54 protein-coding genes and 3 pseudogenes (1 of these 57 running past the window's edge) are annotated in these 57,671 nt (G+C 60.5%); 20 read left to right on the top strand and 37 right to left on the bottom strand.

Translation table 11 applies throughout. The features are described from left to right. Positions 1-775: 775 nt before the first annotated feature. On the top strand, positions 776-997 hold the full coding sequence (locus tag AB8B20_RS31060) for a hypothetical protein (RefSeq protein ID WP_439070919.1): 222 nt from the start codon (positions 776-778) through the stop codon (positions 995-997). A gap of 346 nt (positions 998-1,343) precedes the next feature. On the opposite strand, the gene AB8B20_RS31055 is transcribed toward AB8B20_RS31060, so the two are convergent. Then, on the bottom strand, positions 1,344-2,369 hold the full coding sequence (locus AB8B20_RS31055) for a class I SAM-dependent methyltransferase (RefSeq protein WP_439070918.1): 1,026 nt from the start codon (positions 2,367-2,369) through the stop codon (positions 1,344-1,346). A gap of 241 nt (positions 2,370-2,610) precedes the next feature. After that, on the bottom strand, positions 2,611-2,754 hold the full coding sequence (locus tag AB8B20_RS31050; protein WP_439070917.1) for a hypothetical protein: 144 nt from the start codon (positions 2,752-2,754) through the stop codon (positions 2,611-2,613). Between the two features lie 373 nt (positions 2,755-3,127). Between AB8B20_RS31050 and AB8B20_RS31045 the strand changes: the two genes are divergently transcribed. After that, entirely contained in the window at positions 3,128-3,289 is a 162-nt protein-coding gene (locus AB8B20_RS31045; RefSeq protein WP_439070916.1) for a hypothetical protein, read from the top strand. A gap of 238 nt (positions 3,290-3,527) precedes the next feature. On the opposite strand, the gene AB8B20_RS31040 is transcribed toward AB8B20_RS31045, so the two are convergent. Continuing rightward, positions 3,528-3,752, bottom strand: coding sequence for a hypothetical protein (locus AB8B20_RS31040; RefSeq protein ID WP_439070915.1), 225 nt, complete (start codon positions 3,750-3,752; stop codon positions 3,528-3,530). A 203-nt stretch (positions 3,753-3,955) separates the two neighbouring features. Here AB8B20_RS31040 and AB8B20_RS31035 point away from each other — a divergent pair. Continuing rightward, positions 3,956-4,486: pseudogene (locus AB8B20_RS31035) on the top strand (IS110 family transposase); the annotation flags it as partial. 610 nt (positions 4,487-5,096) lie between these two features. On the opposite strand, the gene AB8B20_RS31030 reads toward AB8B20_RS31035, so the two are convergent. From AB8B20_RS31030 to AB8B20_RS30940, 19 genes and pseudogenes are all read right to left on the bottom strand, one after another. Further along, entirely contained in the window at positions 5,097-5,852 is a 756-nt protein-coding gene (locus AB8B20_RS31030; RefSeq protein ID WP_089267939.1) for an SDR family NAD(P)-dependent oxidoreductase, read from the bottom strand. A 47-nt stretch (positions 5,853-5,899) separates the two neighbouring features. Further along, on the bottom strand, positions 5,900-7,657 hold the full coding sequence (locus AB8B20_RS31025; RefSeq protein WP_439070914.1) for a nitrilase-related carbon-nitrogen hydrolase: 1,758 nt from the start codon (positions 7,655-7,657) through the stop codon (positions 5,900-5,902). Positions 7,658-7,672: 15 nt separating this feature from the next. After that, positions 7,673-8,662, bottom strand: coding sequence for an acetamidase/formamidase family protein (locus AB8B20_RS31020; RefSeq protein WP_120292939.1), 990 nt, complete (start codon positions 8,660-8,662; stop codon positions 7,673-7,675). 45 nt (positions 8,663-8,707) lie between these two features. Next, a complete protein-coding gene (locus AB8B20_RS31015) occupies positions 8,708-9,421 on the bottom strand; it encodes an ABC transporter ATP-binding protein (RefSeq protein WP_068729125.1) in 714 nt (237 codons plus the stop codon). Beyond that, positions 9,414-10,130 carry an ABC transporter ATP-binding protein gene (locus AB8B20_RS31010; protein WP_068729127.1) on the bottom strand — a complete coding sequence of 239 codons (717 nt, stop codon included), beginning with the start codon at positions 10,128-10,130 and terminating at the stop codon, positions 9,414-9,416. Before AB8B20_RS31010 ends, AB8B20_RS31015 begins: the two co-directional genes overlap by 8 nt. Further along, entirely contained in the window at positions 10,130-11,194 is a 1,065-nt protein-coding gene (locus AB8B20_RS31005; RefSeq protein ID WP_439070913.1) for a branched-chain amino acid ABC transporter permease, read from the bottom strand. Before AB8B20_RS31005 ends, AB8B20_RS31010 begins: the two co-directional genes overlap by 1 nt. A 13-nt stretch (positions 11,195-11,207) precedes the next feature. Beyond that, positions 11,208-12,080, bottom strand: coding sequence for an ABC transporter permease subunit (locus tag AB8B20_RS31000; RefSeq protein WP_089267934.1), 873 nt, complete (start codon positions 12,078-12,080; stop codon positions 11,208-11,210). Between the two features lie 101 nt (positions 12,081-12,181). Beyond that, complete coding sequence (locus tag AB8B20_RS30995) at positions 12,182-13,420, bottom strand: urea ABC transporter substrate-binding protein (protein ID WP_439070912.1); 1,239 nt, start codon at positions 13,418-13,420, stop codon at positions 12,182-12,184. Between the two features lie 11 nt (positions 13,421-13,431). Next, a complete protein-coding gene (locus tag AB8B20_RS30990; RefSeq protein WP_439070911.1) occupies positions 13,432-14,097 on the bottom strand; it encodes an ANTAR domain-containing response regulator in 666 nt (221 codons plus the stop codon). Continuing rightward, positions 14,094-15,254: a transporter substrate-binding domain-containing protein gene (locus AB8B20_RS30985; protein WP_439070910.1), complete on the bottom strand. Its 1,161-nt coding sequence runs from the start codon at positions 15,252-15,254 to the stop codon at positions 14,094-14,096. Before AB8B20_RS30985 ends, AB8B20_RS30990 begins: the two co-directional genes overlap by 4 nt. A 673-nt stretch (positions 15,255-15,927) precedes the next feature. Further along, positions 15,928-16,164 (bottom strand): annotated as a pseudogene (locus AB8B20_RS30980) (LysR substrate-binding domain-containing protein); the annotation flags it as partial. 56 nt (positions 16,165-16,220) lie between these two features. Continuing rightward, positions 16,221-17,198, bottom strand: a complete 978-nt coding sequence (locus AB8B20_RS30975) for a DMT family transporter (protein WP_439070909.1) — start codon at positions 17,196-17,198, stop codon at positions 16,221-16,223. Then, a complete protein-coding gene (locus AB8B20_RS30970; RefSeq protein ID WP_439070908.1) occupies positions 17,147-17,956 on the bottom strand; it encodes an ABC transporter permease in 810 nt (269 codons plus the stop codon). Before AB8B20_RS30970 ends, AB8B20_RS30975 begins: the two co-directional genes overlap by 52 nt. Continuing rightward, entirely contained in the window at positions 17,953-18,750 is a 798-nt protein-coding gene (locus AB8B20_RS30965) for an ABC transporter ATP-binding protein (RefSeq protein WP_439070907.1), read from the bottom strand. Before AB8B20_RS30965 ends, AB8B20_RS30970 begins: the two co-directional genes overlap by 4 nt. 1 nt (position 18,751) lies before the next feature. Further along, entirely contained in the window at positions 18,752-19,732 is a 981-nt protein-coding gene (locus AB8B20_RS30960; RefSeq protein ID WP_439070906.1) for an ABC transporter substrate-binding protein, read from the bottom strand. A gap of 19 nt (positions 19,733-19,751) precedes the next feature. Next, positions 19,752-20,432 carry a TetR/AcrR family transcriptional regulator gene (locus tag AB8B20_RS30955; protein WP_439070905.1) on the bottom strand — a complete coding sequence of 227 codons (681 nt, stop codon included), beginning with the start codon at positions 20,430-20,432 and terminating at the stop codon, positions 19,752-19,754. Next, positions 20,422-22,170, bottom strand: coding sequence for a hydantoinase B/oxoprolinase family protein (locus AB8B20_RS30950; RefSeq protein WP_439070904.1), 1,749 nt, complete (start codon positions 22,168-22,170; stop codon positions 20,422-20,424). The genes AB8B20_RS30955 and AB8B20_RS30950 overlap by 11 nt, the downstream gene beginning before the upstream one ends. Beyond that, entirely contained in the window at positions 22,167-24,257 is a 2,091-nt protein-coding gene (locus tag AB8B20_RS30945; protein ID WP_439070903.1) for a hydantoinase/oxoprolinase family protein, read from the bottom strand. The genes AB8B20_RS30950 and AB8B20_RS30945 overlap by 4 nt, the downstream gene beginning before the upstream one ends. 266 nt (positions 24,258-24,523) lie before the next feature. Continuing rightward, positions 24,524-24,691 carry a hypothetical protein gene (locus AB8B20_RS30940; RefSeq protein WP_439070902.1) on the bottom strand — a complete coding sequence of 56 codons (168 nt, stop codon included), beginning with the start codon at positions 24,689-24,691 and terminating at the stop codon, positions 24,524-24,526. A gap of 70 nt (positions 24,692-24,761) precedes the next feature. Between AB8B20_RS30940 and AB8B20_RS30935 the strand changes: the two genes are divergently transcribed. Next, positions 24,762-24,944, top strand: a complete 183-nt coding sequence (locus AB8B20_RS30935) for a hypothetical protein (RefSeq protein WP_439070901.1) — start codon at positions 24,762-24,764, stop codon at positions 24,942-24,944. Positions 24,945-26,039: 1,095 nt separating this feature from the next. On the opposite strand, the gene AB8B20_RS30930 is transcribed toward AB8B20_RS30935, so the two are convergent. The 5 genes from AB8B20_RS30930 to AB8B20_RS30910 form a co-directional block, all read right to left on the bottom strand. Beyond that, positions 26,040-26,447, bottom strand: coding sequence for a BLUF domain-containing protein (locus AB8B20_RS30930; RefSeq protein ID WP_439070899.1), 408 nt, complete (start codon positions 26,445-26,447; stop codon positions 26,040-26,042). A 340-nt stretch (positions 26,448-26,787) separates the two neighbouring features. Continuing rightward, complete coding sequence (locus tag AB8B20_RS30925) at positions 26,788-27,543, bottom strand: IclR family transcriptional regulator (RefSeq protein ID WP_439070898.1); 756 nt, start codon at positions 27,541-27,543, stop codon at positions 26,788-26,790. A gap of 86 nt (positions 27,544-27,629) precedes the next feature. After that, on the bottom strand, positions 27,630-28,718 hold the full coding sequence (locus AB8B20_RS30920) for an extracellular solute-binding protein (RefSeq protein ID WP_439070897.1): 1,089 nt from the start codon (positions 28,716-28,718) through the stop codon (positions 27,630-27,632). Positions 28,719-28,749: 31 nt separating this feature from the next. Further along, positions 28,750-30,543 (bottom strand): ABC transporter permease subunit, encoded by a 1,794-nt coding sequence (locus AB8B20_RS30915; RefSeq protein ID WP_439070896.1) that lies wholly within the window; start codon positions 30,541-30,543, stop codon positions 28,750-28,752. Beyond that, positions 30,540-31,691: an ABC transporter ATP-binding protein gene (locus AB8B20_RS30910; protein WP_439070895.1), complete on the bottom strand. Its 1,152-nt coding sequence runs from the start codon at positions 31,689-31,691 to the stop codon at positions 30,540-30,542. Before AB8B20_RS30910 ends, AB8B20_RS30915 begins: the two co-directional genes overlap by 4 nt. A 252-nt stretch (positions 31,692-31,943) precedes the next feature. On the opposite strand from AB8B20_RS30910, the gene AB8B20_RS30905 reads away from it, so the two are divergent. The 9 genes from AB8B20_RS30905 (at position 31,944) to AB8B20_RS30865 (ending at position 40,316) form a co-directional block, all read left to right on the top strand. Next, entirely contained in the window at positions 31,944-32,750 is an 807-nt protein-coding gene (locus AB8B20_RS30905) for a CoA transferase subunit A (RefSeq protein ID WP_439070894.1), read from the top strand. Beyond that, positions 32,750-33,517: a CoA-transferase gene (locus AB8B20_RS30900; RefSeq protein ID WP_439070893.1), complete on the top strand. Its 768-nt coding sequence runs from the start codon at positions 32,750-32,752 to the stop codon at positions 33,515-33,517. Before AB8B20_RS30905 ends, AB8B20_RS30900 begins: the two co-directional genes overlap by 1 nt. 33 nt (positions 33,518-33,550) lie before the next feature. After that, positions 33,551-35,863: a molybdopterin-dependent oxidoreductase gene (locus AB8B20_RS30895; protein ID WP_439070892.1), complete on the top strand. Its 2,313-nt coding sequence runs from the start codon at positions 33,551-33,553 to the stop codon at positions 35,861-35,863. A gap of 15 nt (positions 35,864-35,878) precedes the next feature. Next, a complete protein-coding gene (locus tag AB8B20_RS30890) occupies positions 35,879-36,448 on the top strand; it encodes a peroxidase-related enzyme (RefSeq protein ID WP_439070891.1) in 570 nt (189 codons plus the stop codon). Between the two features lie 77 nt (positions 36,449-36,525). After that, entirely contained in the window at positions 36,526-37,212 is a 687-nt protein-coding gene (locus AB8B20_RS30885; RefSeq protein WP_439070890.1) for a class II aldolase/adducin family protein, read from the top strand. Between the two features lie 33 nt (positions 37,213-37,245). Then, a complete protein-coding gene (locus tag AB8B20_RS30880) occupies positions 37,246-38,205 on the top strand; it encodes a sugar kinase (protein WP_439070889.1) in 960 nt (319 codons plus the stop codon). A gap of 39 nt (positions 38,206-38,244) precedes the next feature. Further along, on the top strand, positions 38,245-38,991 hold the full coding sequence (locus AB8B20_RS30875; RefSeq protein ID WP_439070888.1) for an SDR family NAD(P)-dependent oxidoreductase: 747 nt from the start codon (positions 38,245-38,247) through the stop codon (positions 38,989-38,991). Between the two features lie 328 nt (positions 38,992-39,319). Then, the gene (locus tag AB8B20_RS30870; protein ID WP_439070887.1) at positions 39,320-39,739 is read left to right on the top strand and encodes a hypothetical protein; all 420 of its coding nucleotides are present in this window, start codon (positions 39,320-39,322) and stop codon (positions 39,737-39,739) included. 340 nt (positions 39,740-40,079) lie between these two features. Beyond that, positions 40,080-40,316 carry a hypothetical protein gene (locus AB8B20_RS30865; protein WP_439070886.1) on the top strand — a complete coding sequence of 79 codons (237 nt, stop codon included), beginning with the start codon at positions 40,080-40,082 and terminating at the stop codon, positions 40,314-40,316. A 354-nt stretch (positions 40,317-40,670) separates the two neighbouring features. On the opposite strand, the gene AB8B20_RS30860 is transcribed toward AB8B20_RS30865, so the two are convergent. Next, entirely contained in the window at positions 40,671-40,946 is a 276-nt protein-coding gene (locus AB8B20_RS30860; protein ID WP_439070885.1) for a hypothetical protein, read from the bottom strand. A 630-nt stretch (positions 40,947-41,576) separates the two neighbouring features. Between AB8B20_RS30860 and AB8B20_RS30855 the strand changes: the two genes are divergently transcribed. Next, the gene (locus AB8B20_RS30855; protein ID WP_441253339.1) at positions 41,577-41,768 is read left to right on the top strand and encodes a hypothetical protein; all 192 of its coding nucleotides are present in this window, start codon (positions 41,577-41,579) and stop codon (positions 41,766-41,768) included. A gap of 32 nt (positions 41,769-41,800) precedes the next feature. Here AB8B20_RS30855 and AB8B20_RS30850 read toward each other — a convergent pair whose 3' ends face one another. After that, on the bottom strand, positions 41,801-42,109 hold the full coding sequence (locus AB8B20_RS30850; protein WP_439070884.1) for a PilZ domain-containing protein: 309 nt from the start codon (positions 42,107-42,109) through the stop codon (positions 41,801-41,803). Between the two features lie 276 nt (positions 42,110-42,385). On the opposite strand from AB8B20_RS30850, the gene AB8B20_RS30845 reads away from it, so the two are divergent. From AB8B20_RS30845 to AB8B20_RS30835, 3 genes and pseudogenes are all read left to right on the top strand, one after another. Further along, entirely contained in the window at positions 42,386-42,634 is a 249-nt protein-coding gene (locus AB8B20_RS30845) for a hypothetical protein (RefSeq protein WP_439070883.1), read from the top strand. 223 nt (positions 42,635-42,857) lie between these two features. Next, positions 42,858-43,433 (top strand): phage/plasmid primase, P4 family, encoded by a 576-nt coding sequence (locus tag AB8B20_RS30840; protein ID WP_439072988.1) that lies wholly within the window; start codon positions 42,858-42,860, stop codon positions 43,431-43,433. Positions 43,434-43,575: 142 nt separating this feature from the next. Then, positions 43,576-43,779, top strand: a pseudogene (locus AB8B20_RS30835) (IS5/IS1182 family transposase); the annotation flags it as partial. A gap of 84 nt (positions 43,780-43,863) precedes the next feature. On the opposite strand, the gene AB8B20_RS30830 reads toward AB8B20_RS30835, so the two are convergent. The 7 genes from AB8B20_RS30830 to AB8B20_RS30800 form a co-directional block, all read right to left on the bottom strand. Next, entirely contained in the window at positions 43,864-44,583 is a 720-nt protein-coding gene (locus AB8B20_RS30830; RefSeq protein ID WP_439062729.1) for an ABC transporter ATP-binding protein, read from the bottom strand. 17 nt (positions 44,584-44,600) lie between these two features. After that, positions 44,601-45,398, bottom strand: coding sequence for an ABC transporter ATP-binding protein (locus tag AB8B20_RS30825; protein ID WP_439070882.1), 798 nt, complete (start codon positions 45,396-45,398; stop codon positions 44,601-44,603). Beyond that, positions 45,395-47,326 carry an ABC transporter permease gene (locus tag AB8B20_RS30820; RefSeq protein WP_439070881.1) on the bottom strand — a complete coding sequence of 644 codons (1,932 nt, stop codon included), beginning with the start codon at positions 47,324-47,326 and terminating at the stop codon, positions 45,395-45,397. Before AB8B20_RS30820 ends, AB8B20_RS30825 begins: the two co-directional genes overlap by 4 nt. Before the next feature lie 75 nt (positions 47,327-47,401). Continuing rightward, positions 47,402-48,625 carry an ABC transporter substrate-binding protein gene (locus AB8B20_RS30815; protein WP_439070880.1) on the bottom strand — a complete coding sequence of 408 codons (1,224 nt, stop codon included), beginning with the start codon at positions 48,623-48,625 and terminating at the stop codon, positions 47,402-47,404. A gap of 137 nt (positions 48,626-48,762) precedes the next feature. Further along, complete coding sequence (locus AB8B20_RS30810; RefSeq protein WP_439070879.1) at positions 48,763-50,004, bottom strand: FAD-dependent monooxygenase; 1,242 nt, start codon at positions 50,002-50,004, stop codon at positions 48,763-48,765. 30 nt (positions 50,005-50,034) lie between these two features. Further along, positions 50,035-50,988: a PDR/VanB family oxidoreductase gene (locus AB8B20_RS30805; RefSeq protein WP_439070878.1), complete on the bottom strand. Its 954-nt coding sequence runs from the start codon at positions 50,986-50,988 to the stop codon at positions 50,035-50,037. Beyond that, positions 50,975-52,033 (bottom strand): Rieske 2Fe-2S domain-containing protein, encoded by a 1,059-nt coding sequence (locus tag AB8B20_RS30800; RefSeq protein ID WP_439070877.1) that lies wholly within the window; start codon positions 52,031-52,033, stop codon positions 50,975-50,977. The genes AB8B20_RS30805 and AB8B20_RS30800 overlap by 14 nt, the downstream gene beginning before the upstream one ends. Before the next feature lie 96 nt (positions 52,034-52,129). Between AB8B20_RS30800 and AB8B20_RS30795 the strand changes: the two genes are divergently transcribed. Both AB8B20_RS30795 and AB8B20_RS30790 read left to right on the top strand, forming a co-directional pair. Next, positions 52,130-53,032, top strand: a complete 903-nt coding sequence (locus AB8B20_RS30795; RefSeq protein WP_439070876.1) for a TetR/AcrR family transcriptional regulator — start codon at positions 52,130-52,132, stop codon at positions 53,030-53,032. 16 nt (positions 53,033-53,048) lie between these two features. Continuing rightward, positions 53,049-54,077, top strand: a complete 1,029-nt coding sequence (locus AB8B20_RS30790; RefSeq protein WP_439070875.1) for a leucyl aminopeptidase — start codon at positions 53,049-53,051, stop codon at positions 54,075-54,077. Between the two features lie 1,201 nt (positions 54,078-55,278). On the opposite strand, the gene AB8B20_RS30785 is transcribed toward AB8B20_RS30790, so the two are convergent. Beyond that, on the bottom strand, positions 55,279-56,574 hold the full coding sequence (locus AB8B20_RS30785; protein WP_439072987.1) for a GGDEF domain-containing protein: 1,296 nt from the start codon (positions 56,572-56,574) through the stop codon (positions 55,279-55,281). Between the two features lie 294 nt (positions 56,575-56,868). On the opposite strand from AB8B20_RS30785, the gene AB8B20_RS30780 reads away from it, so the two are divergent. Continuing rightward, positions 56,869-57,671: the 5' portion of a YiiG family protein gene (locus AB8B20_RS30780; RefSeq protein WP_439070874.1), read on the top strand. Its footprint extends 124 nt past the window's final position; only the first 803 of its 927 coding nucleotides appear in the window; the start codon lies at positions 56,869-56,871; its stop codon lies off the right edge, out of view.

Here is a 57,671-nt window from a genome sequence, read left to right as displayed (position 1 = left end):
ATCGAGTGACCTGAACTTCCAGGCCGATGCATTTGGCACACATAATGAGCTCCCATGTCGGGCGGGAGCTGTGCTCTCATCACTGACTAAAGCCAAAATCCGAGCAGTGATGATGGTCAAGTAACGCGACGGGCTCTTGTTCCCTGAACTCTGGGCAAAGCACGCAAGGATGACGCCTGCCCGGCATCGGCTAAAAGGCCTTCCTGATGTCACCGCTCAGGGTCTAATCTCTTTTTCCTCTTCGCTGGCCCTCGACCGCGAGCGGCGTCCAATTCCTCTTCCAATAACTTTAAGCGTTCTCGAATCTCAATCAGGTCTCGCATTTCTGCAGACGTCTTTTCGAACGCTTCCATGGCGGCGATAGCTATCTTAATGCTGTCACGCATCCCGCACCTCAATCTCGCCGTTATCGCGAGTTGGAGGTCGATCTAACACGTCCTTCAATTCATCAGCGGTGCCATGCAACCCGCGATCGAGGAAGACCGCTCATCTTGTTCTGGATGCTGAAAATGTAACCTTAATACCTAGCGGTTTGTTAGTCCGTGACGCCCTCCCCGCCATAGAGTAAATGGCGGATGCCAGACTTCCTGCTCCGCAATTGCGCCGTCGTCGCCGCTTACCCGAACGAGTTCAGAGTCATACTGAAAATGGATGACGGCTACGAACTGGCTGTTGGCGGGATATCGGAAACAACGGCAGCCGAAAACAATAAGATCATCTGGTCGTGGTCGCGCCCTGGCTCGAATGGGCGATCTGATACCCGAGAGAGAACGCCATGGCGGCTTTCAAAGCGGCATGGCGTGCATCCGAAGAAGTGCTCGCCGAGATGCGCCGCCAGCAGGAATGGACCGAATGCAAATACGCGCTCTTCGACGCGGGTTATAAGTCACAAATTGCCCAGGGAGCCATCCGCTGCCCGTGTGGCGTGACCTTCGCTCCCCGCGACCACACAGCCCTCTTGGCGCACATAGGCCACATCACGGCGGCCAAGGTATGAGTTACGATGACGAGCTTCGCATGCGTCCCACCCGTCTCAACGGCGATGTCGCCGGCCCCAATGACTACGTGGTGATCTGGCGCGATATCACCGTCGGTCGCATCCTCCAGCAGCCTAGCACGCCCATCGGCAACCGAACTGGTTCTGGGGCGTCGACCTGCCCGGTCAGGCGCAGCCGGCCGCGCATCGCGGAATTTGCAGCGACATCGAAGAATGCAAGCGACGCTTCAAGGTGGTCTGGGCTGGCGTCAAGGCGGGGCTAACCGCCGAGGCGATTGCGGCTGCCCGCAGAGCCGAGGCGCGCGGAAGTGAACGCAAGAAGTGGCTGGGGCGCCCTGAATAATATCTAAGCCCGTCGCTTCGCCAGAAGGTAGAGATGGTCACTATAGCGATCTTTGACGAACCGATTGATCACGTTCTCAACCTTCTGCGCAACGCGGAACGGCAGTGACCTGACCTTTCTCGTCGGTTTCAGCCCGAGGGCACGCCCGATCCGGTTCGGCACATAGATTCCATCGTCAACGTCTGTCGAAGATTGCGGACTGCTGAAATCCAGATCGTATAGTGGGCTTGCGTAGGCCCGACCGAGCACTCCAGACGGATCTGTCTCCAAGCGCTCAATTTCGAAACCGACCCTATCAAGCAGGCGTTCCATCGCTGTTTCGGTGAACAGGCTGACATGGCTTGGGCCAGTGTAGTGGCCACAGTGCGACGGCATGAACCGCCCGGGGATGTTACGCACCGAGGGTGTGGTGATGAACAAATGCCCGCCTGGCGCCAGCAAGTCCCGGCACAGTTTAACGACGCTTTCTGGATCGGTCAGATGCTCAATGACCTCGAACAGGATGACGACGTCATAGGACTTTTGCTTCAGCTGGTCGACGGTCGGCGTTAGGACGATGCCGTAGCATCGGCGCGCGATGTCCGCGGCGCGGGTGTTCAGCTCCAACCCCTCGACGTTCGAAAAGCCGAACTCGTCCCGCAGCAATGCGATGAAGCTCGCCGGGCCGCAGCCGAAGTCCAGAATATGTGCCGCCTTGTCGTGTGTCAGCCAACCGGCCAGCCTGCGAGGGTCGGTGTACGCGCTGATACTGAAATACGGTTGCCGCTCAATGATCTCTTCTTCGGCGGTTCGATAATTATTGTAGAAGGCGCTATTGTAAAATTCGGACGCGGCCCGCTCCGATGGCGCTGGATTTGCGAATACGAAGCCGCATTCGCCGCATCGGTAGTACCTGAAAGACCTGATTGTCGCGAAGCCCGCAATATGGAGCGCTGCGCATGCCGGGCATGTGGTCTTCAGAGACCAATCGGACCGGTCGGCCTTTGAGTTGAAATCGGAAAGCGTTGCTGTAGCCGTGTACGCTGACAATTTAAATCTCTCCATTTAAATGGCTTACAGAGAATACAATTAAAGCACCTTTCGGCGCTGTAACCAATCCCCACGTACCTGCTCGAATCCGCCGTTCAGTTGCGTCGGAGTTCCAGTATGCGTCAGTCCCGTTGGACACCATCTATCGTGCCGAATATCGACGACCAGAACGTTTACCTCGTTCTGGACTGCTTAGAACGATCGGGATGCTTGGCGCGAAGCCGACGCCGGGGAAACCGACCTAGAGACCGCCATCAAAGACCTGATGTCCGGCCAGTACAATGATCCGCAACGGATCGTTGCCTTCAACACCTTCGAGCATTGGGCGGACGACGTGTCCGAAGACGTGGCACGGGAAATCCGCCGCCTTGCCGATCATCGCCATGAACACCTCAGCTCCTCCATTGAAGACTTCGTAGTGCGTCACGCTGGTCGGAAACGGCAACTCACTCTGAGGCTGGCATGATGGCATGGTCTGCACGTTTCCCCGGGTCCATTACCTTCCCGACGGTGGAAAGGTGATTACCCTGCAAGACGCCGGTGCCTACATCACCTGATTGCCAAAAGAGACGCAGGCCACAAAGGGAGTGGCAGAACGCCACACATGTCCTGATCCAGGCTGCCGACCACGGCGGGCCGATCGAGTTCGCGCGGCTGGGTACGATGCAGGCACTGTGGCCCAAAGGGACGCCGGTCTACCACTCCGTCGACAAAGATCCGAAGTGGCGCAATCGCACCAAGCTGGTGAGGGATCAGTGATGCGCGACATAGACATCGTCGAAAAAGCGATGGAAGACGCTCAGGCGGTGCTCCACGATTACGTCGAGCCTGGGCCTTGCGATCCGCAGGCGGTCCTGCAGCGCACGCTTGAGATACTGGACCGGGAGGACGTCGTGGCCGCACAGGAGCGGGTTGCGTAAGGGCTAGGGGAGACTTCGAGTCGTAGGATGAGGAATGATCTGGGAGGATCGAGGAATATCGCGTTGCTCGGCTGGCCGCTGCCCTTTAGGCCACGAGAAGGCTTGGATGCGAACTGAAGGCCGTAATAGAACTGCGGCAACAGATCGCCCAGCTTGAATCCAGACGTGCGGCATACGTCACGCCGATCGGAAGTCGGCATCGCGACCGGCGAAATGTGAACCGCTAACGCGCACACTGCTATCGGCCCTTGTCGTCCTTACCATTGGGGCTTCCATCACCACCGCCGTTTCCCCAACCATTGTTGCCATTACCTCCCGATTTCGCAACGGCAGTGGAAGTCAGGGATGTCGACAACAACAACGAAATTGCCGGAGGCGTGACTACAGCGAACTTACCGCAAGCAGCCAAAAATCTCCGTCGATCCTCGATGGCAGCCGTTTCCTGTTCGACCGGATTCAACATATGCTCACTCCTCTACTAAAGCCAATTAAATCACATTTAAATAGATATTAACCATATTTCGGCGTCAAGTAACGATTTAATTCAGCAAGTGCTACGTAGTGCCTCCCTCTCGACCCGCCTGCTACCGGACGGTGACGCGCGCGGTCCCTTCCGTGCCGGTTGCCTTGGCTGCCGCTCAAGAGAGATCGATGCAGCGTCCCAAAGACGAGATGTCGCTACGCATGAGCGATCTGATCATCGGGCTCCATGAGGACTGGCTCCGGCTCGACGAGCGCATAGAGACGACCACGCGAGAGATCGAGGAGATCAGCGAGCACGAGGAGAACTGCACTCGCCTCATGAGTGTGCCTGGCGTCGGGCCATTGATCTCGACGGCCGTTGTCGCAGCGATCGGCACGGGCGAGGCTTTCAACCGGGGCCGGGATTTTGGCGCCTGGCTTGGGCTGGTGCCGCGACAGTACAGCACCGGAGGGCGCTCGATCCTGGGCGGCATCTCCAAGCGCGGCAGCCGATACCTGCGAACCCTCTTCATCCAGGCTGCCAAGGTCCTTTTGATGCGACCACAGAACTGGCGGAAGTTCAGCTTCGGAGAGTGGCTGACCAATGCCGCGCCGAGGATGCATCGCAACAAGCTCGCCGCCGCTCTGGCCAATAAGCTTGCCCGCATTGCCTGGAGCGTGCTCTATAACGGAAAGGCCTTCGACACCCACAGACTTGAGGCCGAAACCATCTAGGCTATCGACCTCCAAATCAGTTCGCGATTGAGAAGCTGCATGGAACGGATCGATCGACGTGCCCAGAGCCTGGTGGCGCAAATGGTTATTCGAAAACCTGTCCGCTAATGAGGCCAAAGGTGCGTGCGTATCCCCATCAAGGTCACGGCCCGCGAGCCGATCAACAGGCCGGATACATATCAGCGACTTCCGCTATCCACGCAAACTTTCACTTGCGATCAGCAGCCGGTCCATACATTTGCGCCAGAAGCTGCCAATCGCCCAAGCTGAGCCGAAAAGCCCACTGCTTCACGATAGCTCGTAGCTGTCGTATCACCAGCCCCATTGCCGCCAATTAGAGGCACATGGGGGCACCAACCGACTGAGCCCCACCTTCCAGCCCATTTCGTTTCCACGGTTGCAGTTTGGCGTTGGCGCCGGGTTAATGTCACTCATTGCAGAATGGCGAGATCACACCGAGTTAGCTGATCGCCGATGACTGTATAGGAAAATGCAGTTTCCTATACAGTCATCGGCGTGGATGAATTCTCATGTTTCTTAGTTCAGCAATGATCGTCGAACTATCCCGCTCCTCGAACTGATCGCGGCTCGTTTCGAAGCGGGTTCAGAGCTACACAGCCCTCGTCAGAGCACCGTCGATGATGAGGTTGGTACCCGAGATGCGGCTCGCGATCGGGCTAGCCACGAACACGACTCCGGCGGCCACTTCCTCCGCGGTTCCCATTCGACCGGTCGGATTCAAGCTCATGGCCGTCTTGTAAAGTTCGGGCGAGCCGTGTTCGATGCCCTGCCATATGCCGCCCTCGAAATAGGTGTTGCCGGGCGACACCGCGTTGACGCGGACGCCTTTGCCGGCGAGCTGATTGCTCAATCCCTTGGCATAGTGGATCAGTGCAGCCTTGAAGGCGCCGTAAGAGCCGGCGGCGAAATCGACCTCGAACCCGGAGACGCTGGAGACGATGACAATCGAGGGCGTCTTCGATTTTTCCAGATAGGGAAGCGCGGCCGCCACCGCATTGACCGTGTGCATCATGTCGATGCGGAATGACTTTTCCCAGGTTTCCGCGGTATCGCCGACCGCCAGTGCGCTGACATTGCATACGAGGATATCGACGCCGCCGAGCTCGGCGGCCGCGCCGTCAACCCATTGCTTGAGGGCGACGGGATCGGCGACATCGGTCGACTTGCCCCAGGCCTTGACGCTCTTCGCCTGCAAGGCCGCAACGACGCTGTCGATCTGCTCTTGTTGTCGCGCGCAAATGGCGACGTTGGCGCCCTCGCTAGCGAACATATCCGCAATCGCACGACCGATTCCCTTGCTTCCGCCCGTCACGAGAGCGTTCGTGCCCTTCAATCCCAGATCCATGGTTCACTCCTCGGTTGAGATGCCTGACTGCTCGGCTTGCATGATTGTCATCGGCGCTCTCGCGCGTGCCACCCCGCAGCCTTCGTGATCAACCCGCGGTAGCTGTGCGGCATCCGCATAGCAACCAGATCTTTCCGGCGCACAACGTTGGTCGGATAGACGGTGTCGAGATTCGTGGTGTCCACCACCGCCGTCGCCGTCCCTTCGGTATCCGCCGCGATGGCTTCCCGACGCGGAAACTCGAAGGTGTCGGGGCCGAACACGCCGCTGAGGCCTGGATATCCGTTGCCGGGATCGAACACATTCGAGAACGCAAAGAACACGTTGTTCTCGCCGGCGCGAACCCGGAAGTGATGCCAGTGATAGAGATCGGCGCCGGTCGGGATCGGATAGTTCTGCGACACAAGCGATCCCACATGCGGGGTGCTGAAACGTTCCTTAATCGCTGCCGCGCAGACGATGAGATCACACCCCTTCAGCGCAAGGATGCGGCCGGCTTCAGGAAACGATGCATCGTGACCGATCAGAAGGCCGATGCGCCCGACCGACGTGTCGGCCACCACCCAGTCATCGCCGTGACGCGCCCAGGCACGCTCGGATTCCGTCAAGTGGGTCTTGCGGTAAACCGCGACAAGGCCTTCAGGCCCGATCAGGCACGCGCTGTTGTAGATCGCATCCCCGTTACGCTCGGCGATGCCGACGACAAGATACACCTTGAGCTGGACGGCCAAACGGCAGAGCTGATCGGTCACCGGCCCCGGAACAGTCTGCGCTCGCGCGCCGGGATTTTTGAGGCCGCTCAGCGCGAGCTCCGGAAACACGACGAGGTCGGCCTTGCCCTCAAGCTCCGCCTGCCGCGCAAGCGAGGTGATGCGCGCGAGATTTGCTTCGACGTCGTCACTGGGACTCATCTGCGCGACCGAAACCCGCGACGTCCGCCCCGTCGGCCAGGGCTTGTGGCCGTACAATTTGAAAAAATCGCGGGGATTCCAGCTGAACGTATCGGACAGCAGCCCCGCATAGAGTTCGGGGCGGCGCTGAGAGAACACGGCTTCACCGCCAACACGCCGCGCGCGGGACGCGTCCAGATCCATGTCAGCTAGTGCGAAGCCGTCCCCGCCATCGATCAGGGCCGCAATTGTTCCGTCCGGCGCGATCACGCAACTGCCGCCGCTGAACTGGACGGTGCGTTCAAGTCCCCACCGATTGCTTTCGATCAGATAGCAACCGTTCTCGAACGCCCGGCTGATCCAATACGGAGCCGGTGTGCGCTCAGCGAGCCAGTTCGAGATATGGCAGATCACGTCGGCGCCCTGCAAGGCGACGAGACGCGCGGTCTCCACAAAGTGGATGTCCATGCAGATCAGCAGCGCGATGCGCCCGATCGGCGTGTCTAAGACCTGATGGCCGAGATCGCCTGCCGCCGACCATTTCGGCTCCGCAATATAGGGATGCGTCTTGCGATGCTGGCCAATCACACCTTCGGGTCCGATCAGCACCGCAGAGTTGAAATAGATGCTGTCGCTATCGACCTCCGGCATGCCGACAACAATGTAGCAGTCATGTTTCCGCGCGAGCGCTGCGAAGCGATCCGTGGTCGGCCCCGGGATCGTCTCGACGAAAGGCGCGACCTCAGCCCGGTCGAACCAGCAATAGCCCGTGGTGCCCATCTCCGGCGTAACGATGAGCCGGGCGCCCGCTGTCGCCGCCGCTTCGCAGAGTTCGAGCAGCCGCGCGATATTGCGCTCCTTCTCGAACATGGTCGGTTCGAACTGAACCGTGGCAACCTTGTGCACGCGCGACATGATCGGCTTACCCTTTTAGACCAAAAACGATTTCTTGATCGAAGCGCCGAGCGTATATTTCGGATCCACCATGTTGCCGAGCCGAACGCGCCCGGTCTGGGTCAGCAGCATGTAGGCATCGATCTCCTCAAAGCCGTAATCGGCCGTCATCCAACGGCAAAGCTCGCGATAGGCGATGCGCGCAGCATCTTCCATCGGCCGCGCCGAGCCGATCGTCATAATGAAGTCCTTGGTCTCCAGCCGCGGCCAGGCGATGCTCCAGCCCTTGATCAGATCGATCTGGACCGTGGTCACGGTCGGATGCTCGATCGCGACGCCGCAGAGTTCGCCGTCGCCCTGCGCCGCGTGGCAGTCGCCGAGATAGAGCAACGCGCCCTTGGTATTGACCGGCAGATAGATCACCGCACCGACACCGACGTCGGGCAGGTCCATGTTGCCGCCGTAATAGTCCGGCACCAGCGACGAAATCGCCTCGATCTCCGGCGAAGTGCCGATGGTGCCGATGAACGGCTCATAGGGCAGCGTGATCTTGTCGTTCCATTTGGTGCCGTTCTCGAGAGTGATCTCGAGCTTCTTGACGCGCTCGGGCAAAGCCGGATTGAGCAGCGCGGTCTGGCCGGTGCCGACCAGCCCGCCGAATTCCGGCATGACGACAGTGGTGCCGCGCGGTTGCGGCCCACGCGGCACGATGCTCTCGATATAGACCGCGAGCGTATCGCCCTTCTCGGCTCCGTTGATCCAGATCGGCCCGTTCTGCGGGTTGAGAAAGGGAAAGTTGAGAATCTTCGAGGGGATGTCGGTCTCGTGCTTGATGGCGCCCTCGAACGCATCATGGGTTTCGGCGGAGACCACAGCGCCGGGATCGACCGTCAGCACAGGCCCTACGTAAGGGCCATAGACATAGTGGTACTTGCCCTGATCCTGTTCGGTGATCATGTGATGGGTGCCGGGTTTTCCCTTGGCGACGCCCTTGCTCGCCATGATCGAATTTTCCTGCCAGGCCATCGATTCTCTCCTTCGTCTCTGTGTTGTTATGGGCGTGGGTTGGTTTCAGACCGCGAGATGACGGCGCATTTCTGCCTGATCGTCGAGCGCGGCCCGATCGAGGCTTGCGACGATGCGCCCCTTGTCCATCACGTAGCAGCGCTGCGCCATGGCGCGGATCATGTCGAGATTCTGCTCGACCAGGATGATAGTGACGCCGGTGCTGCGGTTGAGTTCGACCATGTTGCGGGCAATGTCCTGAACGATATTCGGCTGAATGCCTTCGGATGGCTCATCGAGCAAAATGAGGTGGGGATCGGCAATCAGCACACGCCCGATGGCGAGTTGCTGCTGCTGGCCGCCGGACATGGTGCCGGCACGCTGGCTCCAGCGCTCCGCGAGGATCGGAAAGGCTTCCACGATCCGCCGCCGTCCCTCCTCGGGGATATCGCCCTTGATCGCAGCGCCGACAGCGATGTTTTCGGCCACCGTCAGGCGCGGAAACACGTCGCGCCCCTGTGGCACATAACCCATGCCAAGCCGCGCCCGTTTGTGCGGCGGCAACAGTTCGACGGCCTCGCCGCGATAGACAATCGAACCGCTCATCGCCGGCACGAGGCCAATCAGGCTTTTCATCAGCGTCGATTTGCCGACGCCGTTGCGGCCAATCACAGCGACGATCTCGCTCTCCCGTACCTCGATTTCGAGGCCCTGCAACACCGGCTTGCCGCCGTAACCGGCGCGCAAGGCCTGCGTCGAGAGAATGACTTCCTTACGCATGGGCCTGCCCCAGATAGATAGCGGCGACGCGTTCGTCGGCGACGATCTCATCGATCGAGCCTTGCGCGAAGACCTGTCCAAGATGCAGCACCGTGACGCGCTGCGCGACCTGGCGCACGAAGGCCATGTCGTGCTCGATCGCCAACACCGTCATGCCGTCCGCATTCAATCGCTGCACCATCTCGCCAGTCTGATGCGTTTCTTCCGGCGACATGCCCGCAGTCGGCTCGTCGAGCAGCAACAGTTGCGGCTTCAGGCTGATCGCCATGCCGATTTCGAGCCACTGCTTCTGGCCGTGGCTCAGATTCCCGGCGGTCTGCATCTGCTCGGCTTCAAGGTTGAGGAACGTCAGCAACCGATCGATCTCGCGCGCGAGCTCAACGCTGCGATGCGTCCGCTGCAGGGCGATTTCGAGGTTCTGTCGGACAGACAATCCCTTGAATACGCCAGGCACCTGGAATTTGACCGACAGCCCGCGGTGAATGCGCGCGAACGGTTTCAGCGCAGTGATGTTCTCGCCGGCGAACAGAATATCGCCGCTGCCGGGATGGTGTTCGCCTAGGATCAACCTGAACAGCGTACTCTTCCCCGCTCCGTTCGGACCGATCAGGCAATGGATTTCACCGGCCTCAAGCACGAGATCGACCGAATTGGTGACATGCAAGCCGCCGAAATGTTTATTGAGTCCGCGAAGCTCGAGAAGCGCCATCAGACGTCTCCCTTGCTGCGGCGCGCAACGAGCCGGGAAATCAGATTCATGGCACCGAGCACGAGCCCGTTCGGCGCGATCAGCACGGTCAGCACCAGCAGCACCCCCATGAACACCAGCGCGTATTGGCTGCCGTAAATGGTCAGGGCCTGGAAGGCCGCGAGCACCACCAGCGTGCCGATCACGGTCGACGTGAGATCGCTGCGGCCGCCGACAGCGACCCAGATCAACGGCAGCGCGGCCGCGGTCATGCCCATGCTCGACGGCGTGATGTACTGTCCCCACGCCGTGTAAAGCACGCCGGAAATGCCCGCGAGCGCCGCTCCGATCACGAAGGTGATGAGCTGATATTTGCGCACGTCGTAGCCCAGCATCTCCGCGCGCTCCGGATTCTCGCGGATAGCAACAATGACATTGCCAAACGAAGAGTTCATCAGGATGCGCAGGCCGAGATAGACCAGCAGCAGCAATCCCAGCACGGCGTAATAGAGTCCGATATCGGCCAACAACACGATGTCGCCACCGGACCATGGGACCGTCAGCGGCGGCATCGCGCTCATGCCATTAAAGCCGTTGAGGCGCGCCGCGCCGATGCGCCACTCAGGGCCCGCGGTCTGGGCCATAAAGCGCTCCAGCATCAGCGTCACCGCCAGCGTGACAATACCGAGGAAGACGCCGGCGATACGGCCGAAGAACATGAAATAGCCGAGCAGCAACGCAAACAGCGCGGCGATCACGACCGCCAGCACCAGCGCGACCAAGGTGAACCCATAAGCCGAACCGAAATTGAGCGTGAGGATGCCGTAGCTATAACCGGCAATGCCAAAAAAAGCGGTCTGCCCGAACGAGAGCGAACCGCCATAGCCCCAGATCACACACAGGCTGAGCGCGATGAACACCCAGACGAAGAAATATACGGTATTGCCGACCGTATAGCCGTCGCTGAACAACGGATAGGCGCAGGCAATCGCGAACACGATGGCGAACGTAATCCAGAACGCCGGACCACGACCCACAGTCTGCGGGCCTTCGAGGCGGCGGAGGAAACCAGGCAAACCGTTCACAGCTGCGGATCCTTCAGGTTCGTTCGCGCAGCAGGAAGCCGGAGATGCCTTTCGGCAGGACCCGGACAACGATGATCACGGCGACCAGCAAACCGATCTGGCCAAATAATTGTCCCTGCCAGGAGGTCATCACCGACTTCACTACCGCGAGGATCGCGCCGGCCGGCGCGGTACCGAGGAATACGTCGGCCCCACCAATCACCACGGTGACGAAGGCCTCCATGATGAAGGTGGCGCCCATCGTCGGCACCAGCGTCATGGTGGGCGCGTACAGGCCACCTGCAAGACCGGCGAGCCCGGCACCGCAGGCAAAGGTGAGACTGTAGATCAGGCGGGTATCGACACCGAGAGCCGCGGCCATGTGCGGCACCTGGATGGTGGCGCGGGCGAGCACGCCGAAGCGCGTCCAGTTGAACAGCATATAGAGGCCGCCGAGTACGCCGAGCGCGGAGGCAAACAGCACGAGGCGATAGATGGAATAAGAATACTCGCCAACCTGAAAGCTGCCGAACGGCGTTCCGACGCCGGCCATGGACGAGCCCACCAAGATCAGCGTCCCCTGGGTCGCAATGAGGCTCAGGCCCCAGGTTGCCACGATGGTGTCGAGCGGCCGGTCATAGAGATGGCGGATCACCACGAGTTCGACTAGCGCGCCGACCAACGCGGCGACGATGGCCCCGGCCAAGATCGCCAGCGGCAGCGGCAGGCCGAGATGGACGGTGGAAGCCGTCACATAGGCGCCGCACATGATGAACTCGCCATGGGCGAGATTGATCACGCCCATCATGCCGAAGATCACCGCGAGCCCGCATGCCGACAGCACGAGAAAAGCGAATGCATCGCCGAACTGATAGAGCGCCGAGAATATATGCGTTGCGATGTCCATGAACCAACCGGGATGATGCAAATTTGAAATGCGAGGGAAACTTCAGCTCTTCGAGAACACTGTCCCGGCAGGCAGACGTACCTGCCGGGGCGACGCCGATGTCAGGGTTTCGGCGGCGGGTTCGAGGGCGTGTACTGCGCCATAGGATCCTTCTTGGTCAGATCGCAACCGGCATCGCCCAGCCAGTACGGCTTGATGCCCTCCCACACTTTCGGAAACGAGATCGAATGATCGGCCCCGACCTTGGCGAGATAAATGGTGTGCGACATATGCTGGCTCTTCGGGTCGATACAGACCTTGCCCTCCGGCGCATCCATGCAGACATCACCGACCGCGATTACCTTGCGGATATCTTCCCGCTTGGTCGACTTCGCCCGTTCGACCATCTGCTTATAGAGATAGACTGCGAGATAGGAATTCTCAGCTTCCTGGTTCACATAGGGCTCGTTAGGGAACTTGGCCTTGAACTTGGTGTAGAATGCCTTGCTGGCCGGGGTATCGATTTCCTCGATGTAGTTGGTCGTGACGTACATGTCCTTCAGGCTTGGCGGCTTGAAGCGTTTGTGTTCGTAGCCCTGCCCGACGTTGACCGACGAGGCCATCGGCAGATTGACGTTGGCGGATGCCGCCTGCTCGTAATAGGAAGCCTGCGCAGTGCCAACCAGCAGCGTCACCACAAAATCAGGCTTTGCTTTCTGGATATTCTGGACGCTCTGTGAGAACTGGGACACGCCGAGCGGGATGAACTCCTCACCGGCCATCTTGCCGCCGTTCTCCTTGACGATGTTGCGCACCCACTCCGCCGATATCTGGCCGAAATTGTAATCCGCGGCGAGCGTGTAGACGTTCTTGCCGTACTTCTCCATCATGTAGGGAATGAGCGTGGAGAACTGCTGTTCCGGCACCGCACCGGTGACAATCATATGGCCGTCGCAAACGCCGCCTTCGTACTGATTGTTGTAGAATGCGAAGCCGTTGAACTGATCGACGATCGGGCGATAGGCCTCGCGCGAAGCGGACGAGAAGCCAGCGAATACCACGTCGACCTTGTCGCGCTGGAGCACACGCCGCATGAATTCCTGATAGCGTGTGTTGTCGGACTGGGTGTCGTAGGCGACCAGCTCAAGCGGCCGGCCGTCGATACCACCGGCCTTGTTGATCTCCTCGGCCGCGAGTTGAATCGCATGCACTTTTCCGATGGTAGCCACCGCGAAATCGCCGGACTGGTCCTCCAGCACCCCGAGCTTGATCGGGGTTTGCGCAGACGCCGCACCTGTCGCGAGAACAAGCGTCCCCGTGAGGGCTACGGCGCGCAGCCCCCGCAACACATTCTTGGTCATGTTGGTGTCTCCTACATCGCTTGCTTGTTGCCGCCTCGCAGCGTGATGCTGGTCGCGCGGCCGGGAATGTCGGGCGCAATTGCCCGCCTGCTCAGAAATTCCTCGCAGTAGAGTTCCAAGTTCTGCCGCGCGCGCATGCTCTCGCGGCGAAGCTGGGAATAGGCGCTCTCTTCATCGAGACCGTCCTGCTGCATCAAGAAGATCACCGCGCGGATCACCGCGCGACGGCTACGACGGCGTTCTTCGAGATCCTGAAGACGGGCATGCATATCGCTACGCAACATGAACTGGTTCACGCCCATGAACAGTGAGGTGTAGACGGCGCCGCCGTGGACCGGCTTACGCAGGAAGGAAGTCGCGCCGAGATTGACCAACGCCTTCAGACGGCTCGGCGCCTCGACGCCGACCAGACCGATCACCGGCACCGGCGGCAGGCGCGAGATGGGATTGACCTCAATCGCCACCGCGCCTTCGAGATCGCCGTCAACGAACAGGATATCGCGCTCGGACTGCAGGTTGCCGACATCGATCTGCGCGCGGCCGTCGACGATCTCGGGATATTCGGTCGTCACACCAAGTTTGGCGAGGGTGGACTCGAGTGAGCCCTCTTTTCCGCCGCGTCCGATGACGACAAGAGCGCGACCGCCTTTGAAATTCTGCAGCAACCGAGATGTCATGATTGCACCACTCTGAGCACGGGAGAGCGCATTGCACTCGCAAAGCGCGGCGACGACTGAACGAGATAGGGATCTGGCGCGATTGGGCTGCGTGCCTCCAGCAGCACCTCGAACTGCCCGTTGAGGGTGGAACGGGCGATCCGCGGTGTCAGCCAGGCGTGATAGGTTTGCGGATCAACGCGCACCTCGCCCTGCGGCGCCAGCAGGCTCTGGCTGGCAACCGCGGCGCGCACGGCGCGTGCATCATCGGTACCCGCCTGCTCCAATGCTGCGGCCAGAAGCTTGACGGCGATGTAGGACGCTTCTGCGTCGGCCGACGATACTGGTCCGCCGGGGAAGGCCTTGGCATAGGCGGCGATGAATGCCGCATTCGCCGGAGATTCCAACGAGGAGAAATAGACGCTGGAGCTCAAGTGCCCGTCGATAGCCTCGTCGCCAATCTCCGCAAGCTCCGGCTCTGACAGCGTGCAGCTGGCCACCGGAATTTCATTGACCTGATCGATACCACGCGCGCGGCAGGCAGCGCGGAAAGCGCGGAAGAAGGCATAGGCGCTCGTACCGATCAGATTGTTGAAGACGAAATCTGGACGCTGCTCAAGGATCGCCGATATCACCTGGTCGAATTCGGTATCGCCCACGGACAGGTATCGCTCTGCGACCACGGTGCCTCCCCGCGCGGTCAGCGCCTCACGGAAGATGCGGTTGTTCTCCCAGGCCCAAATGTAGTTGGAGCCGACGCAGAATGCGCGAGTACCAACCCGCGAGGCGAGATACTCGACCAGCGGCAGCACGTGCTGGTTGGGCGATGCTCCGGTGTAAATCACATTGTCCGAACTCTCGAACCCTTCATAATGCGACGGATACCAGAGCAACCCGTCAAACTTCTCGAAGCAGGGAATGACCTCCTTGCGACTCGAAGACGTATAGCAGCCCAAAACTTGGCGGATGCCGGCGCCAAGCAGCTCGAGACTAAGTGCGCGGTAACGTTCAAGATCGCCCGACGGGTTGACCACGACGGGCTCCAACGTCACCGCACCGTCTGCCTCGGCATTCTCCTGGAACGCCAGCAACGCGCCGTTCAGCATCGAGCGTGCGACGACGCTGTAAGACCCTGTCGTCGAGAACATTATGCCGATGCGATAGTGCTTCCGCGCCATTAGCCGATCCAAAACAAAAAAAACGCCCGCCGGCTGTGAAGCCGTGGGCGCCCTCGCCACCAACTGGACACGCTTGAATTTGAAGCGCGGTGTTGGAAATGGTTTGAACTTGTAGCGTTATCGGGCAGCTCTGCCCAACGCTTGCAGTTTAAGCTCCCTTAGAACGACCATACTGTCAAGCACGTTGTTACGGCGAGAGTTGCTTCAATTCATCCCTCGTTGCAGCAAAACTATGCAGGGCGCCGGGAAATTACACTGGTTGCACGAGCGCCAATGACAGTCATTCCGTCAGGATCAATTCAGACTGCAATGCAGAGCATCACCTGCCATCCACAGCTATCGAATTAAATCGCAGGTCATACCCAACAGATGTATTATGAACCGGCAAACAAAAATATCGACCTTCGAAGACGAGTTGAATGAAAACGCCAGCAATTTGACGACCACCAACGAGGAGACCGCGTGGACCATACACTGCGACGTTGCGTGGCTCTACGCCGATCGTTATTTAGTCCTATTGGATGAGCGACATCTACCAGAGGAGCTCGCTGAGCGCGACCATGGAGCCGCAGGTCAATCAACTTTCGACGCGCTCGCGGTAATGCTCAAACACACTTGTAACGCCGCGGGATGAGATCCAGCCATTCAAGCACCAGTTCCCGCCCTGTCGCCATCACAGCAGCTCACGTTTCGACAGTCCATCCAGCCAGTCCGCAAAGACCTGAAACCTACGAGAGAGATGCTGACGGTGTGGATAGAGCAGTGCCATCGGCATCGGCGCAGCTCGATGATGGGGCATCACCTCGACGAGTTCGCCCGCGTCGAGGTGGCACTTTACATCGTAGGCCGGGACCTGGATGAGGCCGAGGCTGGCAAGGCAGCAGGCGATATAAGCTTCGGCACTGAAGACCTACCCGGGTTTCCAAATTCAAGGTTGGCTTCATTCTACGCAGCAATATCCGGTAGCTACGAAATCGCCCTTCTCTCTCGCCCCAGGCGTCCCAACAGGATCAATCCGGCGAAAATCGCCGCGATCCCGACGACGTGATACCAGGCGAGATGTTCGCCCAGCCACCAGATCGAAAACACTGCCGTGCACAGCGGGCTGAGATACAGAAATCCTGCAGCACGCGTCGGTCCGTTGGTGGCTACGCCGTAGATATAGAACACGTTACCAAGCATGGTAGGACCCAATCCGGTATAGGCGATCGCGCCTAGGGCTATGGCCATGTCAGCGTCGGTCCAGGCGAACCATGGACCGCCGCTGGCGACCCATGTGACATAGACCGGCAACGACACGACCAGGAGACCTGCCCAGGCAGTCACCACCGTGAGCGGCAAGGTTTCGATCACCCGCGACCATTCGCGCACACGGATCGAGAACCACGCAAAGAAGATCGCTGCGAGAAGCGACCAGAGATTTCCAAGATTCAGTTGCAGCCCGGTCAGTCGCAGCAGATCGCCCTTGCTGATGATCAGGAGCGTGCCGACAAAAGCCAGAGCGAGCCCAACTTGGCCCATTCGGGCGATCTGCCCCTGCCCCACGATCCAGCCGATCAACACGACCCATACCGGCGTCGTGGCATTGATGAAGCCCACTTCGATGGCTGGGCTTTGATAGGCTCCGCCGATCAGAAGAAACGAAAACAGGCCGACGCCGACAACGCCACCGATCGTCAATTCGCCCAGCCGCGGCCGGATCTCAGGCCAGCCGCGCCGCAGGGACGGCCACGCAATGACTGTGAGAATGATGAGAGCGGGCAGCCAGCGCCAGAACACTAGCGCCGGCAAAGGCGCCGCGTCACGCGCGGCCCGCGCGACCACATGGTTGCTGCCCCACAGTGCCGCAGTCACTATCAGCGCAAGCGTACCGAGTGATCGCGAGCCGCCGTTCATGCCCGATCGGCGGATGACTGATGACGCCCGCGTTGCGAGACGTGCCATGGCAGGGATAGCCGCTCAGCATAGTCTACGAGAAAGAAGAGGATTGTTCCGACTACGCCCAACAACAGCAGCGACACGAACACACGAACCGTGTCGAATTGCCCTTGCGCAACGAGTATCTGAAAACCGATCCCCCGACTGCCGGCCACGAACTCTCCGACGATGGCGCCCACCAGCGCGAACGAAATCGCCACTTTCATGCCCGCGAACAGACTCGGCAAAGCGCAGGGAAAGCGGATTTTTATCAATACGGCCCAAGGCGATGCCTTTGATACCTTGGCCAGCGCCAGCATGTCGGGATCCACCGACCGCAGGCCTAGAACCATATCGATGACGATCGGAAAGATCGCCAGCATTAGCGCAATCGCCACCTTGGGCTCAGGACCGGTGCCCATCCAGATAACGAACAGCGGCGCCAGCGCCACTTTCGGGATCGAGTTGAGCGCCACGAGCAGCGTATAAATAGTCCGCTCGAGGAATTTCGAATAGACAATCCCAACCGCCAGCGCGACGCCGATGACGACCGCCAGTACAAAGCCGAGGCATGTCATCCAGAGCGTAAAGCCGAGATGACGCAGGAACAACCCAGGTGTCTCCAGAAACGCAGCAAAGATCGCCGACGGCGCCGGCAGGATCAGCGGCGACGGATGGAACACGCGAACCCCGATCTCCCACAGAACGAGAGCTCCGGCCAGCACGACGATGACGTCGCGTGTTTCGTTATCGCCCAGAAACAGACGCCTTGCGAAACGCATCATTCCTTGACGATCCCCAACTCGGCGAAGTGGTGACGGATCCGGTGCACATAGGCGGCGAATTCCGGCGTGTCGCGCACTGCAAGCAGGCGTGGCCGCGGGAGGTCGATGGTGATGACATCGACCACCATGCCCGGCGCCTTGCTCATCATGACAACGCGATCCGACAGGAAGACGGCTTCCGCAATCGAATGCGTGATGAACAAGAGCGTCTTGCGCGTGTCCTGCCAGATCTGCGCGAGCTCGATGTTGAGATCATCGCGGGTCATGGCATCGAGCGCGCCAAATGGCTCGTCCATCAGAAGCAGGTCGGGATCGGCCAGCAGTGCACGGCAGATCGATGCGCGCTGTCGCATGCCGCCCGACAATTCCCACGGAAACCGATGCTCGAAGCCACCGAGGCCGAACCGGTTCAGCAAAGCCGCCGCCCGCGCGCGTTCATCGGCGGTCGGTTTGCGGGTGAATTCGATCGACAGCAGGACATTGTCGAAAATGGTGCGCCAGTCCAGCAGGACATCGCGCTGGAACACGACGCCAAGCCGATCCGGCGTGCCGTCGAGCGGTTTGCCGCCGATGTCGATCGTTCCGGAGGTCGTCCCTTCGAGGCCGGCCACCAGCTTCAGCAAGGTGCTCTTGCCGCAGCCGGACGGGCCGACCACGCTGACGAATTCCTGTGGCCGGATATCGAGATTGATGTCGACCAGGGCCGCGACCGGCCCGCGTGGGGAGGCGTACGTCTTCCCCACGCGGCCAAGCGCGACATAGGCCGCCGTCTCTGATGAAGCAGGAGGCGCCATGTTACTCGACGAGGCTGTTGGTGTAGTAATCGGTCGCTTTCCAGCCCGCCGGCAACACGCCCGCGGCTTCCATCGACTTGCCAGCCGCTTCCCAGTCCGCCTGTGCCTGCCAGCCGATCGGCTTGCCCTGCGACGCCGGCGTGTCGAAGTAATCCAGCGTCAGCTTGATTTGCCCGAGCAGCACCACGGGATCCAGCTTGGCGTCCGGACGCTCGGCGATCATCGCCTTCACGCCGTCCTCGGGATTGGTGCGCAGATGTTGCCAGGCACGCTGTTGCACTTCGATCAGGCGCTTCAACGCAGGTCCCTTGCTGGCGATCACCTCGTCACGTGCAACTAGGCCGTAACTCGGGAAAGCGATCCCGGCGTCCGACGCCAGCAGGCACTTCGAAGGTCGCGATGCTTCTGCGAGTGGAAGCGCCGAACCGATCGTCGACATCAGACCATCGGATCGCTTGGCAATATAGGTGCCCCACAATGCGGCCGGATCGACAACTTCAACCTTGAGATCGTCACGCGTCAGTCCGCCGGATTTCAGATAGACGTCTATGAAGGGCGCCCATGGGCTTGCCGCAAAGACGACGACGCTCTTACCGCGCAAATCGGCGACCTTCTCCATCGGCGACGTCTTGTCGACCAGAATGCAGAGATCGGTCTTGCGCTGGAACGTCGCGATCGAGCGAATAGTGGCGCCCTTGGCTCGCGCTGAGCCAACCAACCCCACCTGAACCTGACCGACATCCGCCTGCCCGGCATTGACCAACTGAATCGTATTGCCAGAGCCGCGACCATCCTGAATATCAACATCGAGCTTGGCTTCCTTGAACCAACCGCGGTTCTGAGCCAGATGCATGGCCGCCTGCACGCCCCACGGCGAGAAATCCAGCCGCACCGACAATTTATCCTGAGCCAGAGCAGGCGAAACACCCGCGCCGGCCGCAGCACCTAGAAGCATCAGGGTCGATAGAAAAAGCCTTCTCATATCCCAATCTCCGGTTTGATTACTCTGTGTCGGCGCCATCCGCTTCTGCCGGCGAATTCTGCGTCAAATAGCTCAGCACCATCTCGACGACGTGCTGGCGTCTCTTGAGCACACGTCGGCGCGCCGCGAGATCGCGGTCGAGCAGCCAGGACAATGTGTGCTGATTGGACAGAAAGAAGTAAGCGAGGCCGGAGATCGACATATAGAGATCGACCGCATCGACATTGGCGCGAAACACACCCTCGGTCTGGCCGCGTTTCAGCAGGATCTGGATCGTGTCGAGCAACCCGCGATAGAGCGGCTTGATGGTGCTCGAACTTTTGAGGTGCTGCGCATAATGGATGTTCTCGATGCTCATCAACCGGATTAGATCCGGCGTCGCAACGAAATGATCGAACGTGCTGCTGACCAGTCGCTTCATGCCTTCGACCGGCGGCAGACCGCGCAGGTCTTCGTCCTGCTGCTTAGTACGCAAGTCCGTATAGATGCGCTCGAGCACTGCCAGATAGAGCTCGTCCTTGGAGCCGAAATAATGGTAGATCAGGTTCTTGTTGACACCGGATTGTTCGGCGATGCGATCGACGCGCGCGCCGTTAAGCCCGTTGGAGACGAATTCGATTCGTGCCGCGTCCAGGATCTTGGCACGGCTCGCTTCCGGATTGCGGGTGATCTTGCTGGGCGCGGCCAAACTAAGCTCCATGGCGCCCTTCCGGTAATGGCGGAGCGTCCCGTGCGGATCGTAGTGCCGCAGTTCCCTCGACGTCCAGCACGCCACGCGGGCCGAATGTCACAGCATAATGCTTTCGCGCGAACTCGGCCGTGATCTTGCCGTCCAGGAAATCCTCGCGCACATCGGAGGGATCACGCAGCAGCGGATTGCCGAAGCCGCCTGCACCGGCCTGCTCGTGGATCAGGAGCGCGCCCTCAGTGACATTCCGCGTGATTTTGCCAGGAATGGCACTACGCTCATTGCCGATCTCGATGTAGTTCTTCGACAAGCCGCCGGGCTCGCCCCCATTGAGACCATAGGGATGAAACTTGACGCGGTCGGTGCGCAATTGCAGCAGCGCTTCCGGCGCGAGGATACGATAACTACGGCGAATGCCGACACCGCCGCGATATTGTCCGGCACCACAGCTGTCCGGCACGAACGAGTAATCCTCGATTCGCACCGGATGCTCAGCCTCCATCACTTCGACCGGCATGTTCGAGAGATTTTGCGAAGCATTGGTAACCGCTTCAAGCCCGTCCTTGTCGGGACGACCGCCCCAGGCGCCGCAGATCATGTCGACGATGATGAAAGGCTGGCGGTTAGGTCGCAGGCCGCTGATACAAATGACGCTGTTGCCGCCCTCACCTGCGGCCGGCACCTTGTCCGGCACGATCTGCGCAAGTGCTCCGAGCATCGTATCGAACACGCGATACCCCGTCAGCGCGCGTGCCGCGCACGGCCCAGGCATGACCGGGTTGAGCACGGAAGCTTCCGGCGCTTTCACCGTAATGCAACGAAACAGGCCGACATTGTTCGGCACGTCCTTAGCCAGCACGCAGCGTACGCTGAGATAAGTCAGCGAATGTGTGAAACTGAGCGTCGAATTCAACGCTCCTTTCACCTGTGGCGAAGAGCCCGTGTAGTCGACCAGCAGCGTACCGTCGCCGTTGACGGTGATTGCAACCTTGATAGGGATCGGCGTATCGGAAAATCCGTCATCATCGATATAGTCGATGAAACTGTACGTACCCTTCGGCCAGGTCTTGATCTCCTGCCGGGTCAATCGTTCCGCGTAGTCTAGCAGTTCCTGCATATAGGCGTCGACATCGTCCGCGCCGTAACGCTGCATCAGCTTCTCCAGGCCGCGCTTACCGACCTGAGCCGCCGCAAATTGCGCCGAAAGATCGCCCCAGACCCGATCCGGAACCCGGACGTTGATCTTGATCAGCGCCTCCAGCGTCGTGTTCAGCACACCGCGGTCATAGAGCTTGAGCGGCGGAATCCGCAGCCCTTCCTGATAGATCTCGGTCGAATCCGACGCGTTGGAGCCGGGCACGCGGCCGCCGACATCGGTGTGATGGCAGATCACCACGGCGAAGGCGCGCCGCTTGCCGCTGTGGAAAATAGGCACGAACATGAAGATATCGGGCAGATGCATGCCGCCATGATAGGGATCGTTCATGATGACGACGTCGCCATCGTGCAGATCGCCTTCGTATTTGCTGAGCACGGAGGCCATGGCTTCCGGAATCGCGCCGAGATGCTGGGCGATGGTCTTGGCCTGCGCCACCATCTGGCCGTCGCCGGCACAGATTGCCGCGGAAAAATCCATCACGTCCTTGACGATTTCCGAACGCGCTATGCGCACGACCGTATAGGCCATGTCGTCGGCGATGGAATCCAGGCCGCTCTTGATGACCGCGAAGGTGATCGGATCGACTTTCATACCTCGAACTCCAGTACGATGCAGCCGATCGCATCCTTGTGCACCCGAGCATCGGGCGGCACGATGATGGTGGCGTCGAACTCCTCGATTATCAGAGGTCCCTGCTGTGACGACATTCCGACCGCGCCGCGATCGACGATCTCGACCGCGACAGCGGCCTCGCCACGCGCGAAGGAAACGTCGCGGGTTCCGGAACGCGATGCACCCTGCCGCGCGGCGATCTTCATGGCCGCAAAATCCAGGCGGTTCTCGCGCAGGCCGCGCCCGGCCACGCGCACTTTCATCAGTTCGATCGGCGTGGCGTCACGATAGCCATAGGTCTTGAAATACTCGGCGATGAACCGCTCACGGATCTGATCGAAATCTTCGCCCTCGAACGGCACCGTGAGTTCGGTGGCCTGACCTTCATGGCGCAGATCGGCTTCCCACAGAAACATCGTGCGTTCGGCCTGATAGCCATCGCCGGCGAGTTGCCCCGCCACTTGCTGTTGCAGCTCGGACTTGATCGCCTTGAGGTCGCTGACCTGCATCCCGTCGAGATATAGGCTGACGGTTTTCAGTGCGGTATGCTCAATATCGGAGGCCAGCATGCCGAGCGCGCTGAAAATGCCCGACATCGGCGGCACCACGACGCGCGGAATGCCCAACTGACGCGCGAGATCCGGCGCATGCACGCCCCCGTTGCCGCCAAATGCCATCAACGTGAGATCGCGCGGATCGCGACCACGCTCGACGGTGACGGCGCGCACGGCACGCGCCATCGCCGCATTGGCGACGGCACGAATGCCATGTGCGGCGTCCAGTAGAGTAAGGTCGAGCGGGTCGCCGACATGGGTACGGATGGCAGTCTCGCTTAGCTTGCGATCGATATTGAGATTGCCGCCAGCCAGCGACGTGGCGTTGATGAAACCGAGCACAACATTGGCATCCGTCACTGTCGGCCTTGTATTGCCGAGCCCATAGCAGGCCGGCCCCGGAACGGCGCCTGCGGATTGCGGGCCGACGACAAGCAGGCCGCCTTTGTCGATGCCGGCAATGGAGCCGCCGCCGGCGCCGACCTCGGCGATATCGATAGCCGGCACCTTGAGCATATAGCCGCCGGCCTTGATGAACCGGCTCGATGTCGAAATTCCGTCGCGGAATTCGTATTCCGACGTCATGGTCGGGCGGCCGTCCTCGATAATGACCGCCTTGGCCGTGGTGCCGCCCATGTCGAACACGATGACGTCGCGATCGTCACGCGCGATGCCGAGCCGTGCCGCGCCGATGACACCGCCCGCAGGACCGGACGCCACCACCAGCACCGGCTTCTCGCAGGTCACATTGGCAGCCAGCATGCCGCCATTCGAGGTCATGACCAGAATGGGCGCAGCCACGCCGATCGAGCGCAGACCCGATTCAAGCTTCAGCAGATAAGTGCGCATGGCCGACAACAGATATGCATTCACCACCGTCGTGCTGGTCCGCTCATATTCCTTCATCTCGGGCAGCACCGCGCAGGATGTCGTCACCAGCAATTGCGGGAAATTGGCCCGCAAAATCGCTTCGGCCTGCAATTCATGCGCCGGATTACGATAGCTGTTGATGAATGCGATAGCGACGGCCTCGATATCCTCGGCGACCAGCGCCTCTCCGGCCGCGATGACGCTTGCTTCGGAGAGCGGCTCGACCGTCGTTCCGTCCGCCGCCATGCGTTCGGTCACTTCCATACGATACCGGCGCGGCACCAATGGCTGCGGCTTCACCCATGTCAGGTCGAACATGTCGGGCATCCGGATGCGCCCGATCTCCAGCACGTCCCGGAAGCCGCGCGTCGTGATCAGTCCAGTCTTGGCGCCCGACCGTTGCAGGATGGTATTCGATCCCACGGTGGTGCCGTGCAGCACTTCGGCCACAGCCGAAGGCGCAATCGATAGCTCCGCCAGCAGGCTTCCGACGCCGTCAACAACCGCCCGACTCGGATCGGCAGGCGTCGACGACACCTTGCTCTGATGGATCAGACCGGTTTCAAGGAACAATGCAATGTCGGTGAATGTCCCACCGATATCGACTGCAACCCGGATTTTTCCGCCTGACGCCACAGCCACGATCGCTCACCTCGTCATTACTAACCAGTTAGTCAATAATCTCGGCTAGAGGATGCAGAGTGTCAAGCTGCTGTTTTCAGCGCCTGGCGCCCGAAAAACAGACTAAAAGCTCACTTTTGATCATGAGGGATTGGCTGGCGACCCACGACCAAGCGTAGGGTCGGGGTTCGGCTTCTTGATAGCTACGCTAACGTTCGCTGATGCGTCAGTCGGTTTATTGGATGAATATTTGACCGGCTGAAAGGCAGTAGCCAATAAGGCGAAGGCTATTTCTTCGCTTTCCCCTTCTTCCTTGCAGCCTTCAGGGCATCGGCTTGCGCGCGGAACGCTTCAGCCAGATTCCGCATCCGTTCAGCATGCTCGGTGTCTTCCGAGCGATGAGCTACGGCCTCGGCTTTCTCGGCCTGCTCCCTCAGCGACTTCGTTGGTTTCATGCCGATGTTATACCGCAACGCGGGAAGTTGTTCCCTTCCACGCTCCTTCCGGACAGCGTAGGATCCGACAATGAAACAGTCCGACACTTACCGGGCGAATGCAGAGAACTGCGCGGAGATGGCTGCTGCATCCGATAGCGAGCCAGCCAGGAATCGTTTCAAGCGCATGGAAGCTGCATGGCTCGCGTTGGCCGAGGAAGAGGACTGGCTCGACGGCGAGACACCGCTGGAGAAGTCACCAGTTGATCGATAGTGGCACTCCGCGAGCGGCGCCGGAGTTCATGACGCTGGCACCCTTCCGGGTAATCATAATGGCGCGACCGATGCACCTGCAGGTGCTGTGCGCCATCAGGGCTTCCGAGCATATGTCCTTCTTTCAAGCCCGTTATTGATTTCCTCTATGCAGGCCTCAACGGCACGCTCCCGCGTCAAATGTTTGGCGTCGCCAACCACTTTTGGGCCGCCCTCCGTCTTGGGAAATATGATCCAGCGCCATATCCCGGGCCGGTCTTCTTGAACGCCGTAATCAATGCCTCGGTGCTTCACGATCGAGTCCTTAATTGCGGCCAAACGTACCACGGTGGCGGGACCGGCGCGACCAAGCCGCAAATGGGGAACCCTTTTACCGGCCTCCAAAAAAGAGCGAAGGAACCGCGTTGATCTGCCGCAGAATCGAGGCTGCACCTTACTGAAAGGGTTGAAACCTCTCGCTCCTGTCTTCGTATTTGAATCAACGATGCAGCAAGGGGTGATGTTTTGACTTATGCCGATCAGATCGAAACTGCGATTGCAGATCAGGACATCGACAGGTTGATAAAATTTGCATACGGCGACACATGCAGGTGCACTACCGTCAAAGGTGAACCGATGTGCGTCTGCAAGATGTTGGCGACAGTACTTCGCTCCAAAGTTGTTCCGCGCTCACTTTTCGAAAACAGGATTGAGCGAGTTACCTCAATCTAACGGTCGATAGATTTCCGGCTCGAGTTCACGCAGGATGACAGCGACCGAATCTTGACCCCAGCAGCCTCGCTTCGGTCGGCCCGGCGGTAGAGCGACCTACTCGCCGGGCCTTTGGGGAACGATGTTCCCTGACGTTGCTGTTCGAGCAGCCGGACAGAATCCTCCAGTGTCGATGAGCCGGTCAGGCCCGACGCGCATTGCCCAAAGGGGGCGTAGGCAGGATGCACGAGTCCGCCGATCCGAACATGAGCGCCTGGTGCAGGCAAGGCTGGCATGACGCCAGCATGAACAGCGAAATGGATCAATCCGCGAAGCCGGTCAAGAAGATGAAGAAGTCGAAGACAACGTGAGAGCCATGGCGATCCGCGGGGGCGCCTTTCGCAATTCACGTTTGACTTCTGCTGCAGGCCAGCAAGAAATCCAGAGCCGACATAGCATCCAAGTATCGCAGTTTGACGCGGCTATTAACTCCAACCACCTCGTCGATTAACGTTTGATCCGGCACGCGCTTGAAGCCCATTGTCCAGTTCGGAAATAGCCGGTCCCCAAATCCAAGGCCTCGTTGAAGCAAGCTGACATCGCGGTGCCGTGGGTCGACGCTGATACGATCGTATATACCGATAACATCTTCCGGATCTCCCTCAAGCACCTGAAGAAAGTCACCGTCCGAATGCACCAACATGCCTGTGACGTGGGCCGCATCATTGCGGGCCCTCGCCTTCTGCAGTAGCTCGGAAAGATCACCGGAAGAAAATGGCTGATTTGCAGTGCTAAGGTATAAGATTCGAAACATGGCTTGCTCCAACATCCTTTAACGCCGGATACTGGAGAGAGTTCACTTAGCTCGCCTTCAAACCTGCCGCCTTCCAATATGACCTCCCGAAAGAAGGAAGCCCAAGCAACGTTTTCGCCTCAGCAAAGTGACGCATAGACCATCACCGCGCCACCATGACGATTTGCGTGCCCCCAGTGTGATCGCTTAGCGGCACGACATCCCTTTGGACCTTGTGAAATTCAACATCCGCTTTGCGCCGGAAGCGGGCATCCCCGATAAGACTGCCTGAGAAAAATGCCGGCACGGCCAGTCAGAGCCTGACCGGTGGACAGCGCCGCTCGCCGGAAAAATACTGCGCTCACATCGCACGAACATGGCCGAGCGCTAGGCCGATGGCGCGCGCCGCTTCCATCACGTGAACGGCGTATTCCTTGATCTGCTTTCGTTTGACCCGGATGTCCGGGCCAGACATGCCGATGGCTCCGACGAGTTCACCGGAGCGTCCAACGATGGCGCAAGCACAGGCGGCGATACCTTCCCGCCATTCGCCATGCAGCACTGACGAGTAACCTTGTACCCGTGCCGCATGGATGTCTTCGCGCAACTCCTCGATGGTCGTTCGCGTCGTATCCGTATAACGCTTGAGATGCGGGCGAAAGTTCTCCAGATATTCGTCCGGCATTTGCGCGAGCATCGCCTTCCCGGTTGCCATGGTGAATGCAGGCGCACGCATGCCGACGCTGGTATGCGCGCGGATATGATGCGCGCTTTCAATCTTGTCCACATAGACAACGTCGGTGCCCTCGAGCACCGACAGATGAACGGTCTCTCCGGTAACTTCGGCCAGCGCCGTCATCGCCGGGCGTGCGATACGGATGAGATCCATGCGCTGAATGACGTGGTTGCCGAGCACCCATAGTTTGGTTGTGAGCTCGTAGGTGCTATGCGGCGGAATCTGGCGAACGAAGCCCTGCGATTGCAGCGTCGCCAGCAGGCGATGCACATTGCTCTTGGTGAACTTCAGCTCATTGGCGAGATCGGTGACCCCGCGCGGCTGCTCGCTCATCGCGAGTACCTCGAGGAGCTTCAGTCCCTTGATAAATGCCTTATCCATCCAAGCAGCCGATGTGAGGTCGTTCTCTGTTGCGAACAGACCGGCGGCGCTGGACCGCCGCCGGTCTCATTGTTGTATGGCGCGATTTACTGGGCAAGCAGTGCGTTCAGCTTTTCCTGCGCATATTCTTCATTGGTCGAATTTCCGGCGGGCGATGGCGCTCCCCAGAAATCCGGGCTCCATTCGATCGCCTTGGAGACGTTCTCAGGATTGTTCGCCCAATAGCGCGCGACGTTCTTGTCCGTCGCAGCATCGAACACGACCTTCGAAGGAAGCGCGACCGGGAAAGTGGAGGTCAGCTGGGCGGCGCGCTTGGGGTCGAGACGCCAGGACAGCAGCTTGAGTGCGTTATCATAGTTCGGCGCGCCCTTCGGGATCGAAAAGAAGTCGTAATAGACGAAGCCCTGATTGAAGGTAAGATCAATCGGAGCGCCTTCCAGCGCCAGTTTGCTCATCGAGCCCGTATAGGCCTGGCACATATCGGCTTCGCCATCGAGGAGCAGCTGCGGCGGCTGCGCGGCGGTGGTCCACCATTTGACGATGTGCGGCTTGATCTCCTTGATTTTCTTGAGCGCACGCTCCATGTCGATCGGATACAGCTTGCTCTTGTCGACACCGTCGGCCATCAGCGCGGCCTCGAAGGTGAAGCGCGGCCAGGCTGGCATGCAGCGGCGCCCCGGAAACTTCTTCACGTCCCAGAAGTCGGCCCAGTTCTGCGGTGCCTTATCGCCCTTGAACTTGTCCTTGTTGTAGACGAGGCCGACGCCGATCACTTGCAGTGCGACGCCCTTCTTGCGCTTCAGATTGTCCGGCATCGCCGCCAGGGTCTTCTGCGCGGACTCCGACAGTTTGGAATAGTCGATGTCAGCCAGGCAGCAGTCGCCGAGCAGCTTGGTTTCCTGATCGAAGATGAAGGTCAGATCCCACTGCGCCTTGCCGGCTTCGGCCTGCGCCTTGATGCGCGGACCGCTGCGCGCTTCCTGCACGGTGACGACCTTGATGCCGGTTTCCTTCTCGAACGGATCGTACATCACCTTGCGCAGCGCATCGCCATAGCCGCCGCCCGGATCCTGCATGATGACGACGTTGCTCTGGGCAACGGCCAGTCCCGTCCCCATGGCGATGAACGCCGCCGAAGCCAAGGCCGGCAGCCTGAAGCGTTTCATTCCCAGCATAGTGTGTTTCCTCCTGTTTGATCGTTTGTCATCAGGTCGCTTTTTGCGACGTTGCGAGCACTGGCCGGGCGAGGAACAGTCCTCCCACGACCAGCAGCACTTCGAGCGTGGACACGACGGCCAGTACCGGATTGAGCCGGTAATTGATGTCGCCCCACAGCATCAATGGAAGCGTCTTCAGCTGCGCGCTCGACAGGAACAAGGTCAGCACCAATTCGTCGAACGAATGCAGGAATGCAAAGAAGGTCGCGGCCGCAAGGCCCGGCGCAATCGCCGGCAGCGTCACCAGCCGCAGCACCGTGAGCGACGACGCGCCATGGACAGAGGCGGCCTGTTCGAGCCGCGAGTCCACGCTCTGTAGCGCAGCAGACAGGATCACCACCACAATCGGCAAACCGCCGATGGCATGGGCCGCCGCAAGGCCGAACACCGAGCCGACCAGGTCGAACTTCAGGAACAGCGTGTAAAGCGACAGGCCGAGCACCACCGGCGGTACGATGATCGGGCTGACCAGCAGCAGCATGATCACAGATTTGCCGCGCACATTACCCCTGACGATGCCCAGTGCCGCGCATGTGCCGAGACCGACCGCAATGAAGGCCGAGACTGCCGCGATCAGCGCAGATGTCCAGAACGCACGCATCCAGTTGGTGTCGGAGAAGAACTGCTCGTACCAGCGCAGCGAGAAGCCCGGCGGCGGGAAGGTCAGATAGCTGGCGCTGCTGAACGAGATGATCATGACCACGATAATGGGCAGGATCAGAAGCGCGACCACCACGCCGCCCATCAGACGGACCGTCCATGCGCCGCAACTGGCCGGGAGCATGCCGAATAGCCGGAGCAGCGGCCAGCCGATGGCGTCAGCGAATGCGCTGCCGAAGCTGCGACGTGCGGTGCCGGACGTTGCCGCTAGCGCGGCCTTCCCTGCTGTCGTCTCGGTGAGCTTGCGCCCGCCCCAGATGAATTCCAGGCCAAGAAAACGTCCGGCGATGGCGACCACCAGCAGCGTGATCAACAGCAGCACGACGCCCAGTGCCTGAAGGAAGCCTTCCGACGTCACCGAGTCCGCCTGCTGCGTGATATGCATGGCGAACATCTGGTCGCCCGGCCCACCGAGCAGCGTCGGCGTGATGAAGAAGCCGATCGCGGCGACAAACACCAGCAGGAAGCCGGCGCCGATACCGGGCAGCGTCAACGGAAGCAATACCCGCCAGAACACGGCGATGGGGCCGGCGCCGCTGGCCAGCGCCGCGCGGGTCAGGCCGGGATCCAGCCGCGACACGCTCGAATAGATGGTCAGCACCATCAGCGGCAGCAGCACCGCCGTCATGCCCATTAGCACGGTGCCGCGGTGAAACAGCAACTGGACCGGCTCGCTCAGGATACCGATCGACACCAGGAACTTGTTGACCGGGCCATTGCGGCCGAGCAGCACCATCCAGGCATAGGTGCGGATCAGGATCGCGATGAAGTATGGCAGCACGATCGCGGTGGCGATCAGAGCACGGGTGATGCCGCGGGTGCGATAAATCAGCAGCGCGGTGGGATAGCCGAACAGCAGGCACAGGAATGCGACCGTGACCGAGATCTGCATGGTCTGGACCAGCGATTCCCAATAGAGCGGCACCGCAAAGACGCGCTGGAAATAGGTCAGCCAGCTTGGCCCGCTGATGCTGATGCGAATGAGATCGATCAGCGGCAGCAGATAGATGAACGACAGGAAAGCGACCGCGGGCAGCAGCAGCAGCGCGGGGTTCTTGAGCTTCATGGCCAGGCTGGAACTCGCCTGATGCCGTGGCTCCTCGGACAGCGAGATCGTCGTCATGTCAGAACCCAGCAGTCTTCCGGCCCCCAGCTCACATGCAGGCGATCGCCGACATCGGGCAGCGGCCGCATGGCGGTGTCGGTGCAGCGGATCAGCAGCGTGTCGCCGCCGTCCATCTGCGCCTCGATGCGCAGGATTTCGCCGAGGAAGATCGCCGACGTCACAGTCACCGGCGTCGAGCTTGCGGTCGGCTCGTTGGCGATCGCGATGCGCTCGGGCCGCACCAGCACGGTAACGCGACCGACATCGATGGCGTCACGGCTCTCGGCATCGAACACATAGCCGGCGCGGTTCTTCAGCGTCACTGCGGTGCCGCGCTTCTGCATGATCTCGGCTTCGATCAGATTGCTCTCGCCGACGAACGACGCCACGAAACGATTGGACGGGTGGCGATAGATCTCGAGTGGGCGGCCGATCTGCACGATCTTGCCTGCATCCAGCACGGCGATGCGATCGCTCATGGTAAGCGCTTCGCCCTGATCATGCGTCACGAACAGGATCGTGCTGCCGATCGTCTGGTGCAGATCGCGTATCTCGATCTGGATCGATTCGCGCAGCCGGCGGTCGAGCGCGCTGAGCGGCTCGTCCATCAGCACGACCTTCGGCCGCATCACGATGGCGCGCGCAATCGCGACGCGCTGCTGCTGTCCGCCGGACATTTCCGACGGCGATTTGTTCGCATGATCCGACAGGCGCATGATTTCCAGCGTCTCGGCGACGCGCCGCTCGGTGGTGGCGCGATCAACGCCGGCCATGCGCAGCGGGAACGCGACATTCTGTGTCACCGTCATGTTGGGAAACAGCGCATAGCTCTGGAACACCATGCCGAATCCGCGCTTATGCGTGGGCACGTTGTGCACCGGCCTGCCGTCCACGAGAATCTCGCCGCCGTCGAGGCTCTGGAAACCGGCCAGCAGGTTCAGCAATGTGGTCTTGCCGCTGCCGGACGGGCCGAGCAGCGTGATGAATTCGCCGGGTTCGATATCGAGATTGATACGATTGACGGCATGGAACTGGCCGTAACGTTTCTCAGCATCGCGAACTGCAATGCGCGAACCGATGACTTGACGCTCGCTTGCGTCGCCCGACTGCGATGCCGGAACACCCGCGCCGGGATATCCCACGCGCAGCGCCAATGGCTCAGCCATCATCAACCTCCCTGGTCGTTCTATATTATGAGACGTTATTCCAATTATTGTTGGCGTGACGCATCGTCTTGTCAAGTGAATGCGCGATGCGACGACGCGCCGGTCATCATCGACTTACCGACGGGTTTGCATTTTCCCCTATGGGCAAAGCGCTTCGCGACACAAACGGATTGACAGCCGCGGCGCGGCGCGACTAACTTTATTTAGAACGACGTTCTACAATATAGAACAATAAAATCGGGGAGGCGAATTGTGGTGAGCGATCTTCGCGCGTTGGCGAAGTATGTGGAGCCGGGAATCCGGCTGGCGCTGCCGGTGGATTATGCCGGCGTCTCGATGGCGATGACGCGCCCGATCATGGAGCGCAACACGCGCAATCTCGATCTCGTCTGCGTGCCGACCGGTGGCCTCCAGGTGGACCAACTCGTCGGTGCCGGTCTGGTTCGGTCGGTCGAGACCAGCGCCGTATCGCTCGGCGAAGCCGGCGGCGCGCCGCGCTTCAACGCAGCCGTCAAGGACGGCGCGATCGCATTGAAGGACGCCACCTGCCCCGCGATCCATGCCGGCCTGATGGCCGCGCAGAAAGGCAGCCCATTCATGCCGATGCGCGGACTGATCGGCAGTGACCTGCTGCGCCACCGCAGCGACTGGCGCGTCATCGACAATCCGCTGGCGGATGGCGGCGATCCCATCGTGCTCATCCCCGCGATCAAACCGGACATCACGATCTTCCACGCACCGATGGCCGACCGATTCGGCAATGTGTGGATCGGGCGACGCCGCGAACTCGCCGCGATGGCCTATGCATCGGCCACCACGCTTGTCACTGTCGAGCGCATCGTGGATGAAAGCCTGCTCGCCAGCGAAATGAGCGCGGCGGGCGTGCTGCCGGCGCTCTATGTCACCGAAATCGCCGTCGCGCCGAAGGGCGCGTGGCCCTACGGCCTGTGGGGCGAATATCCGACCGACACGGCCGAGATCCTGCGCTATGCGCGCGCAGCGCGCAGCGCCGAGGGTTTTGCCGACTACATGACGAACGCACAGATGGAGCCCGCATGATGAGCGAGGTTCACCCGCGCGAGATCCTGATCTGCACCATCGCCAGACTGCTCGACGGCGTCCGGCATGTCGCTGTCGGTGCGTCCTCACCGATCCCCGCGGCCGGCGCCATGCTGCTGCGGGCTCTGAAGCAGCAGGCCGGCGAGAAAGGCCCGCGCATCTCGATCCTCGGATCGGTGGAGCATAATTTCTTCACCAACGGCTCGGCCGAACTGTTCGATTGCGCCGGCCAGGGCCGTATCGATGCCTTCTTCCTCGGAGGCGGCCAAATCGACGGCCGCGGCAATGTCAATCTGGTGGGCACCGGCGACTATCCGCAGACGCAAGTGCGCTGGCCCGGCTCGTTCGGATCGGCCTATCTGTATTACGTCGTGCCGCGCGTGATCTTGTTTCGCGAGGAGCACACGCGGCGTGCTCTGGTCGAGAAGGTGGATTTCATCAGCGCGCCCGGCGTCAGCGACGATGGCGTTTACCGCAGTGGCGGCCCGATCGCGCTGTTGACCGGCAAGGCGCTGTTCCGCTTCGACAAGAGGTGTCCGGGCTTCGACCTGCAGAGCGTCCATCCCGGACACGACCTCGCAGGTATCAAGGACGCCACCGGCTTCCAGTTCGCCCATGAAAGCCAGCCGCAACAGACCGCGCTGCCGGATCCGCAGACGCTGGCTTTGCTGCGCGGGCGCGTTTACGACGAGGTCGCCGAAACCTATCCGGACTTCGCCGCGCAGATGCGGCGCGAGATCGAACGGCCGCTGTCCCATGCATCCTGACAGGACCAGCGAGCAACGACACGGAGACGATGCGTGAGTGAGATCAAGCGGATCCCGCATTGCAGCCACTGGGGCGCCTATACGATCCTCGTGCAGGACGAGCAGATCGTGGGCATCGAGCCATTCGCCCATGATCCCGCCCCCTCGCCGATCATCCATTCGGTGCCGGAATGGGCCAATCCTGAACGCCGCGTTCTGCATCCGATGGTGCGCTCCGGCTGGCTCGACAAGCGCGAGCACAGCGATCGGCGCAAGCGCGGCGCGGAGAAGTTTGTGCCCGTCAGCTGGGATGAGGCGACCACGCTGGTGACCGACGAAATCCGCCGCGTCTCCAGCACTCATGGCAATGCGTCGATCTTCGCGGGCTCCTACGGCTGGACCAATTCGGGCCGCCTGCATCATGCGTCGTCTTTGCTCAAGCGCATGCTCAATCTGGTCGGCGGCTTCACCCGGCATGTGGATACGTATTCCATTGCTGCAGGCCCGGTGATCCTGCGCCATACGCTGGGAAGCTCGGATGCTTGCGACGGCCAGGCCAATACGCTCGACACCATAGCCGCACACACCGACACGCTTGTGGTGTTCGGCGCGCTATCGCCGCGCACTGCGCAGACCGAGGCCGGTGGCATCGGCACCCACCGCCTCGAATCCTATCTCAGGAAAATCGCCGAGCGCGGCATCCGCATCGTTCACGTCTCGCCGCTGAAGGACGATATGCCGGATTGGGTCGATGCCGAATGGTGGCCGATCCGCCCGAACACTGACACCGCGCTGATGCTCGGCCTCGCCGGCGAGATCGTGAAGGCAGGCCGGCACGCCCGGGATTTCCTTGATCGCTGCACCAGCGGCGCCGAGCAACTGCTCGGCTATCTCGACGGCTTGTCGGATGGCATCCGCAAGGATGCAGCCTGGGCCGCGGAGATCTGCGGGCTCGATGCCGATGGCATCCGCCAGCTGGCGCGACGCCTCGTCGATACCCGCAGCATGCTCACCGTGAGCTGGAGCCTGCAGCGCGCGCATCATGGCGAGCAGCCGTTCTGGGCCGCGCTCGGCCTCGCCTCCATCGTCGGCCAGATCGGGCTGCCGGGCGGCGGTGTCGGCTACGGCTATGCCTCGCTGGGCGGCGTCGGCTCACCCTTCAATCTCGGCAAGTCACCGGCCATCTCGCAACTGACGCGCGCGATCGACAGCTTCATCCCGGTGGCACGTATCAGCGACATGCTGCTCAATCCCGGCGCGACCTTCACCTATGAGGGCGAGACGCGAACCTATCCGGACACGAGGCTGGTCTACTGGGCCGGCGGCAATCCCTATCATCACCATCAGGATCTCAACCGGCTGTCCGAAGCCTGGACACGGCCCGAGACCATCATCGTTCAGGATCCGATGTTCACCGCGACGGCGCAGCGCGCCGATATCGTGCTGCCGGCGACCACATCGATCGAACGCAATGACCTCGCTGGCAACAGGCGCTCCGACTTCATCATCGCGATGAAGCAGGCCATCAAGCCGGTCGGAGACTCGCTGCCCGACTTCGAGATTTTCGACCGCATCGCGGGCAAGCTCGGCGTTGCCGACCGCTTCAACGAAGGTCGCGACGAAATGGGCTGGGTCCGTCATCTCTACGAGGCGAGCCGGCAGGACGCCGCCGAGCGGCTCGGCTTCGACATGCCCGACTTCGAGACATTCTGGCAGGACGGCTACGCGCGCTGCCCGGTGCGCGCCGACCACACTTTCCTCGCCGACTTTCGTATCGATCCCGAGGCGCATGCGCTCAAAACCGAAAGCGGTAAGATCGTGCTCGGCAGCGAGACCCTCGCCCGGCTCGGTTATGCCGATTGTCCGTCGCATCCGGCCTGGGTTGAGCCCGCGGAATGGCTCGGCAACGGCAGCGATGCGTCCGACTTGCACATGATCTCGCATCAACCGGCCGGCCGGCTGCACAGCCAGATAGAAACCGGCGTCGCCAGCGTGGCCAACAAGCGCAACGGCCGCGAACAGGCACGGCTGCATCCCGACGACGCCGCGGCGCGCGGCATCAGCGACGGACAGACCATCCGCATCTGGAATGCACGCGGCGCCTGTCTCGCCACTGCTGACGTCAGCGACAGCGTGCGCTCCGGCGTGCTGGTGCTGCCGACCGGCGCCTGGTTCACCCCGCGCGCTGAGACCGGTCTCGAAGTCGCCGGCAATCCGAACGTGCTGACGCTTGACATCGGCACCTCGCAATTCGGCCAGGGCTGCTCGGCGCATACATGCCTGGTCCGCGCCGAACCCCATATTGCAGATCAACGCGACGCTTTTGAAGAATACCAGGACAGACTGGTTGCACTCGCGACCGTCTAAGAGGAAACAGAAATCATGACCACCCCAGCCATCAGCCGCTTCCCCGTCCCCGAAATCTCCAGCCTGCCGGAAGACATCCGCACCCGTATCCTCGCGGTGCAGGAAAAATCCGGCTTCGTGCCCAACGTGTTCCTGACGCTGGCGCATCGGCCCGACGAATTCCGCGCCTTCTTCGCCTATCATGATGCGCTGATGGACAAGCCAGGCCCGATCACCAAGGCCGAGCGCGAGATGATCGTGGTGGCCACCAGCAATGCCAACCAGTGCCAGTATTGCGTGGTGGCGCATGGCGCCATCCTGCGCATCCGCGCCAAGAGCCCGCTGATTGCCGACCAGATCGCGGTGAACTATCGCAAGGCCGACATCACGCCGCGGCAGCGCGCGATGCTCGATTTCGCCATGAAAGTCTCGATGCAGGCTTACGAAGTCGGCGATGCCGATATCGAGGCGCTGAAGCGCCACGACTTCACGGAGGACGATGTCTGGGATATCGCTGCCATCGCCGCCTTCTTCGGCATGTCGAACCGGTTGGCGAATGTCACCAGCATGCGGCCGAACGACGAGTTCTTCGCCATGGGGCGCTGACCCGCCCCGCACCGGATATAATGATCGCCTGCAGCGGCCGGTAAGAGCCGCAGCGACGACTTTCGAGGAAATAGGCCGTGACGCATCCAAGCCCCGCAGACGTCGCAACCCGGCAGGCCATCATCGATGCCTGCCACGAAATGTCGGCTGCCGGTATCAATCAGGGCACGTCCGGCAATATCAGCGTCCGCACCCCGGACGGCATCCTGCTGACGCCGTCCGGGGTTCCCTATGACGGCATGCGGCCGGAAGACATCGTCGCGATGAAGTGGGACGGCTCATGGACGGCACCGCAGGGCCGCGTGCCCTCGACGGAGTGGCGTTTTCATCTCGACATTCTCAAGGCCAAGCCCGAAACGAATGCCGTCGTGCACGCGCATCCGATCTTCTGCACGATCATCGCGATCATGAACCGCAGAATTCCCGCGATCCACTACATGATCGCGGCGGCCGGCGGCAACGACATCCCCTGCGCGCCCTATGCGCAGTATGGCACCGCGGAATTGTCGCAAGCGGCACTGGAGGCGCTGCGCTATCGCCGCGCCTGCCTGCTCGCCCATCACGGGCTGATCGCGATCGGCCCCAATCTGCGCAAGGCGATGTGGCTTGCGGTGGAGGTCGAGGTGCTCGCCAAGCAGTATCACGGCTGTCTGCAACTCGGCACGCCGCCGCTGCTGCCGGATGCCGAGATCGACAGCATCCTGAAGCGATGGGGACAATACGGCCTGCGCGACAGCGACGGCACGCCGAAAACCTCGACCTAACAAACCAGCACCAACAATTGCGAGACTTGCCACATGGCCCATCCCCACGACGTCAGCGTCTGCGGCACCTACATCCTGGACATCCTCGGCGTCCCCGTCACTGAAATCCCGGCCGGCGGCGGCCGCGCATTGATCGATGAGATCCGGCTCACGGTCGCCGGCACCGCGGGTGGAACCGTGGTGCCCTGCGCGCGCCTCGGGCTGAAGGCGCTCGCCGTCGGTGCGGTCGGCGCCGACGAGAAGGCCGACTGGGTGCTGAATGCGATGGAGCGCGAGGGCATCGATATTTCGGTGATGGAGCGGATGGCCGACGTGCCGACCTCCGCCACCATCCTGCCGATCCGTCCGGACGGCTCGCGCCCGGTGCTGCATGCGCGCGGCGCCTCCGCGCGCTGGAAGATTTCGCCCGAAGCGCAGAAAGCCGCCTGCCGCAGCAAGGTGCTGCATCTTGGCGGCGTCGGCTCGCTGCTGGCGATGGACGGCGGGCCGACGGTGGCGCTGCTGCGCGATGCCAAGGCGGCCGGCTGCATCACCACCGTCGATCTCATCCAGGCACGCGGCGAGACGCTGGCACTGGTCGAACCGCTGATGCCCTATACGGACTTCTTCATGCCGAGCATCGACGAGACCCACGCGCTGGTCGGCACCGACGACCCCGCGGCCTGCGCGCAGTATTTCATCGGCAAGGGCGCCGGTGCCTGCGCGATCTCGCTCGGCGAACACGGCTCTTTCATCATGACGCGCGACGGGCGGCAATTCACGGTGCCGGCGTTCGAGGTGACGGTGCGCGACACCTCCGGCTGCGGAGATTCCTATACCGGCGGCTTCATCGCCGGCCTCGTCCGCGACTGGGACCTGCTGGACTGCGCAAAACTGGCGACAGCAACCGCCGCCATCGTCGCGACGGGGCTCGGTTCCGGCGCCAATCTCGTGTCCTTCGAGGAGACGGTCAAGGCGATGAACACGCTGCCCGTCCGCGCCGCAGGTGCCTAATCCATCCATCGACAGCTTTCATAGAAGCAGGAACATCACATGACCAGACATGCCATCGTTACCGGCGCCAGCCGCGGAATCGGACGTGCCATCGCCCTTGGCCTCGCCAAGCGCGGCTACAATCTCGCTCTGACTGACATCGCAGCGCAGGAGAGCACGCTGCTGGAGACCGTCACGGATGTGAAGAAGCTCGGCGGCAAGTGCATTCCGGTTCTGGCCGATGTCAGCAAGCTCGAGGATTGCCAGCGCTCGGTTGCGGAAGCGGTTGCGGGTCTCGGCCATGTCGATGTTCTCGTCAACAATGCCGGTATCCTACGTCTCGCGAGCATCGAAGACACCACGCCCGAACACTGGGACCAGACCTTCGCCGTGAACGTCCGCGGCGTGTTCCAGATGACCCAGGCGATGGTTGTCCATATGAAAGAGCGCCGCTACGGGCGCATCGTCAACATTGCCTCGCTGGCTGCACGCACCGGCGGCCCCGGCCAATCGCACTATGCCGCATCGAAATCCGCTGTGGTCGGCTTCACGCGGGTGTCGTCGATGGAATTCGGTGGCCACGGCATCACGGTGAATGCCGTATGCCCCGGCATCATCCTGACCGAAATGGGCCGCAACAATCTGCGCGATCCGGAGCGGGTCACCTATTTCGAGAAGATCACCGACCTACATCGGCTCGGCGAGCCGGAAGACGTCGTCGGCCCCGTCGCATTCTTCGCCTCCGACGATTCCGCCTTCGTGACGGGCCAGGCCCTCAACGTGGATGGCGGTATCTTCTACAGCTAATCGACCTCAATCCAAGATCGACGCCCGGCGACGAACGCATGACCCTGCCGGACTTCGCGGACGTGCGTATCCGGGACCGCGCAATGATACGGCGGCCCCTGCTCCATACTCACAAACGATAACACAGCGCTTCGACCAGACGCGTGAAGGCGGCGGTCAGAGGCCGAAGCGATCATGGACGCGCCCATCTGGACGTTAGGCTTGGGATTTTGGCGCGGTCAGAATGAGGTTACGCCTAGGCCGGAAGCTTTTTTTGCCCCGCGCTGCAACCAACGTGGTTCACGGATGTTGCAGCATTTGCTGGGTGGCCGTCCATAGGAGCGCATCCATGTGTGATTACAGCCTGCATGCGGTCGCTAACCGTCCCGCAGAGGTAGCGGATAGGTTGGTATCGACAAGATTTCCTTCGACGACGACTAAAGGGTTCGCAAGCTTCGACGATCCAAACGTTGCGGTATGCCTTCGCCCTGGCACCGAGATCGCTTTTGAAGAAAACGTCCGAGTCGATGGATGGGTGTTTCGCCGCAACGTCAACGATCGACTAGCCCGGTTTCGTCAAATTGACATGGGCCAGTATCATAATCACCACGACGCGCTGGAATTCTCAAATGGCAGGATTGTTCTCGTCACAGACCTGACGCCCGGGCAGAAGGCAATCGTGCTGCAATTACCGGTCAGCCAGGCAATCCAGAAAACCAGGACCGCTGCGCCTGCAGCGACGCCGCGGGCCGCTCGGACCACTCCCTGACGAGCCGTATCGCCAGTAGGCAGAAGAACCCCCGCCGGCGCAGCTCGGCGGGTTTTCATTGCATTGGTAGGGTCTTGGCTATGCTCGACGTCTCGCGGCATATCGCCGAACCGCAGACCGCCATAACCCGCTCGATACCCGCGGGCGTTTTTTTTTGGCTCCCTTGAACCTTTCAGCCACGTCCATCGTACCAATTTGAACTGGGGATTTGAGGGCCCAGTGTTTAGCCAACGTCGCCGGGGCGATCATACTTCGCCCAGGGCGGCGTTGCGCGTACGATCCCCACCCGCCTCACCCACGGGCTTTTGCAGAGCCGCACGCCATCGGCTAGAATGCCGGAATGACGAACACAAAAGCATGGCAGTCCAAGCTGCTCGACGAACCCAGGATCGGCTTTGTTGAAGAGCACGGTTCGCGCGCGGCCCATGCCGAGCGCGCCATGGTCGTCGAGCGCCGGCACAAACCGACGGCATCCCCACGGACGACTCCGAAACACGATCCTCTGGCGAAGATCCTAAACGAACCGCGCGTGGGCTTCGAGACTATCCATCGATCCGCCCCCAGGTCGCCGAAATGAAAGAGCCGCCCACTGAGGCGGCCTTACTGCTTGGGAAGCCTAAAACCAGATTGGTGCCGATAATGAAAATACTGGCCGGCGCCTATTCCCAGCACCCAGCATATCGTTGCGATGCCATGGATCATGTACTTCACCACAGGATGATCGTTGGGTATTCCGAACTGACTGACGCCCAGCACGAGCGCTAGACACAAGATTACCGTCGCCAGAATCCCGGCCGCCGACCCCGCGCAAAACCACAAAAAGAGCTTCATCTGCAGATAATGGCCCGTCTGCCCCTAACGTTTCTTAAATTCGGCCACCGCGGTTTTCAAACCAGGCCACTGAGGTCGGAAAGCGGCCAGGACGAATAGTCTAGAGCTTCGACTGGACCGTCCAGAATGATGTATCTTTATCGGACAGGTCATTGTGGATGGTGCTGTCGCTCGGGGCGTGTGGACGCAGCCGCCAGGCCTCCGAATTGATCTCCAATTCGAGCTCGCTGTGCGAAGCTGAGATCACCTTACCTGACACCCGACTTTTGTTTGGATATTCGAGCGCAAGCGTTTCTCCCGGCGCCACTGATTTGGCGACGACAGAAATCACGGTACCGGTTTTGATATCTTTTCCGTTGATGAAGGCGCTGAGCATCGACAAACTCCCATTTGCTGCTTCGTGATTGGACTTGAATGCAAAGCGCGCCGCACGACGGCACCAGAATGCTGTTTCTCCAGATGTAGGAACGTGCACGCATCCCGGCGGTTCCACCTGGCCACTTCCCATAGAGGGCTCGGGACCAATAGAAAAATTCGGTCCGCGTTTTCACTCGGGTTTGCAAAGAGCTCCAGAAAGGTCGCTACAGCGCGCCGAGGAGGCTCAAAGGGTTTTCGACACTTTGGGCCCTCGTGGCTTAGTCGTCCGGCTGAGATGGATGGCTCAGCGAAAGAACCAAAGCAGGTGACCCAACAGAATGACGGACCACGTCCGGTCGGAACGACTGACCACCGAATTCTAACAATCTGACTGTTGAGATTTTTTGGTGGGCGCACTAGGGCTCGAACCTAGGACCCGGTGATTAAGAGTCGGCGAGCATCATTGAAATCATTGATGATTTTTTCAAACTAAATCCCTTCGACGCCAAATGAGGTCAATGGGTTACGAGCGATCTGCAAACTGCCGATCCTCTTTCGCATTCCCTGACGTTTCATCCCGCCTCACCTGTTTAGGTGACGTCCAAGCGGTCGCTCCCATGACATGGTCGGTTTTTTGATCGAGGTTCGGGTGACTTATTTTTCAGTGCTGGTCTGGGGCGTGCCGTGCGAAGTCGTCACCCATCAGAAGTCGAAAAGTGTCTGGATTGCTAGCGGCACCTACGTCAAAGCGTCCCATAACCTCAAAGGTCGAACTGAACGTGCTGCCGTGAGGCGCTGGACCGAATGGGCAAGCAACTACAGGGCCGAAGGTCACTATTAGCAGCCACGACAGATACCATTAAAGGCACACGGTCAGTCCGGCCTATCGACCGGCCGGGCCGCCTTCTTACCGACTCGCAGGAAATTCACGCCAAGTTGATCGCCGTTCACCCAAGCCAACTCGCAACGACGAAACGCGAGGCCCGTGGTTGAAAGAAGCATGAAGAACTCTTTTAGGTTCAACCCGCTGATTGGCGATTTGGTTATGAGTTGAGCGCCGGTCTCGGAAACGTCTTTTAAGATGCACTCCCGCCGCCACGTGCCGTCAATAGCCATGATGTGCACGTCGAAGCCGCGCGCAAATGTAACGCGACGCGCTTTGCGATTTTCTACTTCCACCATGGCTAGCACCAGTCCCCGAATAAAATCGAGATTTGACCCAGCGCAGTTGAGGTTCGGTCCAAGTCGGCAAAACGCCGGACGTCGCCGTTCGCGGCTCGGTCTCTAATCAAAAATGGATTCTAATAATCCTGCGGTACGCAGAACGAGTCGCAGCGAGATCTAAATACCACCGCCTCGTTAAAGAACGTTGAACCAAGTCCATCCCGACGCCAGCACGGTCCTTTTTTGCTGGCCCCACGACGGAAATTTCGCCGTACCCAAAATCAAAGAAGACCAATGACCATCAACAACGAAAACAGTTGCAGCGACAACCTTGCCTCCATACTCGGCAAATCCGCTCAGTGGCGACTTAGGATGAAAGCCTCCTATCCGGCTGACAGCCGCAACGGCAAGGCTGCGGATATGCTTGAACGGCTCGCGTCCGAGATAACGCTAACCGATGAAGAGTGGGCCTTGCTTGATCCCCACTATTCGTGGGCGTCGGAGACATGGACGAAAGTGGTTAGCGCAGCCAGGCGGACCTAGCCGACCAAGCTATCGCCCGGTATGTCGCGGCGTTTGGGTGACTAGTTGGCTATACCGATATTAGCAAATGTCAGTCGGCTTGCACTGATGTGGACTTGGATAATTGCCACAGCCCAGAAAGACGCATGTGCGTCAGCGGTCGGCTATTGGCTCAACCGGACAACGGAGCACGAACCTGCTCCGTGGTTCTGCATGCGCAGGATGCAAGTGACCGTTTTCAAAAATCGCTCCGATTGACTACGATCCTAACGCTAAGTGCCCGCGCTTTCATGCCTTTCTCGGCCGCTTTCAGCCGAACCACACAATTCAGACGTTTCTGCAAACCTATCACGGCTACGGTCTGACAGGACTTACTGGCGAGCAGTGCTTGATCTTCAACTATGGGCTCGGAGCAAACGGGAAATCTACTTTCGTCGATATCCTCGCTCAGATAATGGGCGACTACGCGAAGACTCTTGGCTTTGAATCGCTCGTTGGTGAAGGAATTCGTCGGGGCGATCAAGCGACCCCAGATCTCGCTCGACTGCCCGGGGCAAGGCTGGTTCGTGTCTCGGAGCCGGAAGGCGCGGTTCGACTGAAAGAGGGCTTGATCAAATCTCTTACTGGCGGCGAGCCCATGTCGGTCCGACATTTGAACAAAGGCTTCTTTGAATTCAAACCGCAAAATTTGCCGCAGAAGGGGATTGCCAAAATCGAAGGTCGCATTCGCCAATATGTAAACGTCCGGCTTCATGACGTTCCTACGACTGCGAACCGCCCGAATGATGATTCCTCCGATGACGACGAAGTGCCGTTTTAAAGGAGTGCGGGGACGCCTCTGCGCTCACCTTAGCTGCGATGATGCGAGCATGCGCGCTTTGCGCCGATTGTGTTGAAAAACTCTCCAGTTGAAGCGGCGCGCCTTCGCTGATTCAATCTCGATATCGGCGGAGGCTGAATCGATGATGGGTCCAAGGCAGACTGATCAGGCGGCTCTGTTCTACGAATTCTCGTTGGAGCGACACGTACCAGCCGCTCACATGCTGAGAAACATCGATCGGTTCGTCGATCTGTCAATCATTCGAAGCGAGTTGGCACCGTTCTACAGCGCGACCGGGCGGCCATCGATAGATCCCGAGCTGCTCGTCTGGATGCTGCTGGTGGGCTCGACCGGCCTCAGCGCCGAACCGGTCTGCATGCGCGGTCCGCGGACGAACCTGCTTCGAATCGCGCCACAAGAGTTTCGAGCGTCAGACGCTGAGGTAGGCGCGCTGTATCTCGCTGTTGTGCGCCAGATCCTGTATCGAACCTTCGTACATAATTTGCCCCTTCTCAAGTACGTAGGCACGATCCGAAACCAAGCGGGCAAAATGAAAATTCTGCTCAGACAGCAGGATGCTTGCTCCGCGTGCCTTGAGCGCCAGGATCATATGCGCCATCTGTTCGACGATCACCGGTGCGACGCCTTCCGACGGTTCGTCGAGCAGGACCAGTAGCGGATTGCCCATCAATGTACGGGCCACCGTGAGCATCTGCTGTTCGCCACCGCTCATCTGGCCGCCGCGCCGATCCTGCATCCGGCCGAGATTGGGGAAGAGTTCGTAGAGGTCGCCGGGCGTCCAGTTGAGCGCGGCACTTCCGTCCGCCCACCGACGCGGCGCCTGCCTGCCGGTTTCGAGATTCTCGGTCACCGTCAAATCAGGAAAGATACGCCGATCCTCGGGCACGAACCCAAGTCCCATGCGCGCCACCTGAAAAGGCGCCTTGCCGCCGATGTCCTGGCCGAGAAAATTGACCTGCCCCTCGCAGCGCGACAGCAAGCCCATGATGGCCTTGAGCGTGGTGGATTTGCCGGCGCCATTGCGCCCCATCAGCGAGATGACCTCGCCACGGCGGACATTGAGCGCGACGTCGTACAGGATGTGGGCTGCGCCATACCAGGCGTTCAGGCCGGCGACATCGAGCAGGATCGGATTTACGGATGCGGTCATGCGGGTATCCTTGCCGCGACGGCCGGTTCCGGCGGATGTTCGAAGGTCAGGCCATTGCCGAAATAGACTTCCTTGACCTTGGGATGATTGCGAATTGCCTCGGCGTCCCCTTCCGCGATCAGCTTGCCGCGGGCGAGCACGATGATGCGGTCGGCATGGGCGAAGACGACATCCATGCTGTGCTCGGTGAACAGCACGGCCATACCGCGCTCGACCACCAGCCGCTTGGTCAGGGCCATCAGTTCGTTGCGCTCGCGAGGCGCCATGCCGGCGGTCGGCTCGTCCATCAGCAGCAGCCGCGGATCGTTCGCCAGGGCCATGGCGAGTTCGACGCGCTTGACGTCGCCATAGGCCAGCTCGCTGCAAGCACGATCGGCCTGAGCGTCCATGCCGACCTGCTCGAGCAGCGCGATCGCGTCATCGCGATAGCGGCTCGCCGCAGGACGCCATAGCGACAGTGTCTGCCTGTGATGAGACATCACCGCCATCTGCACATTCTCGATGACCGTGAAGGACGCGAACGTCGCGGCAATCTGGAACGTGCGTCCGACGCCGAGACGCCATATCGCGCGCGGCTTCATGCCGACCAGCTCCTGATCGGCCAGGCGCACGGAGCCGCCCGAGGCGCGCAGCTGGCCGTTGACCATATTGAAGGTGGTGGATTTTCCCGCCCCGTTCGGGCCGATCAGCGCCAGCAATTCGCCGGGCTGAAGGTCGAAGGTGATCCCGTCGACGGCACGGACGCCGCCGAACGCCATATGGAGGTCGCGGACTTCGAGCAGTGCGCCGCTCATGTCAGCTTCTCCCGACGGACGACGCCCACGGCCGGTCGATAGTGCTGCCACAGGCTTTCGATCTGGCGCGAGATACCTGCCAGACCTTCAGGGAACGCCAGCACCAGGAACAGGATGATGCCGCCGAACAGCGCCCGCCAGTAGTCCGTGGCGCGCATCACCCAGTCCTGCAGCACGCCGAACACCGCCGCACCGATCACTGGTCCCGTGAGTGACTGAATGCCGCCCAGGAGAACCATGACGAGCCCGTCGACCGATTTGCTGACCGAGATCACATCCGGCGACACGCTGCCCTTGGAGAAAATATAGAGCGTGCCGGCCAATCCGCCGAACACGCCAGCGATGGTGAAGGCCAGCCACTGCACGAGTTTTACGTCGATGCCGATGGCCTCGGCGCGCAGCGACGAGTCCCGCCCGGCCCGCAACGCGTAGCCGAACGGCGCGAACACGAACCGCCGCAGCGCGTAGGCCGAGAGCCCGACCAGCACGAGCGTGAGATAGTAGTAGCGCGTTCCGCTCAGCCACTCCGCCGGCCAGATGCCCACCATACCATTGGAGCCACCGGTGACCGCATCCCACTGGAAGACGACCGACCAGACGATCTGCGAAAAAGCCAGCGTCAGCATTGCGAGATAGACGCCCGACAGCCGGACGCAGAACCAGCCGAACACCAGCGCCCCGAGACCGGCCATCAAAGGCGCGGCCAGCATGGCGAGCGGCATCGGCATGAATGCCAGCTTCACCAGAACCGCCGCGCCATAGGCACCGAGGCCGTAATAGGCGGAATGCCCGAAGGAATGCATGCCGCCCGGTCCCATCATGAAATGCAGACTGACCGCGAACAGCGCCGCGACAAGGATGTCCTGACCGAGCACCGCGGCATAGGGCAGCGACTTGTCGAGCAGCGGCAACACCGCCATCACCAGGAACACGCCAATGACGGCCATGCGAAACAAGTTGGAGCCCGGCATCAGCGGTGCCTCGACCGGCGCCGAGTTCCGACTGTTTGCCTGCGGCCGTCCCATCAGTCCCCACGGCCGGATCACAAGGACCACCGCCATGATCAGGAACTCGACCACCAGCGTGAGCTTGGAGAACGAGATCTCGATTCCAGCGAGATGGACCGTACCGATGCCGATGCAGATCGCTTTCACTTCGGCAATCAGCAACGAAGCCAGAAAGGCGCCGGGGATGGAGCCCATGCCGCCGACGACAACGACGACGAATGCATCGCCGATCGTCGAGATATCGACGATGAGGCTCGCTGGCTGGCGCGGAAGCTGCACGGCTCCGCCGAGTCCGGCCAGCATGCAGCCGAGCGCAAACACGCCGGTGAACAGCCACGCCTGATTGACGCCGAGCGCGCCGAGCATCTCGCGGTCATGGGTGGCGGCCCGCACCATGACGCCCCAGCGCGTCTTGGTGAGCAGCATCCAGAGCAGACCGAAAATCGCGGGACCGATCACGATCAGGAACAGATTGTAGCTCGGATAGGCACGGCCGAAGAGCTGGATCGCGCCCTCCAGTCCCGGTGCACGGCGACCGAGCAGATCCTCCGGTCCCCAGATCCACAGTGCGGCATCGTTGACGACGAGAACCAGCGCAAATGTCGCCAGCAGCTGAAACAGCTCGGGCGCCTTGTAGATTCGACGCAGCAACAGAATTTCCACCAGAGCGCCGAGCAGTCCGACAGCCAATGCTGCGAGCACCAGCGCTCCCCAAAAGCCAACCGCTCGCCACGGCCCCACGCCGATGCGTTCGACCAACGAATAGCTCACATACATGCCAAGCATGAAGAACGAGCCATGGGCAAAATTGACGATCCGGGTGACGCCGAAAATCAGCGACAGACCGGTCGCCACCAGGAACAGGGACGACGCCCCTGCCAGACCGTTCAACAATTGAGCCAAGAAGGCAGACAGATCCATGGCAGTCTCGCTAGGGACAGATGTGACGTTCAAACGCGACCGGGCGCCCTCGATCGGAGGGCGCCCGGGATATGGTTAGTCAGCTGGACGGAGCTTGCGCACTTCGTCGTCCGACGGCAGCAACTTGTCGCCTGGTACATATTGATAGTCGACCATCACGCCTTTGCCGTCCTCGACAGCGAGCTTGCCGACATAGAGGCCCCAGGTCGCCTGATGATCAATCTTGCGGAAGCTGGTCTTGCCGTCCGGCGTATCGAAATTGAGACCTTCGAACGCTGCGACGAGCGATTCGCTGTCGGTCTTGCCGTCGGATGCCGCGACACCGGCCGCGATGGCCTTGATCGTGGAATAACCGATGATCGAACCGAACCGCAGATTCTCCTTGCCGTACTTCTTTTGGTACTCGGTCAGGAATTCCTGATGGGCCGGCGTCTTGATGCTGTACCAGGGATAACCGGTGACCATCCAGTTCTTGGGAATCTCGTCGCGCAGCGGCTCGAGATATTCGGGCTGACCGGTGATGATGCTGAACACCGGCATCTGTTCGCCGAGATAGCCGCGCGTATTGCCCTCGCGGATGAACTGGGCGAGATCGGAGCCGAACAAGGCATTAAACGTGGCTTCGGGCTTCGCGTCGGAGAGCGCCTGGATTACACTGCCCGCATCGATCTTGTTGAACGGCGGCGCCTGTTCGGCGACGAACTCGACGTCGGGCTGCTTCTCCTTCATCAATTTCTTGAAGGCCGACGCGGCCGAGGTGCCGAATTCATAGTTCGGGTAGATCAGCGCCCAGCGCTTCTTCTTCAATTTCACCGCTTCGTCGACCAGCGACGAAACCAGCATGTAGGTCGAGGAATCCAAGCGGAATGTGTACTTGTTGCCGACGGCCCAGACGATGTTATCGCTCAGCGCCTCGGTGATCAGCATGAAGCGCTTCTTCTGCTTCGCATAGTCGGTCAGCGCGGTGCCGATATGAGCGTAGAAAGCGCCGGCAAGGATGTCGACCTTTTCGCGGGTGACCAGATCTTCCGCCTGGCGGATCGCCTCTCCGGGATTGGCGTTGTCATCGCGGGTGATGAGCTCGAGCTTGCGCCCGGCCACACCGCCCTTGGCGTTGATCTGGTCAATCGCCAACATCATGCCCTTCTTGTAGCCGTCGGTGAAAACCGGCTGGGACTTGTAGCTGTTGATCTCGCCGATCTTGATGGTGTTCTCGGCCCTGGCCGGGACCGAGGCTCCAATGGCAATCGTCGCCAGGCCAGACAGTAGGACGTGTCTAAAACTCGTTTGCTCGGTCATGACTTACCTTCTCCGGTGGGTGATGCGATCGTGAAACGTCTGTGGTTGCTTGGAACAAGGTGGCGGCGGCTCCCAACGATCGACCGTACCGAACAGGCCAATGCCGATCTGAAGCATGCCGTGTGACTGGGCGCTGCTCAGGAGGCAGCGCTCAGGACCTGAGATTTGCCGAAGCGATCACGGCAGGTGCGGGCGTCGTACTGGTAGACCCACTCGGCCTTGATCCCGACGGCGTTGGGGTTCTTCGCCTGCTCGAGCTTGAATGCGAGGTCGCGTGCCTTCGATTCTTCCGGCGAAGACAGGTGATATGTGCGGCCCCGCTCGCGCGCTTCGAGTTGAACGCGCGTGGTCCGCGGACGGCGCTCGGCCTCGTAGGCATCGAGAGCCGCAGCGAGGTCATCCGGGCCGAAGTGGCTTAGTGCCTGAGCGAGGACATAGCCGTCTTCGACCGCCATGGCCGCGCCCTGCGACAGGAAAGGCAGCATCGGATGCGCGCCATCGCCGAGCAGCGTGGCATTGCCGCGCGACCAGCGTTGCATCGGATCGCGATCGAACAGCCCCCATTTGTAGATCTGGTCGGGATTGGTGAGCTCGAACAGACGGATCAGGTTGTCGTTCCAGCCCGCGAACCCATCGAGCAGCTCCTGCCGGCTGCTCTTGATGGTCCAGGACTCCTCGACCCAGTCGTGGTTCTCATTGACGGCCACGATGTTCACCATCGCGCCGCCCTTGACGTAATAGGTCACCACGTGCCCCTTCGGTCCCATCCAGAAGGCAGACGTCGGCGTGACGAAAGGCAGCGGAAACTGTTCGACCGGAACGAGGGCGCGCCAGCACATATGTCCGGTGTAGCTCGCGGGTTCCTGGCCCCAGAGCGCGGCGCGGACAGCCGAACGAACGCCATCGGCGCCGACCACCAGATCGGCCGCATATTCGCTGCCGTCGTCGAAGCAGGCGATTGTGCGCCCGGCCTGCTGACGCAGCCCAGTGCAGGACACACCGAACGTGATGCGCTCAGGTGTGATATCTTTCGCCAGCATCGTGTGCAGGTCGGCGCGATGAACGTGATAAAATTCGGCCCCGAACACTCGAGGGCATACTTCACGCAACGGCGTACGGAACAGCTCCTCTCCGCTCTGCCAATTCCATCCCACCATGGCCTCTGGCAGGAAGCCTGCCGCCGCCAGATCCGGTCCCAGCCCTAGCGCTTCAAGCACCTTCACGGCGTTGGGCGTCATCTGCACGCCAGCACCCACTTCGCTCAAGGCCGAGGCGCGTTCGAACATGTGATAATCGATGCCGAGCAGATCCAGACTGCGGGCCAGTGCCGCGCCGCCGATACCACCGCCAATGATGGCTACTTGGAAATTATGTTTCATGTTGTCTCCGATCACAGGACGTCACGTGAATTAAAGGTCCAATTCGAGTGTGGTCAGCCCGCGCGAGCAGCAGGCCATCATCGTGCTGGAAGACGCTCTCGCCGCGGGCGCAATCACTTGGTCGCGATGATCGACGCGCCCCGAGAGAACGCGGACTTCGCAAGCACCGCAGACCCCCTCCTCGCAGGAATAGGAAAGATCGATTCCGGCCGCGACACAGGCGCTGAGTACAGTCTCCTCGGCCCCGACATCCAGGCTGCGCCCCGAGCGGGAGAGGCGAATGGTGAAGCTGCCGGCGGGCCCCGTATCCACTGGTGCCGCAGCGAACCGCTCGCGATGCACGAGGTCGATCAAACGTCGCCCGGTCAGTTCGTCGAAGGCGTCGATCATGCGCGTCGGGCCGCAGCAATAAAGCGGCGCCTCAATCGGGGTATCCGCGAGGACCTCGGCGAGGCGTGGCGCTGGTCCGCTGGTGTGATGGATCCGTACGCTGCCGTCAGCGACGGCTGCAAGCTCGGCATGAAACAGGGTCGCTTCGGGGTCGCGCGTCCAATAGTGCAGCTGCACCGACTGCCCCTCGGCGACAAGCTTGCGATACATCGAGACAATGGGCGTGATGCCGATACCGCCGGCGAACAGGTAACGTGTCGTGTCGGGGTTCGTACCGAGCGGGAAATGATTGCGCGGGATCGAACACTGATAGATCTCGCCTGCGACCGACTGCCGATGCCAGGCGCGCGAGCCCCCTCGTCCATCGACGGCCTCCTGCACCGCGATCTCGTAGCAGTCGGGCGTTGGCTGCGGCCACAGCAGCGAATATTGCCGCATGAGTCCGGGCGCCACCTCGAGATCGAGATGGGCACCGGGCTCGAAAGCCGGCAACGTCGCGCCGTCGGACGAAGCGAGCCGGTAGAGATTAATCCCCGGCGCTCCATACCGCACTTCGACCAGCCGCAACCTCAAACCGAGGTCAGATGACGCCATAGGTGATGCCCTTGGCGCGTAGCCAGGTGCGATAACGCTGGCCCATCAGATCCGTGCGGTGATGCAGTTCGTAGCGAAGTTCGGTAGGGATGCGCTCGGGCCGTTGCGACTCAACGATCTCCCGATCCTGATTGAAGACAACGTCCGCCCGGTCGCGCACCACCTTCGGGTCGGGATGCGGCTGAACGTTCAGGGCAGCGCAAACACGCGCGATGGTGGTCTTCTCATCGACCGGCTGAGCGACGAAGAACGTCGTGAAAAGATCGGAGTTGTTCGAGACGATATTGCCTGAGGCATCCGCCTGCTGCGTTCGCTTGGAGAAGTAAGCCACCAAGGGACGGAACGTATGATAGGTGTAAAATGCCATCAGCGGCACGCCGCGGGCATCGCCCCACGGCTGAAACACCTTTATTTCCGACGAGCGAAGTCCGATTTCGTCCTCGTCTACTTCATAGGGGTCGAGCCGGTCGGGGTTGGACATGTCACCGTTCAATCCCGCGTGGACGAACGGAAAATGGCTGGCGTCGATGAAGTTTTCGATCGAGCGAAAGCCGTTCGCGGCATAGGTGTATGGCCCGCTGTGGACCTTGAGGAAACTGGCATCCTCCCACTCCGGAAAAACGGGGATATCCGCTGTGGGCTCGCCAAGGCAGACCCACACGAAGCCGTAGCGCTCAACCGCCTGATAGGGGAAAGCACGCGCCTTCTTCATCGGCGTTTCATCGGGGGCGGCGGGCATCAGCGTGCAGCGCCCGCTGCCGTCATATTCCCAGCCGTGATAGGGACAAACGACACGATCGCTCTTGATCCAGCCCCTCGACAGCCGTGCGCCGCGGTGAATGCACAGATCCTCCCAAACATGGATGTCGCCGTTTTCGGTGCGCCAGACGATCAAGTCGCGCTCGAGCAAGCGAACAGGATGAATTTTTCCGGCCACGAAATCGGTCGCATATCCGACGACGTGCCAATCGTTGAGCAAGACCGGATCTTGACAGCCATCCTGCGCGGTGATCGGCCGCTGGGCCGATAAGGTCGTGACGGACATTGTTGCTCCTAAAGATTGGCCGCGGCTGGTTTCTTTAATTAGCCGGCCATATAATTGTTTGGTTGGCCAGCTATATAATTTCTGGTAGCAATCCTCGTGCCATCTCGTGAAACGGTGGGAAACGGCATCGGCATCGACGCTTCAGGGGTCCGCAATGCGATCTTTTCTGTCTTCGCCACATCGGCTGCACCGATTTTGTGCGCCTCTGTGCTCGAATTGCTGCCACGTCATCGCATCCCCGATGAGGTCAGCATGAGCCGCGTGTCCGGCCGGCGCGGCGTCTTGTCAGCTGAGCCACCGATCAAACGTCCCGGGCGGCCCGAAGGCGGCAAGGGCACGATGCGTGAGGGCATCATGGATGCCGCCGAGGTCGTGTTCGCCAATCAAGGATATGCGGGCACCACGCTGCGGGAGATTTCTGTACTCGCGGGAGTGACGCAAGCACTGATCACTTATTACTTCGGCTCGAAGTTCGACCTCTTTAGCGAGACATTCCTTCGACGTGCAACGCTGATCGCAGATGCTCGGATCGAGAGCCTGGCAGCGTTGCAAGCCGAAGGGAAGGCAAAGGACGTCGTCGCCATCGTCGAGGCATTCCTGCAGCCGGTTCTGCAGCTCCGGGCAACTGAGCAAGGCCCCGCCTTCCTGCGGCTCCACGCCCGGCTGCATACCGAACCGCCCAACCTTTCTTACGAGTTGCGCAAGACTGCCTACGACGAGTCAACCCACCTCTATATCGAAGCGTTGCACCATGCGTTGCCGCATCTTTCACGGCTCGACATCCACTGGCGGATGACGCTGATGATCGGCACTTACCTTTACGCACTGTCCGATACGAACCGCATGGAAGACATGGTGCCCGAGTCGTACGATCCGAGGGACGGCTCGAGATTGATGGCCGAGACTGTCGCCTTCATCACCGGCGGCATGTGCCGCGAGCCGACGAAGCCCGTTGTCGTCGATAAAAAGAAGACTGCAAGAAGCCGAGTTCAGATTTAAACGAGAGGAAGAAGCGATGGATCATACGAGCTTCACTGAAATCTGCCTGCATCAGCTTAAGATGTCCGGGGTGCGGGATGGCGAGCGTCTGGTGGTCCTGACCCAAGGCAGTGAGCGCTTGGCATACGCCGATGCGTTCATGGCAGCAGGCCAGCGCCTCGGCGCCAAGATGTATCACATGCGACTGCCTGCGCCGATGCCGACCGCGGGCTGGAACGTCGGCGTGACCGGCCTGGCCGCCCTGCCCGATGCGGTCGATGCGCTGAAGAATTGCGACATGCTGATCGACTGCATTTTCCTGCTGTTCTCGCCCGAGCAGTTTGCGATCCAAGCCGCTGGCACTCGCATCCTCACCGCAGTCGAGCCGCCTGCGTTGCTTGCCCGAATGCTCCCCTACCCGGAATTGCGCGAGAAGGTCGAAATTGCCGCTGGCCTTCTCGACAAGGCGAAGATGATGCGCATCACGTCGCCTAGCGGCACCGACGTGACCTACAAGCTAAATACTTACGATACGATAGCGGAATACGCCTGCAACGACACGCCCGGCCGTTGGGATCATTGGCCCTCGGGCTTCGTCTTCACCGGCGGAGACGATGACGGGGTCGATGGCCAGATTGTAGTCGCGACCGGCGACATCCTGCTTCCGCAGAACATCATGGTTCGTGAACCGATCACCTACACCATCGAGAAGGGCTGGGTCACCGACATCCGTGGCGGGCTAGAGGCCGAAATCGTCAAGGCCTACATGGCCTCGTTCAACGACAAACGGGGTTTCGGCATGAGCCACGTCGGCTGGGGTATGAACCCGCAAGCCAGGTGGCACAACTTCGTGCCGGGCGAATTTCCCGGCGGAATGGGAATGGAGCCGCGCAGCTTCTATGGCAACGTCATGTTCTCGACAGGCCCGAATAGCGAGCTGGGCGGCCCCAACGACACCGCCTGCCACCTGGACATTCCGATGCGTAATTGCTCGTTGTTGCTCGACGACGAGCCCGTCGTGATCAATGGTGACGTGGTCGTGAAGGAGATCCAAATGAGCCGTTAAGCGGTCGCAGGCCCCTGTGCGGCGCACGCCGTGACCGCTGCGCAAAGTCAGCGCTTGCACTGTACGGCGCGCACGCAATTCCGAAGAACGCTGGTGCCTTTCGCGGCCAGCAGTGGGTAAATACACGAAGGAAAGTACTTCTCTATAATGGCACTGAGAGCAGCACCAAGAAGTAGTGGCATATCTTTTGCTTGCACTCGTTGGATGCTTCAACCACCAACCGATGGAACGCGACATGCGCTCGCCAAACTGGTCATCGTGGAAGCTCAATGTTTCACGGGTGCTTGAATGGTCCTACGGCCATCTTATCGCAGCCGAATATGACGCGAGCCATCCTCAATCCGAAGGCCGCGCGCGAAACACGTATCAAGCGATTTGGTCGCCTGAGAATGGATCCTCTGCTTCCCCTTCGCATCGCGAGAACGACTAGAGCGCGGGCCACCAAGTCGAATTGACGGCGGCTTCCCCCGGACGCTTTCGCTTGACTATTCTCGCCTCAGACGTGCGAACCTGATCACCCAAATTGTAGACTGCTCCTGTCACGTGGCCCCACAGCGAAGGGCCTCTCCCGATGCAACCGCGACCGCATCAACTTCGTGCGAAACATTCTCGGCCTGCCGGCGAACACGCCCGTGACGTTGAGCGAAACACCGGTAGTCGCCACTAGTAACATGACAGCCACCGTCAATTTGTCCGAAAGTTTGTCGACGGGCTTGCATGAGCTTAACTCTAATAAAAACGCAGCCGGTTTGGACACCGACTGCGCTTGCGCAACGTGGATGGCGAGACGGCGGGTGGTTGGCCGCTGGCCCTCCAAGGACGTGCGCGCATAGATCGCCCTAGACTACTTCAGTCTTCAAGACCAATTTCTGTGCAGATCGTCGCTGCCGCACACGAGATTTGGATGCACGCATAGAGAGTTCGAAGCGCTACCTCATCTAACATGATCTGGACCACGCTAAGATTGAGAACGATACGCCTGGATAGCGGCTTTGCCTCAACAGCGGCCACGCCTGTATCTTGGCGCGTCGATAGACGCTGATTTGGCGGTTCTGAGCTACCGAATCTGTACGCTGATTCCGCAAACCGCAGCGGCAAAACGCATCTCTGCTGCGGCGACGGCAGCTAAGGCTCGAGCGAGCTCTCTTTACCTGCGGGCTCTCTCCATAATGAAACTTATGCGATTCGGAGCGGATCGTGCCTAGCTGGATCCTTGGCAGGCATGCCGAAAACTGCGTGGCCTCCCTCTGATCCTAGTTCGAATTCCGGTGCGAGCCAATCCTGACGTTGCCCGGTCCAATCGCAAACGTTCTGCGCGAGCGCGTGCATCGATCACAGCGCTCGGTGACGCTGACGAAATGGTGCGGTTTCGGCCGGTCCGCTTCGCTTCGTAAAGTCGACCATCAATCCGTTTGTACAGGCTCGGCCAGCTATCTCCCGGCTGCAGCGTCCCCACGCCGAAGCTCGCAGTGACCTGCCTCGCTCCCCCCAAGACGGCAAAGCTGTTCTGCTCGATGGCTGTCCTCAACCGTTCAGCATAATCAATCGCTTCCTGTTCGTCGGTATCTGGAAGGAACACCGCAAATTCCTCGCCGCCCAGCCGCCCGACGATGTCGCGTTTGCGCGACGCGTTGCGCAGCATGTGTCCCACCTCCCCCAGGACATCGTCTCCGACGTCATGACCGAGGGTGTCGTTGATGCTCTTGAAGTTGTCGATGTCGCACAAGACGAGCGTAGCACGGCTCGACCCGTGTTTGCGCAGATGGGCGGATATCCGTTCTTGAAAGCCGCGCCGGTTCAGGATGCCGGTCAACAGATCGAGATCGCGTTCGCGGCGGAGATCGTCGATCATGTCGGACACCGCCGCGGCGAGGATGGCCAGCGCCAGGCCAGCGCCGAGCACGGCGAGCGAAAGCTGGAGTGCCTGCCAGAACATCGAATTGCCGAACGTGATCTTGTCGATCGGCGCGGAAAATCCGACCGTGAGCAGGGTGCGGGGAAAAAAATGCAATCCGAACAGCAACAGCACCCAGAACAGAGCCCGATCGACATACGGCCCGCGCGCCAACGCGGTGAGCCGCCCCGCTGCGAGCAGCATCAGGAGGCCGTAGCCGAAATTCTGGATGTAGACCCGGGCGATGAGATTACGATCGACATAGAAGAAGTAGGCGAGCAGACAAACGAAGCCGGCAAGGATCGCCATATCGATGACCGGACCTAGCCCCCTTCCCGAACGCACCAGGATGCCCTCCATGGCGGCGATCACCGCCGACGTGTAGAGCGCGCCCGACACAATGGCATTGACGCCCGCGCTGGGAGGCAAACTCAGGATCTGCGACATCGCGCCGAGAGCAAACAGGACGCACGCGCCGGCCAGCAAAATCAGGTAGTTACGCTTTTTCTCCACGAGCCACGCGCAGACGAAAGCAACCCCGAAGACGAACAATATTCCGGGCGTGATCAGTTGGAGCGTAGTCTTGACGATGACCCCATTCATCTCGCTCAAACTTTCCAATAGGTCCCGGCCGTTGCGACTTGGGGGTACCTCGTAGCCGAGGAACACTATCAAATTTGATCGAAAGTGCCTCAAAAGCGGGTCGACCGCCGGGAACCGGTCGAGTAGTTGCTCAACCGGTCGACTGCCGGTAGCTAGCTGATGGGGAGGCGCCAAATCAATGCCTTTGACGGCTCATAGCGGCATGCGTGGCGAGTGCTGGCTGCAATTAGGCGTCTCCACTATGGTCGGCGCGATCACGAAGCATATCGCCTCAAGGCGCTGGAGACCCGGTTGATGATTTCTTTTCGCGCATTCGCCATTGCTGCGGCGACACTTGTCATGACACCAGCCGGCACCGAGCGCGCATCGGCGCAAATTTCTCCTGCGACCGAAAAGCTCAACGCCTATGTCGGTTGCATCAATCGGCTCTCGGCGCGCGCCTATGACTCGCAGTCGCGCTATTTCAGCTGGGCGCCGAAGTCTGGGCCGACCGGCAAAGAGCGTATCATCTACGGGACTTATACCATCTATGACACTGCTGATTGCGCAAAGAACGTCGCAGCGGCCAATACGCTGGAGCCGCGCGATAGTGCCTTGGAGGCTGCGGCGTTCGCCTATGTCAGTGCTGTGACGGCGCTCGGCCCGCTGCTCAAAGAGGCGGACGACTATTACACTCAGGAGAATTACAAGGACGACAAGATGGCTAAAGGCCGCGCGCTTCATCCCCGTCTCATCACGGCATGGGATGCGTTCGCTGACGCCGACAAGAAGCTGCGCGCCAACGTAGAGGCTATCAATGACAGACGTAAGGCCGAGGAACTGGTTGCTATCGAGGCCAAGGAAGGCAAGAAGACCCGTTACTATGTAGAAGCGATCATGATCGACGCCAAGCGTGTGGTCCGCCTGCAGGATACCGACAAGCCCGACATTGAGGCGATCACCAAAGCAGTGAGCGACTATGAAGCGAATGTGAAGGCGCTGGAGGAGGTCTCTACCACCGGCGGCGAGAAGATTGGCTCAATGTTTGCCAGCAACGCCAAGTCCGTCCTGGTTACCGCGAAACAATTGATGCGCCGGATTCGTGACAAGGTGCCATA

The organism is Tardiphaga sp. 866_E4_N1_4, from assembly GCF_052076075.1.
GTDB classification, from domain to species: domain Bacteria; phylum Pseudomonadota; class Alphaproteobacteria; order Rhizobiales; family Xanthobacteraceae; genus Tardiphaga; species Tardiphaga robiniae.
Note: the sequence above shows the minus strand (reverse complement) of the source record. Positions and strands in the feature narration are given on the sequence as shown.

Excerpts from the sequence above, each read along its gene's own strand:
- AB8B20_RS30975 (WP_439070909.1), bottom strand. The coding sequence starts at position 17,198 with ATGGCACGTCTCGCAACGCGGGCGTCATCAGTCATCCGCCGATCGGGC.
- AB8B20_RS30925 (WP_439070898.1), bottom strand. The coding sequence starts at position 27,543 with ATGGATAAGGCATTTATCAAGGGACTGAAGCTCCTCGAGGTACTCGCG.
- AB8B20_RS31015 (WP_068729125.1), bottom strand. The coding sequence starts at position 9,421 with ATGCGTAAGGAAGTCATTCTCTCGACGCAGGCCTTGCGCGCCGGTTAC.
- AB8B20_RS30970 (WP_439070908.1), bottom strand. The coding sequence starts at position 17,956 with ATGATGCGTTTCGCAAGGCGTCTGTTTCTGGGCGATAACGAAACACGC.
- AB8B20_RS30850 (WP_439070884.1), bottom strand. The coding sequence starts at position 42,109 with ATGGTGGAAGTAGAAAATCGCAAAGCGCGTCGCGTTACATTTGCGCGC.
- AB8B20_RS31050 (WP_439070917.1), bottom strand. The coding sequence starts at position 2,754 with ATGGCGATGATCGGCAAGGCGGCGGATTTCCCGTGCCACGTCTTCGGA.
- AB8B20_RS30930 (WP_439070899.1), bottom strand. The coding sequence starts at position 26,447 with ATGTTTCGAATCTTATACCTTAGCACTGCAAATCAGCCATTTTCTTCC.
- AB8B20_RS30990 (WP_439070911.1), bottom strand. The coding sequence starts at position 14,097 with ATGACATCTCGGTTGCTGCAGAATTTCAAAGGCGGTCGCGCTCTTGTC.
- AB8B20_RS30785 (WP_439072987.1), bottom strand. The coding sequence starts at position 56,574 with ATGAATGGGGTCATCGTCAAGACTACGCTCCAACTGATCACGCCCGGA.
- AB8B20_RS30880 (WP_439070889.1), top strand. The coding sequence starts at position 37,246 with ATGGCCCATCCCCACGACGTCAGCGTCTGCGGCACCTACATCCTGGAC.
- AB8B20_RS30965 (WP_439070907.1), bottom strand. The coding sequence starts at position 18,750 with ATGGCGCCTCCTGCTTCATCAGAGACGGCGGCCTATGTCGCGCTTGGC.
- AB8B20_RS30860 (WP_439070885.1), bottom strand. The coding sequence starts at position 40,946 with ATGCTCAGCGCCTTCATCAACGGAAAAGATATCAAAACCGGTACCGTG.
- AB8B20_RS30790 (WP_439070875.1), top strand. The coding sequence starts at position 53,049 with ATGGATCATACGAGCTTCACTGAAATCTGCCTGCATCAGCTTAAGATG.
- AB8B20_RS30870 (WP_439070887.1), top strand. The coding sequence starts at position 39,320 with ATGTGTGATTACAGCCTGCATGCGGTCGCTAACCGTCCCGCAGAGGTA.
- AB8B20_RS30910 (WP_439070895.1), bottom strand. The coding sequence starts at position 31,691 with ATGGCTGAGCCATTGGCGCTGCGCGTGGGATATCCCGGCGCGGGTGTT.
- AB8B20_RS31000 (WP_089267934.1), bottom strand. The coding sequence starts at position 12,080 with ATGGACATCGCAACGCATATATTCTCGGCGCTCTATCAGTTCGGCGAT.
- AB8B20_RS31040 (WP_439070915.1), bottom strand. The coding sequence starts at position 3,752 with ATGTTGAATCCGGTCGAACAGGAAACGGCTGCCATCGAGGATCGACGG.
- AB8B20_RS30805 (WP_439070878.1), bottom strand. The coding sequence starts at position 50,988 with ATGGCGTCATCTGACCTCGGTTTGAGGTTGCGGCTGGTCGAAGTGCGG.
- AB8B20_RS30810 (WP_439070879.1), bottom strand. The coding sequence starts at position 50,004 with ATGAAACATAATTTCCAAGTAGCCATCATTGGCGGTGGTATCGGCGGC.
- AB8B20_RS30940 (WP_439070902.1), bottom strand. The coding sequence starts at position 24,691 with ATGAAACCAACGAAGTCGCTGAGGGAGCAGGCCGAGAAAGCCGAGGCC.
- AB8B20_RS30800 (WP_439070877.1), bottom strand. The coding sequence starts at position 52,033 with ATGTCCGTCACGACCTTATCGGCCCAGCGGCCGATCACCGCGCAGGAT.
- AB8B20_RS31020 (WP_120292939.1), bottom strand. The coding sequence starts at position 8,662 with ATGGCCTGGCAGGAAAATTCGATCATGGCGAGCAAGGGCGTCGCCAAG.
- AB8B20_RS30935 (WP_439070901.1), top strand. The coding sequence starts at position 24,762 with ATGAAACAGTCCGACACTTACCGGGCGAATGCAGAGAACTGCGCGGAG.
- AB8B20_RS30890 (WP_439070891.1), top strand. The coding sequence starts at position 35,879 with ATGACCACCCCAGCCATCAGCCGCTTCCCCGTCCCCGAAATCTCCAGC.
- AB8B20_RS30825 (WP_439070882.1), bottom strand. The coding sequence starts at position 45,398 with ATGAGCGGCGCACTGCTCGAAGTCCGCGACCTCCATATGGCGTTCGGC.
- AB8B20_RS30920 (WP_439070897.1), bottom strand. The coding sequence starts at position 28,718 with ATGCTGGGAATGAAACGCTTCAGGCTGCCGGCCTTGGCTTCGGCGGCG.
- AB8B20_RS30845 (WP_439070883.1), top strand. The coding sequence starts at position 42,386 with ATGACCATCAACAACGAAAACAGTTGCAGCGACAACCTTGCCTCCATA.
- AB8B20_RS30985 (WP_439070910.1), bottom strand. The coding sequence starts at position 15,254 with ATGGCGCGGAAGCACTATCGCATCGGCATAATGTTCTCGACGACAGGG.
- AB8B20_RS30960 (WP_439070906.1), bottom strand. The coding sequence starts at position 19,732 with ATGAGAAGGCTTTTTCTATCGACCCTGATGCTTCTAGGTGCTGCGGCC.
- AB8B20_RS31060 (WP_439070919.1), top strand. The coding sequence starts at position 776 with ATGGCGGCTTTCAAAGCGGCATGGCGTGCATCCGAAGAAGTGCTCGCC.
- AB8B20_RS30865 (WP_439070886.1), top strand. The coding sequence starts at position 40,080 with ATGACGAACACAAAAGCATGGCAGTCCAAGCTGCTCGACGAACCCAGG.
- AB8B20_RS30820 (WP_439070881.1), bottom strand. The coding sequence starts at position 47,326 with ATGGATCTGTCTGCCTTCTTGGCTCAATTGTTGAACGGTCTGGCAGGG.
- AB8B20_RS31025 (WP_439070914.1), bottom strand. The coding sequence starts at position 7,657 with ATGTCGCGCGTGCACAAGGTTGCCACGGTTCAGTTCGAACCGACCATG.
- AB8B20_RS30915 (WP_439070896.1), bottom strand. The coding sequence starts at position 30,543 with ATGACGACGATCTCGCTGTCCGAGGAGCCACGGCATCAGGCGAGTTCC.
- AB8B20_RS31045 (WP_439070916.1), top strand. The coding sequence starts at position 3,128 with ATGCGCGACATAGACATCGTCGAAAAAGCGATGGAAGACGCTCAGGCG.
- AB8B20_RS31030 (WP_089267939.1), bottom strand. The coding sequence starts at position 5,852 with ATGGATCTGGGATTGAAGGGCACGAACGCTCTCGTGACGGGCGGAAGC.
- AB8B20_RS30900 (WP_439070893.1), top strand. The coding sequence starts at position 32,750 with ATGAGCGAGGTTCACCCGCGCGAGATCCTGATCTGCACCATCGCCAGA.
- AB8B20_RS30995 (WP_439070912.1), bottom strand. The coding sequence starts at position 13,420 with ATGACCAAGAATGTGTTGCGGGGGCTGCGCGCCGTAGCCCTCACGGGG.
- AB8B20_RS30950 (WP_439070904.1), bottom strand. The coding sequence starts at position 22,170 with ATGAAAGTCGATCCGATCACCTTCGCGGTCATCAAGAGCGGCCTGGAT.
- AB8B20_RS30815 (WP_439070880.1), bottom strand. The coding sequence starts at position 48,625 with ATGACCGAGCAAACGAGTTTTAGACACGTCCTACTGTCTGGCCTGGCG.
- AB8B20_RS31010 (WP_068729127.1), bottom strand. The coding sequence starts at position 10,130 with ATGGCGCTTCTCGAGCTTCGCGGACTCAATAAACATTTCGGCGGCTTG.
- AB8B20_RS30955 (WP_439070905.1), bottom strand. The coding sequence starts at position 20,432 with ATGGAGCTTAGTTTGGCCGCGCCCAGCAAGATCACCCGCAATCCGGAA.
- AB8B20_RS30875 (WP_439070888.1), top strand. The coding sequence starts at position 38,245 with ATGACCAGACATGCCATCGTTACCGGCGCCAGCCGCGGAATCGGACGT.